This is a genomic window from Streptomyces sp. NPDC024687, from assembly GCF_055559055.1.
This window is the reverse complement of sequence record NZ_JBVHLJ010000017.1, coordinates 1-57030: the sequence shown is the minus strand read 5'-3', so window position 1 is coordinate 57030 and position 57030 is coordinate 1. Positions and strand designations below refer to the sequence as shown.

Annotated in this window: 49 protein-coding genes and 1 pseudogene (1 of these 50 only partly in view); 34 read left to right on the top strand and 16 right to left on the bottom strand. The window is 69.1% G+C overall.

Translation table 11 applies throughout. The features are described 5' to 3' along the window. The 8 genes from ACZ39I_RS40150 to ACZ39I_RS40115 all read left to right on the top strand — a co-directional run. Positions 1 to 357 carry the 3' portion of a haloacid dehalogenase type II gene (locus tag ACZ39I_RS40150; protein ID WP_467250462.1) on the top strand. The gene continues 324 nt to the left of window position 1, outside the view, so only the last 357 of its 681 coding nucleotides appear in the window; its start codon lies off the left edge, out of view; the stop codon is at positions 355 to 357. A gap of 102 nt (positions 358 to 459) precedes the next feature. Then, the gene (locus ACZ39I_RS40145; RefSeq protein WP_467250460.1) at positions 460 to 1557 is read left to right on the top strand and encodes an ABC transporter substrate-binding protein; all 1098 of its coding nucleotides are present in this window, start codon (positions 460 to 462) and stop codon (positions 1555 to 1557) included. After that, the gene (locus ACZ39I_RS40140; RefSeq protein WP_467250458.1) at positions 1550 to 2716 is read left to right on the top strand and encodes an ABC transporter ATP-binding protein; all 1167 of its coding nucleotides are present in this window, start codon (positions 1550 to 1552) and stop codon (positions 2714 to 2716) included. Before ACZ39I_RS40145 ends, ACZ39I_RS40140 begins: the two co-directional genes overlap by 8 nt. Positions 2717 to 2720: 4 nt before the next feature. After that, the gene (locus tag ACZ39I_RS40135) at positions 2721 to 3623 is read left to right on the top strand and encodes an ABC transporter permease (protein ID WP_467250456.1); all 903 of its coding nucleotides are present in this window, start codon (positions 2721 to 2723) and stop codon (positions 3621 to 3623) included. Continuing rightward, complete coding sequence (locus ACZ39I_RS40130) at positions 3620 to 4459, top strand: ABC transporter permease (protein WP_467250454.1); 840 nt, start codon at positions 3620 to 3622, stop codon at positions 4457 to 4459. The genes ACZ39I_RS40135 and ACZ39I_RS40130 overlap by 4 nt, the downstream gene beginning before the upstream one ends. Positions 4460 to 4565: 106 nt before the next feature. Then, a complete protein-coding gene (locus ACZ39I_RS40125; protein ID WP_467250452.1) occupies positions 4566 to 5846 on the top strand; it encodes an NAD(P)/FAD-dependent oxidoreductase in 1281 nt (426 codons plus the stop codon). 42 nt (positions 5847 to 5888) lie between these two features. Beyond that, positions 5889 to 7340, top strand: a complete 1452-nt coding sequence (locus ACZ39I_RS40120) for an NAD-dependent succinate-semialdehyde dehydrogenase (RefSeq protein WP_467250450.1) — start codon at positions 5889 to 5891, stop codon at positions 7338 to 7340. 1 nt (position 7341) lies between these two features. Beyond that, on the top strand, positions 7342 to 8325 hold the full coding sequence (locus tag ACZ39I_RS40115) for a D-2-hydroxyacid dehydrogenase (RefSeq protein ID WP_467250448.1): 984 nt from the start codon (positions 7342 to 7344) through the stop codon (positions 8323 to 8325). A 62-nt stretch (positions 8326 to 8387) separates the two neighbouring features. On the opposite strand, the gene ACZ39I_RS40110 is transcribed toward ACZ39I_RS40115, so the two are convergent. Beyond that, positions 8388 to 10568, bottom strand: a complete 2181-nt coding sequence (locus tag ACZ39I_RS40110; protein WP_467250446.1) for an alpha-L-fucosidase — start codon at positions 10566 to 10568, stop codon at positions 8388 to 8390. 321 nt (positions 10569 to 10889) lie between these two features. On the opposite strand from ACZ39I_RS40110, the gene ACZ39I_RS40105 reads away from it, so the two are divergent. The 5 genes and pseudogenes from ACZ39I_RS40105 to ACZ39I_RS40085 all read left to right on the top strand — a co-directional run bounded on the left by ACZ39I_RS40105 (position 10890) and on the right by ACZ39I_RS40085 (position 18132). Beyond that, positions 10890 to 11609: a FadR/GntR family transcriptional regulator gene (locus tag ACZ39I_RS40105; RefSeq protein WP_467250444.1), complete on the top strand. Its 720-nt coding sequence runs from the start codon at positions 10890 to 10892 to the stop codon at positions 11607 to 11609. Positions 11610 to 11810: 201 nt separating this feature from the next. Next, complete coding sequence (locus ACZ39I_RS40100; protein ID WP_467250442.1) at positions 11811 to 11939, top strand: hypothetical protein; 129 nt, start codon at positions 11811 to 11813, stop codon at positions 11937 to 11939. A gap of 446 nt (positions 11940 to 12385) precedes the next feature. Beyond that, a complete protein-coding gene (locus tag ACZ39I_RS40095; protein WP_467250440.1) occupies positions 12386 to 13480 on the top strand; it encodes a substrate-binding domain-containing protein in 1095 nt (364 codons plus the stop codon). A 199-nt stretch (positions 13481 to 13679) separates the two neighbouring features. Continuing rightward, positions 13680 to 13817 (top strand): annotated as a pseudogene (locus tag ACZ39I_RS40090) (sugar kinase); the annotation flags it as partial. 241 nt (positions 13818 to 14058) lie between these two features. After that, positions 14059 to 18132: a beta-galactosidase gene (locus tag ACZ39I_RS40085; protein WP_467250438.1), complete on the top strand. Its 4074-nt coding sequence runs from the start codon at positions 14059 to 14061 to the stop codon at positions 18130 to 18132. A 127-nt stretch (positions 18133 to 18259) separates the two neighbouring features. On the opposite strand, the gene ACZ39I_RS40080 is transcribed toward ACZ39I_RS40085, so the two are convergent. Then, a complete protein-coding gene (locus tag ACZ39I_RS40080) occupies positions 18260 to 19168 on the bottom strand; it encodes an NAD(P)-dependent oxidoreductase (RefSeq protein WP_467250436.1) in 909 nt (302 codons plus the stop codon). Between the two features lie 83 nt (positions 19169 to 19251). Between ACZ39I_RS40080 and ACZ39I_RS40075 the strand changes: the two genes are divergently transcribed. Beyond that, on the top strand, positions 19252 to 19623 hold the full coding sequence (locus ACZ39I_RS40075; protein WP_467250435.1) for a winged helix-turn-helix transcriptional regulator: 372 nt from the start codon (positions 19252 to 19254) through the stop codon (positions 19621 to 19623). Between the two features lie 95 nt (positions 19624 to 19718). Here ACZ39I_RS40075 and ACZ39I_RS40070 read toward each other — a convergent pair whose 3' ends face one another. The 3 genes from ACZ39I_RS40070 to ACZ39I_RS40060 all read right to left on the bottom strand — a co-directional run bounded on the left by ACZ39I_RS40070 (position 19719) and on the right by ACZ39I_RS40060 (position 23495). Beyond that, complete coding sequence (locus ACZ39I_RS40070; RefSeq protein WP_467250433.1) at positions 19719 to 20309, bottom strand: TetR/AcrR family transcriptional regulator; 591 nt, start codon at positions 20307 to 20309, stop codon at positions 19719 to 19721. Positions 20310 to 21072: 763 nt separating this feature from the next. Then, a complete protein-coding gene (rox, locus tag ACZ39I_RS40065; RefSeq protein WP_467250431.1) occupies positions 21073 to 22566 on the bottom strand; it encodes a rifampin monooxygenase in 1494 nt (497 codons plus the stop codon). A 251-nt stretch (positions 22567 to 22817) separates the two neighbouring features. Beyond that, positions 22818 to 23495: a helix-turn-helix transcriptional regulator gene (locus tag ACZ39I_RS40060; RefSeq protein WP_467250429.1), complete on the bottom strand. Its 678-nt coding sequence runs from the start codon at positions 23493 to 23495 to the stop codon at positions 22818 to 22820. Positions 23496 to 23592: 97 nt separating this feature from the next. On the opposite strand from ACZ39I_RS40060, the gene ACZ39I_RS40055 reads away from it, so the two are divergent. Then, a complete protein-coding gene (locus ACZ39I_RS40055) occupies positions 23593 to 24030 on the top strand; it encodes a DoxX family membrane protein (protein WP_467250427.1) in 438 nt (145 codons plus the stop codon). 55 nt (positions 24031 to 24085) lie between these two features. On the opposite strand, the gene ACZ39I_RS40050 is transcribed toward ACZ39I_RS40055, so the two are convergent. The 4 genes from ACZ39I_RS40050 to ACZ39I_RS40035 all read right to left on the bottom strand — a co-directional run bounded on the left by ACZ39I_RS40050 (position 24086) and on the right by ACZ39I_RS40035 (position 28508). After that, positions 24086 to 24637 (bottom strand): hypothetical protein, encoded by a 552-nt coding sequence (locus ACZ39I_RS40050; RefSeq protein ID WP_467250426.1) that lies wholly within the window; start codon positions 24635 to 24637, stop codon positions 24086 to 24088. A gap of 148 nt (positions 24638 to 24785) precedes the next feature. Next, positions 24786 to 27143: an alpha-L-fucosidase gene (locus ACZ39I_RS40045; protein ID WP_467250424.1), complete on the bottom strand. Its 2358-nt coding sequence runs from the start codon at positions 27141 to 27143 to the stop codon at positions 24786 to 24788. A gap of 167 nt (positions 27144 to 27310) precedes the next feature. Next, the gene (locus ACZ39I_RS40040; RefSeq protein ID WP_467250423.1) at positions 27311 to 27982 is read right to left on the bottom strand and encodes an enoyl-CoA hydratase-related protein; all 672 of its coding nucleotides are present in this window, start codon (positions 27980 to 27982) and stop codon (positions 27311 to 27313) included. Positions 27983 to 28025: 43 nt separating this feature from the next. After that, entirely contained in the window at positions 28026 to 28508 is a 483-nt protein-coding gene (locus tag ACZ39I_RS40035) for an LmrA/YxaF family transcription factor (RefSeq protein ID WP_467250421.1), read from the bottom strand. Positions 28509 to 29483: 975 nt separating this feature from the next. Here ACZ39I_RS40035 and ACZ39I_RS40030 point away from each other — a divergent pair. The 7 genes from ACZ39I_RS40030 to ACZ39I_RS40000 all read left to right on the top strand — a co-directional run bounded on the left by ACZ39I_RS40030 (position 29484) and on the right by ACZ39I_RS40000 (position 36038). Further along, positions 29484 to 30683 (top strand): hypothetical protein, encoded by a 1200-nt coding sequence (locus ACZ39I_RS40030; RefSeq protein WP_467250420.1) that lies wholly within the window; start codon positions 29484 to 29486, stop codon positions 30681 to 30683. 11 nt (positions 30684 to 30694) lie between these two features. Beyond that, a complete protein-coding gene (locus tag ACZ39I_RS40025) occupies positions 30695 to 31285 on the top strand; it encodes a hemerythrin domain-containing protein (protein ID WP_352385240.1) in 591 nt (196 codons plus the stop codon). A 308-nt stretch (positions 31286 to 31593) separates the two neighbouring features. After that, a complete protein-coding gene (gene ctaD / locus ACZ39I_RS40020; protein WP_467250418.1) occupies positions 31594 to 33312 on the top strand; it encodes an aa3-type cytochrome oxidase subunit I in 1719 nt (572 codons plus the stop codon). Continuing rightward, complete coding sequence (locus tag ACZ39I_RS40015; RefSeq protein WP_467250416.1) at positions 33309 to 33686, top strand: hypothetical protein; 378 nt, start codon at positions 33309 to 33311, stop codon at positions 33684 to 33686. The genes ctaD and ACZ39I_RS40015 overlap by 4 nt, the downstream gene beginning before the upstream one ends. A 382-nt stretch (positions 33687 to 34068) precedes the next feature. Further along, entirely contained in the window at positions 34069 to 34425 is a 357-nt protein-coding gene (locus tag ACZ39I_RS40010) for a hypothetical protein (RefSeq protein ID WP_467250415.1), read from the top strand. A gap of 558 nt (positions 34426 to 34983) precedes the next feature. Continuing rightward, a complete protein-coding gene (locus ACZ39I_RS40005) occupies positions 34984 to 35472 on the top strand; it encodes an SPW repeat protein (RefSeq protein ID WP_467250413.1) in 489 nt (162 codons plus the stop codon). A 299-nt stretch (positions 35473 to 35771) separates the two neighbouring features. Next, on the top strand, positions 35772 to 36038 hold the full coding sequence (locus tag ACZ39I_RS40000; protein WP_467250411.1) for an ANTAR domain-containing protein: 267 nt from the start codon (positions 35772 to 35774) through the stop codon (positions 36036 to 36038). 3 nt (positions 36039 to 36041) lie between these two features. Here ACZ39I_RS40000 and ACZ39I_RS39995 read toward each other — a convergent pair whose 3' ends face one another. After that, a complete protein-coding gene (locus ACZ39I_RS39995) occupies positions 36042 to 37322 on the bottom strand; it encodes a PP2C family protein-serine/threonine phosphatase (RefSeq protein WP_467250409.1) in 1281 nt (426 codons plus the stop codon). A gap of 491 nt (positions 37323 to 37813) precedes the next feature. Between ACZ39I_RS39995 and ACZ39I_RS39990 the strand changes: the two genes are divergently transcribed. Then, positions 37814 to 40081 carry a M4 family metallopeptidase gene (locus ACZ39I_RS39990; protein WP_467250407.1) on the top strand — a complete coding sequence of 756 codons (2268 nt, stop codon included), beginning with the start codon at positions 37814 to 37816 and terminating at the stop codon, positions 40079 to 40081. Between the two features lie 181 nt (positions 40082 to 40262). Continuing rightward, positions 40263 to 41153: an aminoglycoside phosphotransferase family protein gene (locus ACZ39I_RS39985; protein ID WP_467250510.1), complete on the top strand. Its 891-nt coding sequence runs from the start codon at positions 40263 to 40265 to the stop codon at positions 41151 to 41153. A gap of 183 nt (positions 41154 to 41336) precedes the next feature. Here the strand turns inward: ACZ39I_RS39985 and ACZ39I_RS39980 are convergent, their stop codons facing one another. Continuing rightward, complete coding sequence (locus ACZ39I_RS39980; RefSeq protein ID WP_467250405.1) at positions 41337 to 41765, bottom strand: VOC family protein; 429 nt, start codon at positions 41763 to 41765, stop codon at positions 41337 to 41339. Positions 41766 to 41828: 63 nt separating this feature from the next. Here ACZ39I_RS39980 and ACZ39I_RS39975 point away from each other — a divergent pair, with 63 nt between their 5' ends. The 5 genes from ACZ39I_RS39975 to ACZ39I_RS39955 all read left to right on the top strand — a co-directional run bounded on the left by ACZ39I_RS39975 (position 41829) and on the right by ACZ39I_RS39955 (position 47813). Next, the gene (locus ACZ39I_RS39975; protein ID WP_467250508.1) at positions 41829 to 42482 is read left to right on the top strand and encodes a hypothetical protein; all 654 of its coding nucleotides are present in this window, start codon (positions 41829 to 41831) and stop codon (positions 42480 to 42482) included. 244 nt (positions 42483 to 42726) lie between these two features. Then, positions 42727 to 44139, top strand: a complete 1413-nt coding sequence (gene lpdA, locus ACZ39I_RS39970) for a dihydrolipoyl dehydrogenase (RefSeq protein WP_467250404.1) — start codon at positions 42727 to 42729, stop codon at positions 44137 to 44139. 173 nt (positions 44140 to 44312) lie between these two features. Continuing rightward, on the top strand, positions 44313 to 45491 hold the full coding sequence (locus ACZ39I_RS39965; RefSeq protein WP_467250402.1) for a cytochrome P450 family protein: 1179 nt from the start codon (positions 44313 to 44315) through the stop codon (positions 45489 to 45491). Positions 45492 to 45556: 65 nt separating this feature from the next. Further along, positions 45557 to 46504, top strand: coding sequence for an RNA polymerase sigma-70 factor (locus ACZ39I_RS39960; protein ID WP_467250400.1), 948 nt, complete (start codon positions 45557 to 45559; stop codon positions 46502 to 46504). Positions 46505 to 46616: 112 nt separating this feature from the next. Next, on the top strand, positions 46617 to 47813 hold the full coding sequence (locus tag ACZ39I_RS39955) for an NAD(P)/FAD-dependent oxidoreductase (protein ID WP_467250398.1): 1197 nt from the start codon (positions 46617 to 46619) through the stop codon (positions 47811 to 47813). Positions 47814 to 47878: 65 nt separating this feature from the next. Here ACZ39I_RS39955 and ACZ39I_RS39950 read toward each other — a convergent pair whose 3' ends face one another. The 4 genes from ACZ39I_RS39950 to ACZ39I_RS39935 form a co-directional block, all read right to left on the bottom strand. Beyond that, complete coding sequence (locus tag ACZ39I_RS39950) at positions 47879 to 49048, bottom strand: serine hydrolase domain-containing protein (RefSeq protein WP_467250396.1); 1170 nt, start codon at positions 49046 to 49048, stop codon at positions 47879 to 47881. Positions 49049 to 49187: 139 nt separating this feature from the next. Then, positions 49188 to 50315, bottom strand: coding sequence for a glycoside hydrolase family 12 protein (locus ACZ39I_RS39945; RefSeq protein WP_467250394.1), 1128 nt, complete (start codon positions 50313 to 50315; stop codon positions 49188 to 49190). Positions 50316 to 50480: 165 nt separating this feature from the next. Then, on the bottom strand, positions 50481 to 51503 hold the full coding sequence (locus ACZ39I_RS39940; RefSeq protein ID WP_467250392.1) for a LacI family DNA-binding transcriptional regulator: 1023 nt from the start codon (positions 51501 to 51503) through the stop codon (positions 50481 to 50483). Positions 51504 to 51709: 206 nt separating this feature from the next. Beyond that, complete coding sequence (locus tag ACZ39I_RS39935; RefSeq protein ID WP_467250390.1) at positions 51710 to 52546, bottom strand: cellulase-like family protein; 837 nt, start codon at positions 52544 to 52546, stop codon at positions 51710 to 51712. Between ACZ39I_RS39935 and ACZ39I_RS39930 the strand changes: the two genes are divergently transcribed. Continuing rightward, a complete protein-coding gene (locus tag ACZ39I_RS39930; protein ID WP_467250388.1) occupies positions 52509 to 52853 on the top strand; it encodes an SMP-30/gluconolactonase/LRE family protein in 345 nt (114 codons plus the stop codon). The two genes, ACZ39I_RS39935 and ACZ39I_RS39930, sit on opposite strands and share 38 nt — an antisense overlap. Positions 52854 to 52971: 118 nt before the next feature. On the opposite strand, the gene ACZ39I_RS39925 is transcribed toward ACZ39I_RS39930, so the two are convergent. After that, positions 52972 to 53670 (bottom strand): SDR family NAD(P)-dependent oxidoreductase, encoded by a 699-nt coding sequence (locus tag ACZ39I_RS39925; protein ID WP_467250386.1) that lies wholly within the window; start codon positions 53668 to 53670, stop codon positions 52972 to 52974. Positions 53671 to 53784: 114 nt separating this feature from the next. Here ACZ39I_RS39925 and ACZ39I_RS39920 point away from each other — a divergent pair, with 114 nt between their 5' ends. The 4 genes from ACZ39I_RS39920 to ACZ39I_RS39905 all read left to right on the top strand — a co-directional run bounded on the left by ACZ39I_RS39920 (position 53785) and on the right by ACZ39I_RS39905 (position 56738). Further along, the gene (locus ACZ39I_RS39920; protein ID WP_467250384.1) at positions 53785 to 54651 is read left to right on the top strand and encodes a helix-turn-helix transcriptional regulator; all 867 of its coding nucleotides are present in this window, start codon (positions 53785 to 53787) and stop codon (positions 54649 to 54651) included. A gap of 127 nt (positions 54652 to 54778) precedes the next feature. Then, a complete protein-coding gene (locus ACZ39I_RS39915) occupies positions 54779 to 55384 on the top strand; it encodes a hypothetical protein (RefSeq protein ID WP_467250506.1) in 606 nt (201 codons plus the stop codon). A gap of 191 nt (positions 55385 to 55575) precedes the next feature. Beyond that, positions 55576 to 55884 (top strand): DUF7677 family protein, encoded by a 309-nt coding sequence (locus ACZ39I_RS39910; protein ID WP_467250382.1) that lies wholly within the window; start codon positions 55576 to 55578, stop codon positions 55882 to 55884. Positions 55885 to 56084: 200 nt separating this feature from the next. Continuing rightward, entirely contained in the window at positions 56085 to 56738 is a 654-nt protein-coding gene (locus ACZ39I_RS39905; protein WP_467250380.1) for a hypothetical protein, read from the top strand. Positions 56739 to 57030: the final 292 nt, after the last annotated feature.

The following is a 57030-nucleotide window of genomic DNA, read 5'->3' as shown; positions in this document are numbered from 1 at the left end:
CTGAAGAAGATGGGCGAGAACTACAAGCTGGTGATCCTCTCCAACGCCGGGGACGACTTCCTGGAGGAGAGCGTGCCCCGGCTCGGTGCTGACTTCCACGCGGTCTTCACCGCGGAGCAGGCCGGCTACTACAAGCCCCGCTACGCCGCGTTCGAGTACCTGCTCGACCAGCTCGACGCCTCCCCCGAGGACTTCGTACACGTCTCCTCGCACACCCGCTACGACCTGATGCCGATGCACGACATGGGCTTCCGCAACCTGGTCCTGCTGGACCGTGGCTACGACCCGGTGACCCACGGCTACGGCTACGTGACGGTCAAGTCCCTGGACGAGCTCAACACCATGCTCGGCATCTGACGCGCGACGCACCTCGTCCCGCACGCACGACCCCGAAGGACCCCACCCCCCACCCAGCGTTTTCCGTTTCCCCGAATTCCCACCCTCACCAGGAGGCGCCCGATGGAAGCCAACCGGACAGGACGCAGAACCGTACTCCGCACCGCAGGCGCGCTGGCCGCCGCCTCGGCACTGACCGGATGCGGCACCCTCATGGGCAACGGCGCAAGCCGCGGCTCGTCGGGCGGCGGCAAGAAAAGGCTCGTCGTCAGCAACAGCGGTGGCGCCTACAACGACGCTCTGACCAAGGCGATCTACGAGCCGTTCGCCAAGGAGACGGGCATCACGGTCACGACGGTCAACTACCAGTCGGCGCAGATCATCGCCCAGGTCAAGCAGGGCCGTCCGCAGGTGCACCTGCTGGACAACACACTGCTGAACTTCCAGAAGATGGCGCGGCTGGAGTGTCTGGAGCCGGTGGATTTCGATCGGCTGAAGAACGTCAAGGGCGCCGGGATCTCGGAGGTCAACCTGCCGGAGCACGCGGTCGGCAAGAACGTGTGGGCCAGCGTGATGGCCTACCGTACGGACAGCCTCAAGCGCGCCCCGAAGAACTGGGCCGACTTCTGGAACACCCACTCCTTCGGCGGCGCCCGCTCCCTGCAGAGCGCGGACGTCGACCTGCCGGAGCTGGAGTTCGCGCTGCTGGCCGACGGTGTGCCGCTGGACCGGCTGTACCCGCTGGACGTGGACCGGGCGTTCGCGTCGATGTCGCGGATCCGCGGTGATGTGAAGAAGTTCTGGAACACCGGCGCCCTGCCGGCCGTGCTGCTCGGCCGCAAGGAGGTCGTCGCGACCAGCCTCTGGGGCGGCCGCGCGGACGAGCTGATCAAACAGGGCATGCCGGTCGCCTACCAGTGGACCGGCGCCCGCAGGATGACCAACGGTTGGGGCATCCCGAAGGGCGCGGACAACACCGACGCGGCCTACCAGCTGATCGACTTCTCGCTGCGGCCCGAGGTGCAGGCGGCCTTCGCCAAGCTCAGCCCCACTGGCGGCCCGGTCGTCCCGGCGGCGACCAAGCTGCTCTCGGACGACGTCCTGGCCTCGTTGCCGACCTCGCCGCAGAACCTGAAGACGGGGTTCGACGCGGATGCCGCCTGGTGGGACAAGAACCGGGACGCCGTCACCAAGCGCTGGCAGGAGTGGGCCGATGCCTGAGCGGACCCAGAGCCCGACCGCCGGAGAGCTCTCCGCCGACGACCTCGCCGCCGCCCTGGCCCCTCGCTCCTCCGCACCGACGGGCAGGTCGCTCTCGGTGACGGGGCTGCGCAAGTCCTACGGCGGGACGACGGTGGTCGACGGCGTGGACATGGAGATCGCGGCAGGTGAGTTCGTCACCTTCCTCGGCTCGTCCGGTTCCGGCAAGACGACCACGCTGATGATGCTCGCCGGCTTCACCGAGCCCGACTCCGGCACCGTCACCGTCGACGGCCGGGACATCACCAAACTCAACCCGGGCAAGCGTGACTTCGGTTTCGTCTTCCAGCAGTACCTGCTCTTCCCGCACATGACGGTCGCCGAGAACGTCGCCTTCCCGCTCCAACTGCGCGGGGTGGACAAGGCGGAGATCCGCCGCCGGGTCGGGGAGACGCTGGAGGCGGCGGGCCTGTCGAAGTTCGCCGGCCGCAAGCCCCGCGAGCTCTCCGGCGGTCAGCAGCAACGCGTCGCACTGTGCCGGGTCCTGGTCTACCGCCCGCCGATCGTGTTGATGGACGAACCACTGGGTGCGCTGGACAAGCGGCTCCGCGACCAGATGCAGACCGAGATCAAGAGCATCCAGCGCGAACTCGGCCTGACCGTCGTCTATGTGACACATGATCAGGAAGAGGCCCTGGTCCTTTCGGACCGGATCGCCATCATGAAGGACGGCCGCATCGAGCAGTTCGACACCCCACGTGGCCTGTTCGAATGCCCCCGCACCCCGTTCGTCGCCGACTTCCTGGGCGCCGCCAACTTCCTCACCGGCAAGGTCGAGGTCGGCGGAGCGGACGACTGCACCCGCGTACGGCTGGACACCGGAGGCGTCCTCACGGCCCGCGCCCACCTCGGCGCACCGGGGCAGAAGGTGCGGGCCGCGGTGCGGCCGGGCAAGCTGCGCCTGGTCAGTGCCGAGGAGAGCTGCTGTTCCGGCACCGTCGAGACGGCCGTCTACGTCGGCTCTCTCACCCGGATCTCCGTCCGCCTGGACGGTGCCGCTCCGGGGACGCCGCCGCTGCGGATCGAGACCGCCCACACTCCGCCCCGCCCCGGCGAGCGGGTGTGCGTCACGGCGGACCGCGAGGACGTCAGTGTCTTCGACGCGACGGACGGGGGGTGAGTCCATGGCCGGCACCGCTCTCGCCCCCACCAAGGTGCGGGTGAAAACGTCCGAGAAGCGCGGACACCGCTCCCGGATCGCCCTGGTCAACGCCGTCCCCGTCACGGTGTTCCTGCTGGTGCTGTTCGTCTACCCGATCATCGGGGTGCTCTCCCTCAGCCTCAAGGGCGACAGCGGCGGATTCACCCTGCACTGGTACGCCGACGCCCTCAGCGGCGTGAACCTGTCCGTGCTGCTCTCCACCCTGCGGATCTCCGCGGAGACCGCGCTGCTCAGTCTCCTGGTGGGTTTCGTCCTGGCGCACGCCATCGCCCGGATGCGGCCGGCCCTCGCCGCGCCGGCCATGCTGATCGTGGTCGTGCCGCACTTCATCAGCGCCCTGGTACGCACCTACGGGTGGATCATCATGCTCGGTGACCACGGCCTCATCAACACCGTGTTGACCTCCCTGCACGTGCCTGGAGCCCCGTTCTCGCTCCTCTACAACGAGATCGGTGTAGTCATCGGCACCACCTCGGTGATGCTGCCCTACACCGTCCTGGTCCTTCAGGGCGTGATGCGCGGCGTCGACGGCCGGCTCCTGGCCGCGGCGGCAGGCTTCGGCGCGAGCCGGTTCACCATCTTCCGCAGGATCTACCTGCCGCTGGTCGCTCCCGGGATCGGCACCGCGGGTCTGCTCAGCTTCATCCTGTGCCTGGGCTACTACATCACCCCGGCCCTGATGGGCGGCGACAAGCAGACCGTCGTCGCCGCGCTCATCGACCAGCAGGTGATGAAGCAGGACCAGTGGAACTCGGCCGCCGCCTTCGGCGTCATCCTGCTCCTGCTCACCTTCGCCGGCCTGGGCGTGCTCGGCCTGGCCAAGCTCCGCCGCAAGCAGGCACACGCACGAAGGAGCAGCTCATGATGGAACTGCCCGCCACCCGGGCCGGACACATCGGCCGCGCCGTGAGCGCCACAGCGATCCTGCTGTTCCTGGCGATGCCCATCGTCATCATCCTGGTCACCTCCTTCGGCGCGGACGGTATTGGCACCTTCCCGCCCAAGGAGTACAGCACCCACTGGTACGAGCAGATGGCCGCGCCCGGCGGCAACTGGGCCACCTCGATCGCCCTGTCCAGCCTCATCGCCACCCTCACCACCGTGTTCTCCCTCATTCTGGGAGCCACCGCCGCCACCGCCCTGGCCCGCGGCCGACTGCCCCTGCACACGGCTGTCTACGGACTGGTCCTGGCTCCGCTGCTCATCCCCCAAGTGGTCGTCGCGCTCGGCCTGTTCCTGTTCTTCGAACCGGCCGGCATGCTCGGCAGCCCGCTGGCCATCGCCCTCGGCCACACCGTGCTCGCCGCACCCATCGCCATCCTCATCATGATCTCCACGCTGAGGGGCATCGACGAACGGCTGGAGGACGCGGCGGCCAGCATGGGCGCCGGCCGGCTCACCATCGCCCGGCGCATCACCTTCCCCCTGGCCACCCCCGGGTTGATCGCCGCCGCGGTGTTCTCGTTCATCACCAGCTTCGACGAGTTCTTCATCGCCCAGTTCATGTCGACACCCGACACCCGCACCCTGCCGGTCCTGGTCTTCAACGCCCTCCAGTTCGACGTCGATCCGACCGTCACCGCCGTCAGCGCCGTCCTCATCGCGCTCGCCGTCCTCGCCCTCGTCCTGGTCGCCGTCGTCCGCAAACTCGGCGGCCACCGCAGCGGCCGGCACGTCCTCCCCGTAGAACCCCTCGCCTGAGCCTTGCGCCGGCGCGGGCCGTGCCACCGCTGACAGCGCCCTCGGCCGGGCCCCTGCCGTGCCCCGCCGCGCCTTCCCCCTGACCCATTCCCGCAGGAGACCCGTTATGAAGACGATCCCGTACTGGGTAGAAACCGCCGGGGCGTTTCCCGACCGGTCCGGCAAGCCACTGACCGAGGACACAGACCTGGTGGTCGTCGGCGCCGGCCTGACGGGTCTGTCCACCGCCCTCCACTCCGCCCGCAAGGGCGCCCGCGTCACCCTCGTCGAGAAGAGCCAGATCGGCTCCGGTGCCTCCGCGCGCAACGGCGGAATGGCCAACCTGGGCTTCACCATCGGCGTGGGCCAGGCGATCCGCCGGTACGGGCTCGAACGGGCCCGCGAGATCTACAACTCCTACGGCGATGCCGTGGACACCGTCGAGCGGCTCGTGAACGAGGAGTCCATCGACTGTCAGTTCCGCCGCGTCGGACGCCTGGGCGTCGCGTCCCGCCCCGCGCACTTCGAGAACAAGAAGGCCCAACAGCGCGACCTGGCCAAGTACTTCGGACACGAGACCACGCTGATCGACAAGTCCGAGCTGCGTTCCGAGATCGGATCCGACGCCTACCACGGCGCCCTGCTCGACCCGCTCAGCGCCGCACTGCACGTCGGCCGCTTCGTGCGCGGCATGGCCGAGGCGTGCGAGCGCACCGGCGTCGAGATCCACGAGCGCAACGCGGCCATCGGCGTACGGCGTACCGCCGCCGGCCGGTTCGAGGTCAGCACCGAGCGCGGTCTGATCCGCGCCGGGCAGGTCATGATGGCCACCGACGCCTACACCGACAAGAACTTCCCGTGGCTGCGCCGCCGGCAGGTCTGCCTGGGCAGCTTCATCATCGTCACCGAGCCGCTCGGCGAGGAGCTCGCCCGGGACATCATCCCGAAGGCCCGCCTCATCGTCGACTCCAACCAGGTCTGCCACTACTTCCGGCTCACCCCCGACAACCGGCTGCTGTTCGGCGGCCGTGCCCGCTTCGCACCGTCCGACCCCACCTCGGACAAGAAGAGCGGGGCGGTTCTGTTCCGTGAGATGTGCGAGGTCTTCCCCCAACTCGCCCGGACAAAAGTCGAGTACGTGTGGGGCGGCTCCGTCGGTTTCGCGAGGGACCGCATCGTGCACGCCGGGCAGTCGGATGACGGCGTCTACTACTCCATGGGATACGCGGGACACGGCGTGCAGATGGCCACGCACATGGGCCAGGTCATGGCCGAGGTGATGGACGGCCACCCCGAGGCCAGCCCCGTCCGCGACCTGGCCCCGCCCCGCATCCCCCTCTACAACGGCACTGCCTGGTTCCTGCCCTTCGCGGGCGCCTACTACAAGACGCTGGACCGCATCCGCTGACCGGTCGGCAGCCCCTCGACACCCACACAAGGAGATACCACGATGACTGTCGTCCGTGATGTTCCCAAGCAGCTGTTCATCGGCGGTGACTGGCAGGACGCCGAGTCCGGCCGGACCCTGTCCGTCGACAACCCGGCCACCGGCGAGGAACTGTGCCGTGTCGCCGACGCCTCGCCCGCGGACGGCCGGCGTGCCGTCGAGGCAGCGGTCGCCGCACAGACCGCCTGGGCCGCCACCCCGCCCCGGGCGCGCAGCGAGATCCTGCGCCGCGCCTACGACACCATCATCGAGCGCACCGAGGACCTCGCGCTGCTGATGACCCTGGAGATGGGCAAGCCCCTGGCCGAGGCGCGCGCCGAAGTCGCCTACGGCGCCGAGTTCTTCCGCTGGTTCTCCGAGGAGGCCGTCCGTATCGACGGCGGCCTGATGACCGCCCCCGACGGCAGGAACCGTCTGCTGGTCACCCGCCAGCCGGTCGGCCCCTGCCTGCTCATCACGCCCTGGAACTTCCCCCTGGCCATGGGCACCCGCAAGATCGGCCCCGCCATCGCCGCCGGCTGCACCATCGTCCTCAAACCCGCCCCCCAGACTCCTCTGACCAGCCTCGCCCTCGCCGCCATCCTGAAGGAAGCCGGGCTCCCCGACGGCGTCCTCAACATCATCGTCACCACCGACGCCGCCGGCGTCGTCGAGCCGCTGCTGCGCGGCGGGCAGATCCGCAAGCTCTCCTTCACCGGCTCCACCCAGGTCGGCCGGATCCTGCTGGCCCAGTGCGCCGACACCGTCATCCGCACCTCCATGGAACTCGGCGGCAATGCCCCCCTCATCGTCTTCGACGACGCCGACCTCGACGTCGCCGTCGAAGGCACCATGGTCGCCAAGATGCGCAACATGGGTGAGTCCTGCTGCGCCGCCAACCGCATCTACGTCCACACCTCCGTCGCCGAGGAGTTCGCCACCCGTCTCGCCGCCCGCATGGCCGCCCTGACCGTCGGCGACGGCACCGAACCAGGCACCGACGTCGGTCCCCTCATCGACACCGCCGGCCGCAGCAAGGCCCACGACCTGGTGTGCGACGCCGTCAAGCGCGGCGCCACCGTCCTGACCGGCGGTGAACTCCCCGAAGGCCCCGGCTGCTTCTACCCGCCCACCGTCCTCGCCGGCATCGCCCCCGACTCCGCGATCATCGACACGGAGATCTTCGGCCCGGTCGCCGCGATCCGTCCCTTCGACACCGAGGACGAGGCCATAGCCGCCGCCAACGACACCGAATTCGGCCTCGCCGCCTACCTGTTCACCCAGAACCTCGACCGTGCCCTGCGCGTCGCCGAGCGCCTCGAAAGCGGCATGATCGGCCTCAACACCGGGCTCGTCTCCAACCCCGCCGCCCCCTTCGGCGGCGTCAAGCAGTCCGGCCTGGGCCGCGAAGGCGGACGCGTCGGAATCGACGAGTTCCTGGAGTACAAGTACATAGCCGTCCCCGTCGGAGCCTGACATGCCCGAGCGACTCGTCGTCCTCTACCGCGGCAACCGGCCACCAGCCGCCGCACTCATCGAACGCCTCATGGACACCGTCTACGCCACCGAGGAGGAACTCCCCTACCTCCTCCCAGGCGCCGACGCCCTCCTGGCCTGGGTGACCATCACCCCTGCCATCCGCGAAGCCTGGCCGGACAACCCGGAGAAGGCACCCCGGTGGGTCCACGCGTCCTCCGCGGGCGTGGACTCGTTCCTCTTCCCGGCCCTGGTGAACGATCCGGGCGTCGTCCTCACCAACGCCCGCGGAGTCTACGACCAGCCGACCGCCGAGTACGTCCTCGGCCTGATCCTCGCCCTCGCCAAGGACTTCCCCGGCACCTGGGAGCACCAGCGGCGCCGCGAGTGGCGTCCGCGCCCCAGTGACGGCATCACCGGCCGCACCGCGCTGGTCTGGGGCACGGGGCCGATCGGCCGGGCCATCGCCCGGCTGCTGCGGGCCGCCGGGATGCGTGTGTGCGGCGCGGGCCGCAAGGCCCGCGCGGACGACCCGGACTTCGGTACGGTCCACGGCGCGGCGACCCTGCGCTCCGCCCTGACGGCAGCGGACTACGTCGTTCTGGCGGCACCCCTCACCGAGGGCACCCGGGGCATGGTCGACGCCTCCGTGCTCGCCGCCATGAAGCCGGGGGCACGGCTGATCAACGTAGGCCGGGGCGGGCTCGTCGACGAGGAGGCGCTGGTCGACCACCTCGCCGCCGGCCGGCTCGCCGGCGCGGCCCTGGATGTGTTCGCCCAGGAACCGCTGCCCCCCGAATCACCCCTGTGGGACATGCCCGGCGTGATGATCTCCCCGCACACCGCGGGCGAGACCACCAGCGAGCGGGAGGCGCTCGTGGAGGTGTTCCTCGACAACCTCACCCGGCACATCGAGGGCCGTCCGCTGCGCAATGTGGTGGACAAGCGGCGCGGATACGTGGTCGACGAGACGCACCCCGCGTAAGGGGCGAGCAGGGGCCCGCCGGGAAGGGTGTGCGTCCGAGACCTCACAGATCAGACCGCCGCCTACACCACCGTGAAGCTCCACAGCAGGTTGGTGCTGCTGCCGAAGGTCCACTGCTTGGCGACGGAGCCCGAAGCGACGTCGCCGCCGCCGTCGAGGACCAGACCGGTGGTGCGGTTGGCGATCGAATAGCGGTCACCGCCCCGGTGGGTGATCGTCCACTGCTGGTTGGTGCCGCCGTCCCAGGGGGCCTGCCGGGCGGCGGAGCCGTCCTCGGTGGCGCCCCAGCCGTCGGCGACCATGCCGTTCGTACGGTTGACCAGCCGGTAGTAGCCGTCTCCGACAGCCTCCGCATGCCACTGCAGGTTCGAACTGCCGTCCCAGGCCCACTGCTTGAGGTTGGCGCCGGAGGCGACGTTGCCGCCGCTGTCCAGGGCGAGGCCGTCAGTGGCGGTGACGATTCGGAAGTACGTCGCCGGGTTGAACTGGACCCTCACCGAGGCGATCCGGTCGTTGTTGCCGGTGCCCCTCAGATCGGGGTTGTCGGCGGTGAACGTCCACGCGGTTCCGGTGAAGTCGTCGCCGTAGTAGCCGATCACCTGGTAGCCGGGGGCCGGCCGGAGGGAGGAGAGGGTGCCAGGGCCCAGCCCGGCCGCGCTCAGGTCCGCCGCGGTGTAGTCGCCGACGCCGAGCACGGCGGCCTTGCCGGTGTAGCCGGTGTCCGTGAAGACGACGGCGCCGACGAGCGGCCGCAGAGCGGGGATCGCGCCGGAGAAGGTGAGCTTCAGTACGTAGGCGTTGGCGCTGTACGGAGCCGAGGACGGCAGGGTGACGGCGAGTCCGGAGGAGGTCTGAGCCGGCGCGGGCAGGTCGATGTAGGTGCCGGCGGTGGAGCCGAGGAGCTTGACCGAGGTCAGCGACGAGAGGCTGATCCGGTCCGTGCTGAGCGTCTTGATCGTCAGTGAACTGCCGGGCCAGCCCAGGACGGTGGCGTACAGGACGTTGCCGGCCTTGTCGCGGGTGAAGCGGATGTCCTGTGGGGTACCGGCGGTCGGGCGGGTGAAGGCGCCGCCGCCCATCTTCGTCGGCCCCTCGCCGTACGTCGTCCAGGCCCGGGTCGCGTACACCGACTCGCCGAAGCGCCTCAGGTGGTCACCGATCCCCAGCAGGATGTCCTTCTGCGCCTGGGGGATGGTGCCGTCGGCCATCGGCGCGATGTTCAGCAGCACATTGCCGTTCTTGCTGACCCGGTCGATGAACGAGTGCAGCATCTGCTGGACGGTGTAGTAGCCGATGCCTTGCGTGTAGCACCAGCTGCTGCTGGAGATGCTGTCGTCGGTCAGCCAGTACGGCGAGGTGAGATCGGCAGGGCCGCCGCGTTCGTAGTCGAAGACCTCGCCCTTGCCGTTCATGCCGTCCTTGTAGGTCGCGACGACCTCGCGGCCCCAGCTGGCGGCCTGGTTGTAGTAGTAGGAGAGGAAGTTGAGACGCTGCGCCTCTGCGACGGCGTCGAGCTTGAAGTCCTGCCAGAGGATGTCGGGCCGGGCGCGGTCGACGACCTCCTTGAGCTTGTCGTACCAGAGCTGGTTCTCCGCGACCGAACCCAGCTGCCCGTAGAGCTTCTTGAGGCTGGGGTCCGTCTGCGCGGGGGCGAATTCGTAGAAGCCGTTGAAGTAGTACGCGTGGTGCATGGCCACCAGCAGCTTCAGGCCCTTGGCGCGGATCGCCGTGGAGAACAGCCGCAGCAGGTCGAGGCCCGGGCCCTTCTTCACCGAGTTCCACTCGTTGACCTGGCTGTCCCACATGGAAAAGCCGTCATGGTGCTCGGCGACCGGGCCGGCGAACCTGGCCCCGGCGTCGACGAACAACTGCACCCACTCGTCGGGGTCGAACTTCCCGCCGGCCGACTTCAGCTTCGGTGCGAACTGCACGGTGTTGCCCGCCAGGTCCCGCGCCCCGTTGATGAAGTGGTGGTAGGGCCAGGCCGCCGGTTGGCCGTAGGTCGCGATGTGATGCCGGTTCGCGTTGCTCCCGGCCTCGTACATGTTGCGCGGATACCACTCGTTGTCGAAGGCGGGGACGCTGAAGACGCCCCAGTGGAAGTAGATGCCGAACTTCGCGTCCTGGAACCACTCCGGGGCCGGCGGATGCTGGTCGACCGAGTTCCAGTCGGGCGTGTACGTGCTGGGCGCCGCCTCGGCGGCACCGGCCAGCAAGTTGCGTCTGCTGATGGAACTCGACATGGAGACATCCCTGGGGCGTGGGGGGCGCTTGTTACGGATGACGGTCTGGCATGCCTCCCTGGGATGTCAATTGCTTTGCAGGGATGAAAGTGATCGTTGCGTAAGGCGACTTGCCCCTATTAGCCATGTTTTCCTAGGAGGTCAGCTCAGACAGACATCGCATGTCTTGCGGCCATCGCCGAGGTCTATGAGGCGCACCGGACCATCTCTGCCCGCCGGTGCGGTCGCCGTCCCGTCATACGCAGCCCCGTATCATCAGCGTCGCCTTTGGCATGCGGACTGCGGCATGGGTCGGGGCGCGACGTGGAGAAGGGATGCGCGGTGTCTCTGACAGACAGGGCGATCGAGCAGATCCGTGAGCTGATCCGGACCGGAGCGCTGCCCCCGGGATCGAAGCTCCCCCCGGAGCCGGATCTGGCCGCGCAGCTGGGACTGTCCCGCAACCTCGCCCGTGAAGCGGTCAAGGCCCTGGCGGTCGCACGGGTCCTGGAGGTCCGGCGGGGCGACGGCACCTATGTGACCAGCCTCCAGCCGGGCCTTCTGCTGGAGGGACTCGGTGGGGCGGTGGAACTGCTGCAGGGCGACTCGGTCGCTCTCCAGGACCTCATGGAGGTACGGCGGCTCCTCGAGCCCGTTGCCACGGCCCTTGCCGCGACCCGGATCTCCGACGACCAACTGGCCGAAGTCAAGGGGCACTTGGATGCCATGCGTGAGGCGCGCGAGGACGTCGAACGACTCAACGCCCATGACGCGGCCTTCCATCGGGCCGTCGTGTCGGCCACGGGCAACGAATCCCTCCTCGCGCTCCTGGAGGGCATTTCCGGCCGCACGCTGCGTGCCCGGATCTGGCGCGGCCTGGTCGACTCCCGGGCGGCCGGCCGCACCCTCGCCGAGCACGAGGCGATCTTCGAGGCGCTGGCCGCACGCGACGCGGTGCTCAGCCAGGCGGCGGCGCTGCTGCACGTGAGCAACACCGAACGGTGGTTGAAGGAGCACTTGCGCTCGGCCGAGGCCCTTCCCTCCGGTACGACCGCGGGCTGACGGGGAGCCCGCCCGCCTCCTCATGGGTCAGGGCCGCCAAGGGCCTGGTCGGTCCTGACTTGCTGCGCGCGAGGCGCCCCGACGTCGCGGCACGGCAAGAAGGCCCGGGCGAGACGTACCCGGTACGACCGGATGGTGGCCCACCGCAGGCCGAAGAGGGACAACCGGCGTCGACGGGCTACCGCGAGGCGAAGAAACCGCGTGGCGAAGGCGCACATGAAGGTCACCAGGCGGCGGGAGGGCACCGGCCGCAAGTGGGTCAAGAAGGTGGTCCGCGACCACAGCGCGCCTACACCTAAACCACAGCGCGCCTACACCTACACCGGCTGATGCCGATGGCGGAAGACCTCCTGGAGGGCTGCTCCAGGAGGCGGCACCTGCCCCCACAGCACCACAGACCTGACGGAGTCCTGTTGGGACTCCGAGGCCGTGTTTCCGGGCGCGGCCCGGCCAGGGCCGTGACTCCCGTCGGCCGCACACGCTCTCTGTAACCGATCGTGTTCACACCGTTGACATCTTCCTCACCTGCCTCTACCGTCGCGCCGCCATATAGAACGCGTGACGAAATCTCGGACATTCGAAGGCGGTTCCCCTGTGCATGCCCGGAGCAGCGGGAGACAGACCTGTACGGGCAGGACCGCCGACCCCCTGACGTTCGGCCCGTACAGGGCAACCGGGTATCCACCCGCTCCACCCGCACGGCACCTGTCCGAGCACCTGCACGTCTGATGCGCCGTCATCCTGTCAACGACCATAAGAACAAGGACCTATTCACCATGCTCGACCGAAGAGCCGCCCTCGCCGCCCTCGCAGGAACCGCCTCCTTCGCCCTCACCGTGTCCGCCTGCGGCAAGGAGAGCGTCGGCAGCTCCCAGAGCCGCTCCGAGGGCGGCACCGTAGGCATCGCCTTGCCGACCCGGTCCTCCGAGCGCTGGCTCGCCGACGGCAAGAGCGTCGTCGGGGGTCTGAAGAGACGGGGGTACAAGGCCAAGCTGGTCTACGGCGACGACGACCCGAAAGCCCAGCTGTCACAGATCGGGACCCTGATCGAGCAGGGCGTCGACGCACTGATCATCGCGGCCATCGACGCCAAGTCGCTGAACGGCGTGCTTCAGCGGGCCTCCGACGCGCGCATCCCGGTGATCTCCTACGACCGGCTCATCCTCGGCACCGGGAACGTCGACTACTACGTCTCCTTCGACAACGAGATGGTCGGCCGGATGGAAGCCAACTACATCATCGGGAAGCTCGGCCTGGAGAAGGGCAAGGGCCCGTTCAACATCGAGCTCTTCGCCGGTTCCCCCGACGACAACAACACCAAGTACTTCTTCGACGGCTCCATGGCGCTCCTGCAACCGTTCCTGGACAGCAAGCAGTTGATCGTCCCGTCCGGTCAGACCGGGCTGGACCAGCTCACCACCCCACGCTGGGACGGACCCACCGCGCAGAAGCGCATGAGCCTCCTGCTCAGCCGGTGGTACGTCGGCAGGACGCTCGACGCGGTCCTGTCACCGTACGACGGCATCTCCCGCGGTGTCCTTTCCGCGCTGGAGGCGCAGGGCTACGGCTCCGCCGGCAAGCCCCTCCCGATCGTCACCGGCCAGGACGCCGAGCTGCCCTCGGTGAAGTCGATCATCGCGGGCCGGCAGTCGCAGACCGTCTACAAGGACGTCCGCGCCCTCGCCGACGCCGCCGCGTGGATGGTCGACGACATACTCAGGGGCCGGGCGCCGCGGATCAACGACCGGTTCAGCTACAACGACGGCGTCAAGAAGGTGCCCGCCTACCTGCTCCAGCCGCAGAGCCTCGACAAGACCAACGTCGAAGTACTGGTCAGGGACGGCTACTACACCGCCGAGGAGCTCGCGTAGCGACGGGATGTGTCCGAGCCCGGCCCCGGCCCTCAGGCCGGCTGCCGCTCGGACACTCTCGGAGCAACGCCCTGTATTCGTCGGGATGCTGCTCTCGCAGGATCCCAGCCGCTGGTGAACGGCAGTTGACGCGGCTGGCCGTGGCTGTCCAGTTCGTCCGACAGGGTTTCAGCGGAGTGCGGGTCGGCCACTGGAGTGAGACCTCAAGGCCCTGACCCCGCTGCGCCCGAAGCTCGTCCCCAGTCGGCTGAGCGAGGACGCGGTGCTCCTGGGAGCGGTGGCGACAGCCCTCGGCACGGCCCGGGAGCTGTTCGAGCGACGAACGACGACGTCCTGAGCGGCCCCGGCCGACCTTCCGCCCCCAACGCCCCGTCCGTCTTCTCCCGCCCCCATTGTGCTCAGCCAACTGCCCCCCTACTGTTCGACTTTGCCTGAGTCTGTTTGATGCTGATCGCTCAGGCGAGACGGAGGCCGCAGTGCGAGGCAATCGGACCGATGCAGAGACCGCGAGACCCGGTCGCCGCGGGTGGTGGAGGGCGGTCCTCGCGACGGTCGCGACCGTCGCCCTGGCCGTGGGCATGACCGCGCCCGCCGCGGCCAGGGAAGCCGGTGGGACGGCGCCCGCCGCCGCGCCTGCCGCCAACCCGCAGCCGCACACGGTGAGTCTCGACGGCTACTCGTTCCTCGTCGACGGCAAGCGCACCTACCTCTGGTCCGGCGAGTTCCACTACTTCCGGCTCCCGAGCCCGGACCTGTGGCGGGACATCTTCCAGAAGATGAAGGCCGCCGGCTTCAACTCCACCTCGCTGTACTTCGACTGGGGCTACCACTCGCCCAAGCCGGGGGTGTACGACTTCACCGGGGTGCGCGACGCCGACAAGGTCCTCGACATGGCCGAGGAAGCAGGCATCTACGTCATCGCACGCCCCGCGCCGTACATCAACGCGGAGGTCGACAGCGGCGGCCTGCCCGGCTGGCTGACCACCAAGGCGGAGGACAACCGCAGTGACGACCCGCGGTTCCTCAAGTACGCCGACGAGTGGCTGACCCAGATCGACAAGATCATCGCCCGGCACCAACTCACCAACGGCACCGGGTCCGTGATCGCCTATCAGGTCGAGAACGAGTACTACAACGGCTCCGCCTCCGCCCGCTCCTACATGCAGCACCTCGAGGACAAGGCCCGCGCCGACGGCATCACCGTGCCGCTGACCGGCAACAACAACGGCACCTTCAACACCGGCGCCGGCGCCCTGGACGTCGACGGCCCTGACTCCTACCCACAGGGCTTCGACTGCTCCAACCCCACGAAGTGGAACGGCGTCCCCGACATCAGCTACGACCACCCGGCGGGCAAGCCCCTGTACTCGCCCGAGTTCCAGGGCGGCGCCTTCGACCCCTGGGGCGGCCCGGGCTACGACAAGTGCGCCCAGCTGATCAACGACCAGTTCGCCAACGTCTTCTACAAGCAGAACATCGCCGTCGGCGCGACCGCGCAGAGCTTCTACATGACCTACGGCGGCACCAACTGGGGCTGGCTGAGCATGCCCCAGAACTACACGTCGTACGACTACGGAGCCGCGATCCGCGAGACCCGGCAGCTCGATCCGAAGTACGACGAGGACAAGCTGATCGGGTACTTCACCCAGTCGGTGGCCCCGCTGACCAAGACCGACGCGATCAGGAGCACGCCGCCGGACGACTCCGCGGTCGTCGACACCGCCCGGATGAACCCGGACACCAAGACACAGTTCCATGTACTGCGGCACGGGAACTCCACGTCCACGGCGGTCGACAGGGCCCACATCTCCCTGGACTTCAACGCCCAGCCGGCCGGAGACACCACCTACACCTGGGACGACCCCGACTCCGCGCTGCAGTACGCCGGTTCGTGGTCGCACGTGGCCAACCAGAGCTACACCGGCGGCGACTACAAGAAGACCGAGTCGTTCTCCAACAAGGCCGGTGACTCGGTCACCGTCCCCTTCGACGGCACCGCGATCCGCTGGATCGGCTCGAAGACCAACAACCACGGCAACGCCGACGTCTACCTCGACGGCACCAAGGTGGCGACGGTCGACGACTCCGGCGCCGAGAACCAGGCGGTCGTCTTCCAGAAGACCGGCCTGCCGTCCGGGGCACACACGCTGAAGATCGTGGTCGCCGGAAACCACGGCTCCGGGTCCACCGACAACTACGTGGCCATCGACGCCATCGACGTGCCGACCGGTGACGCCGCCGCGAAACCGACCTACCCCGTCGTGCCCCAGCAGCCCGGCACCGCGATCACGCTCGACGGACGCGACTCCCACGTGATCGTGGCGAACTACCGCCTCGGGAACGCCCAGTTGCAGTACTCGACCTCCGAGATCATGACCGGCGCGACCATCGGCGACCGGGACCTCGCCGTGCTCTACGGCGCCCCGGACAGCGACGGCGAGACCGTCCTTCGCTACGCCTCCAAGCCGACGGTGACCGCCACCGGCGGTGCGGTCACGACCACCTGGGACCCGGCCACCGGCGATCTGCGGCTGAACTACACCCACAAGGGCCTGATCCGGATCAGCGTCAGCGGCGGCGGACAGCGCCCGCTGCTGCTGCTCGTGGGCGACAAGGCCACGGCGAAGACCTTCTGGCGTCAGGACACCGCGGCCGGCCCGGTCCTGGTGCGCGGCACGCACCTGCTGCGGACGGCGACCAGTCTGAACGGCGGCCGTACGGTGGCGCTCACCGGCGACAACGCCGACGACCAGAACATCGAGGTGTTCACCTCCGCGGCCCGCGTCACCTGGAACGGCCGGAAGGTGGACACCCGGACCACCGCCACCGGAAGTCTCACCGGCGGGATCCCGACCGCCGCCGCGATCCACCTGCCGACGCTGACGAACTGGAAGCACGCCGAGGAGTCACCCGAAGCGGCCCCCGGCTTCGACGACACCGGCTGGCAGACGGCCGACAAGACCACGACCAACAGCGTGTCCGGCATCAACAAAACGCCGGTGCTCTACGCCGACGACTACGGCTTCCACACCGGCAACACCTGGTACCGCGGCCGCTTCCACGCCACCGGCAAAGAGACCGGCATCCACCTGGTCTCGGACTCCGGCGGCGGCGCACAGGCGTTCTCCGCCTGGCTCAACGGCACCTTCCTGGGCAGCTCCACCACCGGCAGTGCCGACTTCACCTTCCCGGCCGGTGCGGTCAAGTCCAAGGGCGACAACGTCCTCTCCGTGCTCACCGTGAACATGGGGCACGAGGAGGACTACAACTCGACCAACGGCAACAAGACCGCGCGCGGTCTGACCAGCGCCTCCCTCGTGGGAGCGCCGCTGACCTCCGTCACCTGGCGCCTTCAGGGCGTACGCGGTGGCGAGGAGCTGCAGGACACGGTGCGCGGCCCGCTCTCGACGGGCGGCCTGTACGGCGAGCGGGCGGGCTGGTCCCTGCCGGGTTACCCGGACGCCAAGTGGAACCGGGTCACTCTGCCGACGACCGACACCCGCCCCGGAGTGTCCTGGTACCGCACCGACGCCACTCTGGACCTGCCGCGCGGCCAGGACACCTCACTGGGCCTGACGTTCACCGATGACCCGGCGCGCAAGTACCGGGCCACGGTCTTCGTGAACGGCTGGCAGGTCGGCAACTACGTCAACTACCTCGGCCCGCAGCACACGTTCCCCGTCCCCAACGGCATCCTCGACCCGAACGGCCGCAACAGCATCGCCATCGCCGTGTGGAACCTGGACGGCAGCACCGGCGGCCTCGGCAAGGTCTCGCTCACCGACTACGGCAGCTACGCCTCGTCCCTGCGCGTCGCGCAGAACGACAGCCCCCGCTACGACTCCCGTAAGTACGCGATGCCGAGGCCTCCGGGCACGGAGGTCACCCTCGCCGTGCCCGACACCGCTCAGCCGGGGGAGGCCTTCACGGCCCGGACGACCGTGCGGGTGCCCAAGAGCGGATCGCCCGCGTCCCGGCTGACACCCTCGCTCTCCGCTCCCGACGGCTGGACGGTGAGCGATCCGAGCCCCGCGTCCCTCAAACGCCTGCAACCGGGCGCGTCGGCGACCTTCACCTGGACGGTCCGGCCACCGACCGGTGATCTGCCCGCCGCCTCGGCGCTCGGCACCGCGGTGCGGTACGACCAGAACGGACGGCAGCACACGGGAGCCGACGAGCGCATTGTCGGCGGGATACCACCGGCCCCTCCGGCCGGTAAGAACGCGGTGAGCGGCCTGCCGTTCCTGTCCTCCACCAACGGGTGGGGCCCGGTCGAGCGCGACAGCAGCGTCGGCGAGCAGGCCGCCGGGGACGGCCGTGCGATCAGTATCGGCGGCGTGGGCTACGCCAAGGGCCTCGGCACCAATGCCCTCAGCGACGTCCAGCTCTACCTCGCCGGAAACTGCTCCCGCTTGACGGCGCAGGTCGGCGTCGACGACGAGACGGGCGGCGCCGGAACGGTCACGTTCTCCGTGATCGCGGACGGCAAGACGCTGGTCACCACGCCGACGATCAGCGGCGGACAGACAGCCGTCCCCGTCGACGTCGACGTCAGCGGCGCCCAGGTGGTCGACCTCAAGGTCGGCGACGGCGGCGACGGCAACGGCAACGACCACGGCGACTGGGCGGTACCGACACTGACGTGCGGCTGACGGCCGACGGGAGGAAGTGGGCCCCGGTGGCGACGAGGGCAGGATTCGAACCGTCGTCCACACGGATCAGAGCCGGGCGCTCCTCATTGTCTCCACTGCTTGTCCGCGTGCGGCCGGGCGCGGTCGGTCAGTGCGGTGCTCGGATGCTGTCGATGATGCGGGTCCAGTGGTCGCTGCCATGGCCGTTCTCGATCGCGTGCCGGTAGTGGGCCTGTACGGCCAACGGGAGCGCGAGGTCGAGGCCGAGTGACGTGCTGGTCGCGACGATGTGGTCGGCCGTCGCACCCATCATGGTGATGGTGCTGAGGTCGCCCGGATGCAGTCCGGCGTCAAGCGCCGCGCCGGGCTTCTCCTCGCCGGCCCTGAGGATGTCGCCGATCGAGTCGGTGAAGGAGAGCAACTCCGGCAGCGCTTCCGATGCCTTCATCCCTGCCGTACCCAACATCGCGGTGGCGTGCATCAGTGCCGACAGGGTGGTGAGGAACACCGCGAGTTGGGCCTGGTACATCATCTGGGCGAGGCCCGGGTCGTCGCCCAAATACCTTGGTTTTCCGAGCAGTGTCAACGTCGCCCGGTGGTCCTCCATCACCTGGTCGTGGCCGCTGTAGTAGACGTAGGCCGCCTCTGTGCCGACCATCGGCGCGGGAACCATGGCCCCTCCGGTGAGGAACGTGGCGCCGTGGCCCGCCGCCCAGTTCGCCGCCTCTCGTGTGCGGTCGGGAGTGTCGGAGCTCAGGTTGACCAGTGTGCGGCCGGCGAGCGATGCGGTGGCGCTGTCGAGGATGTCGTACATCGCCTGGTAGTCGGTGAGGCTGAGGATCACGAGATCGCTCGCCTCGACCGCCTCGCGGGGTGTCGCCGCGAGCGTCGCTCCGTCGGCGACGACGCCGTCGGCCCGGCCGGGGGTGCGGTTCCAGACGGTGACCGGATGGCCCGCGGTGAGAAGGGTGCGGGTCATCGCCCGGCCCATCGGGCCGAGCCCGATCACGGTGACAGCGCTGTTCTGCCCGGTGGTGGAGTGCAGTTGTTCGTTCACTCCTCCATGCTCGGCGGGCACGGCTAGTGTCGGAAGTACCCACTATTTTCTGCGGTACTTACCTTTTAGTAAGGGGTTCGGGGATGGCCAAGGCGCCGAGGTGCGGGCCGTACATCTGTGGCATCGACGCCGCGCTCGACGTGGTGAGCGGGAAGTGGAAAGGGCTGATCCTCTGGGAACTCGAAGCCCATGGCATACGCCGCTTCGCTGAGCTTCGTCGCGGGTTACCGGGCGTGAGCGAGAAGATGCTGACGCAGCACCTGCGCGAGATGGAGGAGGACGGTCTCGTGCACCGGAAGGTGTACGCCGAGGTGCCGCCGCGTGTGGAGTACTCCCTCACCGAGCACGGGCACACGCTCAACCGAGCGCTCGAGCCGCTCGGCGCCTGGGGAGCCGAGCGGATACGCCGCGAAGGCTCCGCAGCGGTTGAAGTGGCCGAGGCATCACGCGGTTAGGCATGCGGGGGCGTCGGCGCTCACGAGCCTCGACCACGTCCTGCCGGAACGGTCCCGGGGCAGCCCGCCGGGGCTGCCCCGCCCGGTTCACCTGTCTACCGCGGTTGGCGCAGTCCCGCGACGAGGAGTGCGACCAGGGTGCGCGGGTCATAGCTGGGGTCGTTCTCCGCGCCGACGCACAGGTTGCCCACGCCGCGCATCAGCTGAAGCCCTCCGATGTGGGAGCGGATCTCACCGGCGGCCGCAGCAGAGTCGAGGAGTTGCGTGCACACCGGTACGAGGTGGTCGATGAAGTAGGCGTGCAGCGTCTCGAAACCGGCGTTGTCGTGCTGCAGGGCGGCGGCGAGTCCGTGCTTGGTCACCAGGAAGTCGACGAAGAGGTCGATCCACTGTTCCAGCGCCTCGTAGGCGGTGGCGCAGCTCGCCAGCAGCGCGGGGCCTGCCGCGGCGCACGTCTCCACCTGATGGCGGAAGACCGCGACGATCAGATCCGCCCGGGTGGGGAAGTGCCGGTAGATCGTACCGATCCCGACCCCTGCCCGGGCCGCGATGTCGCGTACCGGCGCGTCCACACCCGAGGTGACGAAGACGGCGGCGGCCGCGTCCAGCAGGATCTGCTTGTTGCGCCGCACGTCCTTGCGCTGGGACCCGGCGGCCTTCTCCGTGCCCTGGCGACTGTCGCTCACCGCGAGGCTCCTTCGTCTGTCGTCACATCGCACTGCGGATCCGTGTCCGTATCGCTCCGTGGAACGGAGTTCCGTTTCGCCATGATGGCAGATCGAGCCGTCGGGCCGCCTCTTGCCGGCACCAGTGCCGTGGGCGGGCCGGGGGTACACGATGCCCGCGGATCATGCGGGCGCGCTGCTGCCGCCCGGAGGACGACGGAGCAGGTGCAGACACACGACCGAGGCGATGACGGTCCGCCGCTCGGCGGTGTCCAGGCCAGGGGATGCGGATCGGTCTCCGTGAGCTGCCATTCGGTGGACAGATGGCCCCGCCGCGTGAGGAGAAGTCGGCGTCCTCGCTCCGTCCGGAGGCTCAGCTGCCAGGTCCTGATGAATGTCCCGGCACTGGCAGTGCCGGCCGCCCGGCCCGTGTCGTCGGTGAAGCGGAACGTCGCCGGCTCGAACTGCTCGACACGGACGAGGCACTCGCCGGACGCCTTCGTGAGGAGCGAGTGCGTGTCGTCGGTGTGCGTGACGTGGGCGAGCAGGGTCCCCTCCACGGTCGACACGGTCAGAGCCGGTCCCGTGTACCTGCGCGGGCGAACAGCTCGGTTTCCGTCGTTCGTCTTTCGTCCGCCGCCACGGATCCCCCCGCCCTCGACCGAGTACGTCCACTGTGCGCAGGAGACACGGGCGACGAACGACCTGCCGGTGATCGTGATCCCCGGCAGGTCGTCCGCCCGCGACGCCGAGTGATCCACTCGGCGGTGCCTTTCCCCCTCAATCAGTCGACGGGCCTGCCGAACCAGCGGGAGAGATGGTTGTCCAGTTCGTGCTGGTCTTCGCCGATCCAGGCGACGTGGCCGTCAGGGCGTAGCAGGACGCACGGAACATCAAGGGCCGCGGTGGGGTCCGCGAGGTAATCGACCCGGTCCGCCCAGCCGCCCACAGTCAGGCGCTCGGTGCGGTCCAGCAGCAGACCGCGGCCGCGGTGCAGCAGCTCGTAGAGGTGGCCGCGTTTCAGGTCGAGGTCGGGCAGGCGGCGGCCGAGGAGGTCGGGGCCGTCGCCGAAGTCGTAGCGGATGCCCGTTGCGGTGATCTTCTCGATCAGATGGCGGTTCACCACGTCGAAGTCCATCAGCTCGGTGAGCAGCTTCCGCACGGCCTGCGGGCCCGGTTCGGGGGACAGGAGTTCCATCTGGGCGCGGGTGTTGGCCAGCACGTCCTCGGCGACCGGTTGGCGTTCGGTCTGGTAGGTGTCCAGGAGTGTTTCCGGTGCTCGGCCGCGGATCTGTGCGGCCAGTTTCCAGCCGAGGTTGAACGCGTCCTGAACGCCCAGGTTGAGACCTTGGCCGCCGGTGGGCGGATGGATGTGTGCCGCATCGCCGGCCAGCAGCACCCGCCCGACCCGATACCGTTCGGCCAGCCGCGTGGCATCCCCGAAACGGGACAACCAGCGCGGGGAGTGCACCCCGAAATCGGTGCCGGCGACGGCACGCAGTTGTCGCCTGAAGTCCTCGAGGGTGGGCGGTTCCGCGCGGTCGGTGACCCCCGCGGCGGGAACCACGACGCTGTAGACCCCTCCGCCGAAGGGCCGGAGCCAGAACCGATGAAGCGTCTCCCGGAGGTGGTTCACCTTGGCGGCGATCTCCTCCTGCGGCACACCCACTTCCATCTCGCCCATCAGCGTCTCGGTCCGCGAGGGCTCGCCGGGGAAGCCGACGCCGAGCAGTTTGCGCACCGTACTGCGGCCGCCGTCACAGCCGACGAGGTAGCGCGAGCGCAGCCGTTCGCCGTCGGCCAGCTCGACGGTCACGCCCTCGTCGTCCTGTTCGAAACCGGCCACCGCGCACCCGCGCCGGACCTGCGCACCCTGCTGGGTCGCATGCTCCTCGAGCAGGCCGACGATGACGGGCTGCGGGATTCCCAGGAGGTAGGGGTGGGGGGAGTCCAGGCCCTGGGGCGCGGGCTTGTTGATGGCGGCGAAGAGCCCGCCGGCCGGTCGCTGTCTGCCGTGCCGGCGGATGCGATCCAGCAGTCCGCGCATGGCCATCAGCTCGAGACTGCGCATGTGGAGACCGACGATGCGGACGAAGGACACGGGCTCGGTGTCCTTCTCCAGCACGAGCACCCGCACATCGTGCAGCCGTAGTTCGGCGGCCAGCATCGCGCCGGTCGGCCCGCACCCGGCGATGATCACGTCGAAGTCGAATCTGAGGGGCGGGCGATCGGCGCCGGAAGCCGACGACGGCTCGGCGGTGAACTGCGGAGAGTCCATAGGTGTTGCCTTTCGGGAGTGCCTTGTTGGCCAGGCGCTCCCGGCGACACCTACGTCAATCGCCGGCCGTGACCGGAAAGGGGGAGCACCCACATCACTACAGCGTTCATGGGTCTCACCTCCTCAGGCGGTGTCACGGTCGACTGCAAACTACAAGCCCGATCACCACGCCGTCCAACCCTTTTCACGACCACTGCGCCTCCGCGTCGACGGCCGGTGGCGAGTACGACCGGTGCTGTCACGCGAGGCGATCAGGCGACGGGCTCCAACCGGACGCAGCACCGGCCCGGGGCGGGTGACAGACAGGCTGCGTACGCGCGCTCGCCCAGCCCGTGAAGAACGCCGTGCAGCAGATGCAGGTTCATGCCGCACACCGTCTGCGTGTACTCACGGGCCAGGGCGTGGAAGGGGCAGTTGCCGAGCACGATGGCGCCGTCCTCGTGTCGTGGCTCGAATCCGTGCCGTTCGAGCAGGTCGAGAAGACTTCCGCTGCCCGGTCCGCCCATCAGCGTGCCGAGCTCTTCGGCCTTGCGGTGCAGCACTTCCTGTACCGGCTCACCGGTCGCGCCGGATTCCTCCACCGACTGTGCGAGGAGTCGTCCGGCGAGCTCGTAGCGCCGGTCGGGCAGGCTGACGGCGATCTGTTTCGCCGAACGCCGGTAGAGCTTGGCCGGCCGGCCCGCCCCCGGACCCGTACGCCCGCTGCGCCGCTCGTAGACCACGTCGAGCAGGGATTCATCGGCCAGACGGTCGAGGTGGAACGCCGCGGTCTGCCGCGCCAGGCCCAGTGCGGCGGCCGCGTCGTCCCGGCTGACAGGGCGGGGCTGGCGCACCACATGGTCGTACAGCCTCCTGCGCGTCGGCTCGTCCAGAGCGGCGATGGCGGAGACGTCGGTGTCGCGTACTTCCTTCGGGTCGTCCACGAACACCAGTGTAAAACCAACAGCTCTTGACTAAAGAAGGTGCTCGGAGCTTCTATAGGTAATGAGAGTTGCCGATAGAAGGAAGAGGAAGGGAAGAGTCGTCATGACCTCCGCAACCACCAGCGCCACGTCCTCCGCCACCCCGCGGCGTGCGCTGCTCGCCGATCCCGGCTATCAGGCGTTCGTGATCCTGCGCACCGCCTTCACGGTGGCGCCGATCCTGTTCGGGCTGGACAAGTTCACCAACCTGATGGTCGACTGGCCCGCCTACCTCGCGTCCTGGGTCAACGACCTCGTTCCCGGCAGCGCCCAGGCGGCCATGTACGCCGTGGGCGTGATCGAAGTCGTAGCCGGCATCACCGTCGGCCTCGCGCCCCGCTTCGGAGCCTGGCTGGTGGCCGGCTGGCTGGCGGGCATCATCCTCAACCTGCTGACCATCCCCGACTACTACGACATCGCGCTGCGCGACTTCGGCCTCCTCCTCGCCGCTGTCGCACTCGCCCGCCTCGCCGAGCGCTACCTCGGCAAGCGGCAGCAGTGAACCAGGGCGTCCGTGGCGTCCTCGTCGTCCCCGTCGACCACCGAGGTGACGAGCGCTACCGCGAAGCCGTCTGACGAGTGGGCCGAGGCTTCGGTTGGTGGCCGGCGGGCACGAAAACGAGCACGTAGTCCTCGAAACCCTCGTGCGTGCCCCGTCTCGCACGGCCTACGGCTGCCTCGAATCGGACTCGGGAGTCCTGGCGGCCCCTGGCGTAGACGTGGACTGCGTAAACCATGGCCGGGTCGAGGGCCAGTGAAAAGTCATCGCCCTCTCCTCCGGAGATCCAGCCCATGGCGGGCATCGCGGGGCCGGTGGTGGGGCCGGCCAGCCCCATCCGCCCGCCGTAGATCGGCGGATAGGGCCAGGTGCCGAGCAGTTGCCACTGTTCCGCCTGCGGGACGGGCTCCGCGTCGGACAGCATGAGAGTCACCCAGGCGTCATGCGCCTGCACGTTGCTGACGATGGTGAGCCGGCCGGGCGTGAGGATCACCGGGGCGTCGGTGTCGAAGTCCGGTGCCTGTGTGGTGGGGTCGAAACCGGGCTCCACATACTCACTGACGTAGAAGTGCGAGTAGGCGATGCTGACGACACCGCTGACCAGGTCCATGCTCTGACGGTACGTGGACGTCACGTCAGCGGCGCTCCGTTCGTTGAGACGCACATGGACGCACCCCCCGGCGCCGGCACATCGAGTGCCCGGCGCCAAGGAGTGCGTCATCGTCCGGGAGCAGCGTTCGCCGGGCGCGGTGGAGCGGTCAGGAGTTCCACTTCACCTTGAAGACCCAGACGTGCTGGCCGGCCTTGCGGGCCGCCGTGGGGACGTCGATCACCAGCGCGCCCTTGTTTACGGTCCAGGTCAGTGGCCGGTCGTGGCCCAGCATCGTCACAGTGTCCCCGCTGCGGATCGGGACCGGCGCCTCGATGGTCAGCCGCGAGCCGGGCTGTGCCAGGGAGTGGATGTAGAAGGCCCGGTTCGGGCGGACGGTGAAGCGGATGTCGTCACCCAGTTCCGCCATCTTCGACCAGTACGTGGTGTCGTAGACGGCCTCGCCGTTCGTCCGCAGCCACCGGCCCGTCTCGCGCAGCCGCGTCTGCATGATCTCCGGGATGGTGCCGTCGGCACGCGGGCCGATGTCGAGCAGGAAGTTGCCGTTCTTGGAGACGATGTCCACCAGGCTCTGCACGACCTGTTCCGTCGTCATGTAGGAACCGTCGGGAGTGGCCTGGTTGTAGCCGTAGCTGAACGGGTCCAGGCCGCGGCTGGACTCCCATTTGGCGATCACGGTGTTGTCGTACGTCGTGTACTCGGGCGTCGTGAAGTCGTGGAAGGAGATCCCCGAGCGGTTGTTGACGGTGACGTCGATGGGACGGGCCCGGTTCTTGGCGTGGTTGAAGTACTCGGCGAGCACGTGCACGCTGTCGTTGGCGCCGCCGATGTCGCACCAGATGAGCTCCGGGTCGTAACCGTGGATCAGCTCCAGCATCTGCGGGGCCTGATAGTCCTTCACGAAGTCCTTGCCCGCGGTGTATCCGGTGTACGGCACGGGGTCGAGGGTGTACGGGTTGCGCGGGGCGTGGCCCATCCAGGGGTTGTCCGGGTTGAACCACTCGGGCATCGAGAAGTAGAGGCCGCGGTGGAGCTCGGGCGTGTAGCGCCGGGACGCCTCGAACAGCTCCTTGATCAAGTCCCGCTTCGGGCCTATCTTCACGGCGTTGCGGTCGGAGACCTTGGTGTCCCACAGGGCGAATCCCTCGTGGTGCTTGGAGGTCAGCACGTGGTACTGGGCACCGGCGTCCCGGAACAGTTCGACCCAGGATCGCGGGTCGAACTTCTCCGCGGTGAAGCGCGGGATGAAGTCGTCGTAGGCGAAGTCCTCGCCGTAGGTGTCCCGGTGGTGGGCGTACGTGGGGTTGTTCGGGTCCTGCATCTGGTCCCAGTACCACTCGGCGTATTGCGTGCCGACCGGCGCCCAGGCCGGCACCGAGTACACACCCCAGTGGATGAAGATGCCGAACTTGGCGCTGTGGAACCAGTACGGCGCCTGGTGACCGGAGAGGGAGGTCTCGGTCGGCTGGTAGTCGGCGACGCCGAGGGACAGTCGGCTGCGCTGGGTGGCGGCCGTGGCACCGCGGCCGGTGACCGTCACCGCGCCGTCCTGGGCGGTGCCGGGTGCCGTCCCCGTGCGGTTGCGGATACCGATGCGGACGCGTGCCTGCTCGCCGGGGTCGAGGCGGCGGACGGCGGCGGTCTCCACGGTCCGGGCGCCCGGCACCGTGACCTGTACCGACACGTCGTCACCGGCCAGGACGGCGACGGTACCCGCGTTGACGACGGTGGCCTCGATGCTCTGGGCGCCGGTGGACGGCAGGAGCGAGTTGGTGGAGTGGGCGTCGCGCAGAATCAGCGCGCGTCCCTGGGCGACCGGCTGGAGGGAGAGCGCGAACACGTGCAGCGAGGCCTGGTTCGGCTCGGGTGCGTGCGTGACCGGCAAGGTGATGGCGATCGCCTCGCGCTGCGGGTCGACCCACACCTCCGATGTGCCGATGCCGACGCTGTGTTCGTCCTTCGCGCCGCTCGGACCGTAGCGGTACGGCGCCGACAGCGAACCGCCCGCCGCGTACCAGTCCGCTCCGGTGAGGCCGGCCGTCGTGGTCGATCCGTCCGCGTAGTGCACCGTGGCCTTGCCCGAGGCGTTGCCGTAACTCCCCGAGGTGAGGAAGTAGGCCGCCATGTAGCGGCCCTTGGGCAGATCGATGCGCTGGCCGAGCGCGATGACGTTGTTCTTGGCGCCTGCGGCCGAGGACGGGAAGACGAAGGGAACGCCGTCCACCTCCACCTGGCCCGCCGGGAGTTCCTCGCCCGGGAACGTGTAGCCGGAGCCGTCGAAATCGCCGCCCCGGGCGGATGTGGTGTCGATGCCGTCGTTGTCGTAGAGGCTGTCGAGGGGGACGGGAACCGGAGCGGGCACGGGCGCCCACGTCCGACTCTGCTGGGCGGCCGTTGTACCCGTCTGAGCAGCGTGTGCGTCGGTCGCGGAGGCGAAGGGAAGAGCGGCTGAGGCAGCGACACCCGCCGTGACGCCGAGGACTTGACGTCTTGGATACGTACTCATGGCGGCTCCCAATCATCGGATGTCTTGATGATTGGGGAGGCGTAGGGGAGTGTCAATGGGGCGAGCAAGGAAGAGAGTTGAAGGAGAGGTCGGATGGTTCGACGCTTGGGAAGGGCTCGCCCGCGATCGATGAGCTTCTCCTCGGTCGCAAGAGGTGAGGTGCCGCCTCAGCCGAGCGGGTCGGCGGTGTCGCGCAGGATGGCCAGGACCGGCCCGTACATGCGGGCCTTGATGGTGCCGAGGGTGTCACCGGCCTTGTTCACCTGCGACCGGGCGAGCTCGATCGCGGTGGAGCGTACGGCGTCCTCGCCGGTCGCCCGATCGACGATGCCGTCGGCCGCGGCGTCGGCGCCGCCGTAGCGGCGGGCGGTGACCATGGCCTCGTGAGCGGTTCGAGGCGTGAGCCGGGCCTGGATGAGGGCTGCCATGCCGGGGGTGAAGGGGATGTTGATGTCCGCTTCTGGCAGGCACCAGTAGCCGCGGTCGGCGCGCATGACGCGGAAGTCGTGGGCGAGGGAGAGCATCGCGCCGGCGGCGAAGGTGTGCCCCTGCAGTGCGGCCACCGTGATGACCGGCAGCGACAGCAGCCGCGCGAACAGCTCGTGGACGGAGACGACGTAGTCCTGGTGCTGGTCGGCGTGCGCGAACAGCCACTCCAGGTCGAGTCCGTTGGAGTAGAACTTGCCGGTGGCGGCGGTGACCAGGGCGCGCGGACCCTCGGCTTTCTCCACCTCGTCGAGCGCGGCCCCGACGGCGGCGATCCAGTCGGGGTGGAAGCGGTTCTCACCGTCTCCGAGGTCGAGGACGAAGACGTTGTCCTGACGGTCGAGCGAGACCATGGCGACTCCTTCGAGCTGTGCGGTGATGGCAGGGGGCTGCGGGTCAGGCCTGGGGCCCGGGTTCTGCGCCCGGGCGGTTGCGCAGGGCGTGGAGGAGCAGGTCGTGGATCTCGGCGGCGGCGGCCTCGATCGGGGCGGTGCTTCGCTCGGCGCGGCACATGACGACCGCCCCTTCGACCGAGGCGATGATGAAGGCGCCGAGTCTGCGGCTGCGTTCCTCGCCCAGGCCGTGCCGCAGCAAGAGTCCCGCGAGGGCTTCCTGCCAGCGGGCGAACACAGCGGCGGCCGAGCGGGCGAGCCGGGGTGCGTCGTCGTTGGTCTCGACGGCCACCGCCACGATCGGACAGCCGGCCCGAAAGCCGCTCTCCACGAGCCGATCACTCCACAGCGCGAAGAACGCGTCGACGGCCTGCACCGGGTCGTCCGCCTGCAGGGCGGCATCGATCAGACCGGCGATGAAGTCCCCGGCCAGAGCCACCGCCTCGTCGATGAGCTGCGCCCGCCCACCGGGGAAGTGGTAGTACACCGAGCCTCGCGGGGCGCCGCTGCGGGCGAGTCATCCGGTCCCGGGTGTCACTCTTGCGCGGACTCACCCACCCACGTCCCTTCGACGGCGTAGCACCTTGGAAGGGGGCTACCTGTCGGTAACTTAGAGGTTAGGCCATAGAACATGCAAGACAAGAACCCCGACGGGGCAGCGCCAGGCCGTGGGCACACGCCGCCTTCGGTTGCCTCGCCGCGCGCGGTGTCCGCCGACCTTCACCTCGTACGTCGGTGGGAGCTTGGCGGCGACGGCCGCCTGCTGGCGCTCCCGCTCAGCCAGCAGGCGGCGTGTCGGCGGCGCGGCCGCTGCGGTACGGCAGTGCCGCCGCATGGCGCGAGCCCGGGACGCGCTGGACGGACCGGGCCCTGAAGTGGCCTGTGGTCGGGAGGAAATTTCGCCGTTCCGCAGAGCGTCTCGCCGGACCGTAGGTCTGTCATCACCCACACGAGTGGTGCCGGGTCCGGCCCGCGGGGTGGCGCGGCATGCCGGGAACCACCGTGCACGTTGGGGGAGGCCCGCGCCGTTCGGAGCCACTGTCCGCCTGGACCACCGGCGGGTGGCATGCGCCGAGCCGCTAGGCCCTTCGGCCGGCTCGGCGGCGTCATGGAGGGTGCGCCCGGCCCTGCCGGGTTCGGCGCCGTCGGCCTGCAGGTGCCAGCTCCGGCACCGAAGTCGGCTCCTCCGAACAGGGCGTAGCAGGTCAGGCCCACGCCGGACCCGCTCCGTGACAGTGCTCCCCGGTACCTGCCCGCGGTGGGCGTTTACCTCCGCGCCCGCCAAGCCGCTCGGCGTGCGGCGCTCGGGCCATCCGAACGGCGGAGGGATGCGGCCGTCCGGACGTCTGCGGTGGCCGGAACGTCCGGGTGATTGAAACCTGACGGCGGTTCCCTGGTACCGAAACGCACTACGGCGTCGGGGGTACTGCACCCGCCCGTCCCGTCGCAAGGAGCGCTTGTCATGACCTTCAACCCCCTGGAACAGCGGGGTATCCCGCTGGACCGCCAGCTGCGCAACTGGCGCGAGCTGAACGTGGAGCCGATCGACCCCGACCGATGTGACCCCTACACCCGCTGCCGGATCATCACGATGAACGGCATCGAGGTGGAGGCGATCCTCTTCAGCCACCAGCTGGCCCGCAACACCGTCGACCCGGAGGTGAAGCGGCAGCTCGCCCGCACCCGGTACATCGAGGCCCAGCAGCAGAAGGTCGTCAACTGGCTGCTGCCGGGTGTGTCGTCGGTACTGGAAACGACGATCGCCTACGAGCAGGTCGCGGTGGACCTGACGGCGTGGGTCGCGCGGATGGAGCCGGACCCGTACCTGAAGCAGGCGTACCAGTTCGGGGTGCTGGAGGACTTCGACCACCTGTACCGGTACGCCAACCTCTACGAGATGATCGAGCACCGCAAGGCGGAGTCGATCGTCGACAGCCTCACGGAGGTCATGCCCGGCCGGCCGACGAAGTTCCACCACCGTGACCCGTACGACAACGTCCGCGACCCGTACGACACGACGGTCACGAACCCGCTGTCCAAGCTGCACGCGCTGACGATCATGTCGGCGGAGCAGCAGACCATGAACTTCTACATGAACACCGGCCCCACCTACATGGAGCCGATCGCCCGCCGGCTCTACCAGGAGATCGGGCTGATCGAGGAGGAACACGTCACGCACTACGAGTCCCTGGTGGACCCGGGCGAGACGTGGTGGGAGCAACTGGTCAACCACGAGTACAACGAGTGCTACCTGTACTACTCCTTCATGGAGCAGGAAAGCGACCCCAGGGTCAAGGCGATCTGGGAGCTGCACCTGAACATGGAGCTCGAACACCTGCACACCGCCTGCGATCTGATGCGCCGTCACGACGGGCGTGAACCGCAGGAAGTCCTGGCTCCGGAGCTGCCCAACGTGCTCACGTTCGAGCCGAACAAGCAGTACCTGCGGGAGCTGCTGGACACGCAGATGGACCTGACCACGCTCGGCGCCGGCTATGTGCGCGAGGCGCACGAGCGGTTCGAGAAGATGCAGGAGCAGATCCACGGCGGTGAACAGCCGCCGAGCGAGCAGGTCATCGCGGAGCACGACGAGATGTTCGGTCGTGAGTACCGCGTCCAGTCCGAGGGCGAGCATCCCGACCCCGCCATGCGCGAGAAGTGAGGGGAGCCGAGATGACCGAACTGCGCACTCCGCAGGCCGGCGACGACAGGGCCGAGGACACGGACGTGGTGGCCCTGCTGATGCGCCAGCACGGTGACATCCGCAACCTCTTCGACGAGGTCGAGCAGAGCCAGGGCGAGGAGCGGCGCGAGGCGTTCCGTCGTCTCGTACGCCTGCTCGCGGTGCACGAGACCGCCGAGGAGGAGGTCGTGCACCCCTTCGTGCGGAGGGCGGTGGACGGTGGCCGGCAGGTCGTCGAGGACCGCCTCGCCGAGGAGAAGGCCGCCAAGGAGACGCTGTCGTCCCTGGACGAGATGGACACCGACGATCCCCGGTTCCTGCCCCTGCTGAGGCAGCTGCGCACGGACGTGCAGGAGCACGCGCGGGCGGAGGAACGCTACGAGTTCTCCCACATCCGCCGCAGTACCGACCTGACGAACCTCGCCGCCATGGCCAAGGCCGTCAAAGCGGCCGAGGCGATGGCCCCCACCCGGCCCCACCCCGGCATCGAGTCCGGCGCGGCCAACGTTGCTCTCGGCCCGGTGGCCGCCCTCATGGATCGCACCAAGGACGCTGTCCGCAAGGCCATGGGCAACGGCTGACCCACGGCGGTAGATGCAGTCCACACCTGGGGGAACACCGTCCTCGTGCGGTGCGCCCCCAGGGCAACGTCCTCGATGCGCACGGGACGGGCTCGGCCCCACGCTCGGGCCGGAGAAGCGGCGGGGCAGCCGCCGGTGATGCCCGCTGTAGTCCAAAGGAATGGCCGGACCGGCCATGTGGCGCAAGGCCGGCTCCAGGCAGGAATCGCTTCGGCTCCCTGGGATTACGTTGCCCATGACTGGTTGTCCGGCCGCCACGGTGACCGTCGGCGGCGCCGGCCCACCTTGGCCTTCATCGAGGGGTTGTGATGGCGACTCATACCACTGAACCGATCTCTCCCGCTCCGGCGGCCGAGGACCGTCGGAGTCGCGGCCAGGTGATCGTGTCCTGGCTGAGTACGACCGATCACAAGAAGATCGGGCATCTGTATCTGATCACTTCGTTCTGCTTCTTCCTGGTCGGCGGGGCGCTGGCGATGGCGATCCGGGCGGAACTGGCCCGTCCCGGGCTGCAGTTCCTGTCCAGTGAGCAGTACAACCAGGCGTTCACGATGCACGGCACGATCATGCTGCTGCTGTTCGCGACCCCGACCTTCGCCGGGTTCGCCAACGCGATCATGCCGCTGCAGATCGGCTCCCCGGACGTCGCCTTCCCCCGGCTGAACATGTTCTCCTACTGGCTGTTCCTGTTCGGCGGACTGATCGTCCTGGGCAGTTTCCTGACCCCGCAGGGCGCCGCCGACTACGGCTGGACCGCCTACACCCCCCTCAGCGGCCCCATCCGCAGCGGCTACATCGGCGCCGACCTGTGGATCATGGGACTCGCGCTCGCCGGATTCGGCACCATCCTGGGCGCGGTCAACTTCATCACCACCATCATCTGCATGCGCGGCCCCGGCATGACCATGTTCCGCATGCCGATCTTCACCTGGAACGTGCTGCTGACCTCGGTACTGGTCCTGTTCGCGTTCCCTGTGCTGGCGGCGGCGCTGCTGGCGCTGGAGGCCGACCGCAAGTTCGGGGCGCATGTCTTCGACGCGCAGTACGGTGGGGCGCTGTTGTGGCAGCACCTGTTCTGGTTCTTCGGCCATCCCGAGGTGTACATCCTCGCGCTGCCGTTCTTCGGGGTGATCACCGAGATCATCCCGGTGTTCTCCCGCAAACCGATCTTCGGCTACATGGGCCTGGTGGGTGCGACCATCGCCATCGCCGGCCTGTCCGTCGTCGTGTGGGCACACCACATGTTCGCCACCGGCGCGGTCCTGCTGCCGTTCTTCTCCTTCATGACCTACCTGATCGCCGTCCCGACCGGGGTGAAGTTCTTCAACTGGATCGGCACCATGTTCAAGGGCTCGCTGTCCTTCGAACCCCCCATGCTGTGGGCGGCGGGCTTTTTGGTCACCTTCCTGTTCGGCGGCCTGACCGGCGTCATCCTCGGCTCCCCGCCACTGGACTGGCACGTCACCGACAGCTACTTCGTGGTCGCGCACTTCCACTACGTGCTGTTCGGGACCATCGTGTTCGCGATGTTCGGGGGCTTCAGTTTCTGGTGGCCCAAGATGACCGGCACCATGCTCGACCACCGCCTGGAGAAGATCCACTTCTGGACGCTGTTCGTGGGCTTCCACACCACCTTCCTGGTCCAGCACTGGCTCGGCGCCGAAGGCATGCCCCGCCGCTACGCCGACTACCTGGCCGCCGACGGCTTCACCGCCCTGAACACCGTCTCCTCCCTGGGCGCCTTCCTGCTGGGCCTGTCCACCCTGCCCTTCCTCTACAACGTCTGGAAGACCGCCAAGTACGGCGAGCGCATCGAGGTCGACGACCCCTGGGGATACGGCCGCTCACTGGAATGGGCCACCTCCTGCCCACCCCCACGCCACAACTTCACCGCCCTGCCCCGCATCCGCTCCGAATCCCCCGCCTTCGACCTGCACCACCCCGAGATCGCCCGACACGACCAGAAACAGCACTCCGGCAGACGCGACGCCATCGACGCCCCAGGACACGAAGGCCAACGGCCATGATCGGCAACCGGGCACGTGCTTCGCGACCCGGCCAGGTCACCACCCCCCTCGCCACCGAGGCCGAGGGCTACCTCCTGCTGCGCAGCCACCATGACAAGGCTCGCCGTGAAGCCGAGCAACTGTGCGCCCGTATGCCCTGGCTGACCACCGCCCAGGCGGAGGCGCTCACCCACCACTACCTGAACCAGCGCATCGAGCTCACCCGTCACATGCTCCAGGACACGGCCCGGCGCGCCGATCAACTGCGGCAGGAGTACGAGACCCGCTACGGCGAACTGCGCCGCGCACTGCTCAGGCGCCATGTCGCCTTCGTCTCCACCGTCCTGGCCTGCGCGACGGGTCTCGCTGCCGCGGCGGGAGTGCTGGCGCGGTAGGCGCCGCAGGCAGCCCCGTTTCGTGGCGGGAGCGGCGGGCACCCGGCACGCCCACGGGAGGATCCGCACGTCACCGCACGTGTGCGGTCGGGCACCGGTCCGAGCACTCGTGCCCGGCGGATCGGCCCGCCGAAACACCGGATGATCCTGTAGAGGGCCTCGATGAGCGAGTACACACCGTCCCAGGCCGAAGGCGAACGGGACGACGACAACGAGTCCGCGGAAGCCCGCCCCGACTCGGGCCCGCCCCCGGACGACTCCCTCCCAGGCGGAAGGGGAGCGAGCGCTGCCCGACGGTCCTGACCGGTACGCGCGGGCGCGCAGCGAGGATGAGCCCGGTGCGCACTCCGGTGCCGAGAGCCGGGCGCACGGCCGCGTCGTCGTGCCGGGGACGGCGAGCGCCGCCGAGGGCTACGGGCCACCGGGTGGAACGGCGGACGACGAACCCCTGGCCGGAGTCGGCAACACCGAGAGGCCCGGGCCGTCCGGTCCGGTCATCCGCGACCACGTACGAGAACTGCTCGCGGCGCGCGAGGACTCCGCCACGTTGGTGCTCATCGAGGGCCACGCCCAGGTGATCGCCGCCGCGGAACGGGACACCGACCGGTACGCGGGCGCACTGGACGTCATGTCCGCCGAGGAACTGGCCCACCGGATCGGGACGGACTCGCCGACGGACCGGGAACTGGACGTGCTGGCCGGTACGTTGAACACGATGGTGGCCCAGCTCGGAGCCTGAGTCGGTCAGCGGCGCCACGTTCGACGGCGGTGCCTGTGAGCGGCCGTCCTGGGCCAAGCCCGGTCGAGTTCTCAGGGACCTGACCAGCCGGCTTCCCATTCCTTACTGCGCCGCTGCTCCTCGTCCTCATCCGGCGCCTGCCCGTTGTCCTCCGGCGAGGGACCTGTCGACCGTGACGGCTCGTCACCTCCGGACGGGTCCGCCGTGTCGTCCGGAGTGCTCTCCTGATACGGCTCGTCCTGCGCTTCGTCGGACGCAGACTGCTCGGTCATGACCGGCCTTTCTGTCGGGTGATGATGTCGGCGTGGTGTGGCCGTCATGGGACACGTCCATCCGGCTCGAGGGCTGCGAGCCGTGTACCCCTTTCCTCGCATCAAGCCACCCGACCCGGCGCGCGGAAGATCCGGGGCGTCCCAGGGGCCGAGCCGCCGAGCCGCCCCCTTTTTTTGGCGGCGGAGCCGACACCCAGACGTGATGTGGAATCGGCGGTTCATCTCGCCGCCCGGGGTACTCGGCGGCCCAGTAAGACCCCATCCGTCCCCAATCGGAGGTGCGGAGATGACCACCTCTCCTCATTCGTCGATGGAAACCCATCCGGACCTGCTCGACATGCGTCGGCGCCACGAGATGGCGGAGCACGCCACGACCACCCCACTGGCGCAGGCCGTCGAGACGCTGGCCTTCCTCACGGGCGTGTATCTGGCGGCCTCGCCCTGGATCGCCGGCTTCAACGGCCTGTCGACGCTCGCCGTCAACAACCTGATCGTCGGCATCGCGTACGCCCTGCTGCTGAGCGGCGGCTTCGGCCGCGCATACGAGCGCACGCACAGCATGGCGTGGGCCGCCTGCGCGCTGGGCGTGTGGACCATCGTCGCCCCGTGGGTCGTGGCCGGCGACGTCAGCACCACCAGGTCGGAGGTCAGCAACATCATCGTGGGCGCCATCGGACTGCTGCTGGGGCTGGCGGCCAGCGCCCTCGCCGGCCGAAGCATGGGGCGCGGCGAGGAGCGCGGTGCTTCGATGTCGTACGGCGCCGGCCGGAGCTGACGTCCCGCGGCGCCCCATCGATCGGAGGGAACGACCTGAGTGACCCGGTACCCGGGCGTATCGCGCCCGGGTACCGGGTCGTCCGCGTACCGGCACGGGCACGGAAACGCCGTGGTTGTGCGGAGTGCCGTCGTAGGAGGACTGTGGGGGTGTACGGCTCATTTCCCCAAGCCTCCCTCTGGGGGGCTGGGTGTCGACCGTACGCCGGGATGTGGCCCTGCGAGGTAGGAACCCGTGGACCTCGGTGACCGCTTCCACTGTCCCGGCAGCGGGCCGACCGGCCCGCGGAACGGATCGTCATGGCCTTCCCCGACGGCGGCTGGGCCGACGCCTCCACTGCAGCCCATCTCCAGCAGGCACTGCGCCGACACCGTGTGATCAACCAGGCGGTCGGCATCGTCATGGCCCAGCGGCAGCGAACCAGTGCGCAGGCACGGGAGATGCTGTGCGCCACCGCCCGCGACCGCAGACTCACCCTCTTCGATGTGTGCACCGATCTGGTCGCAAGCCTCGGCAGACCGCCGCGGGACCCACCCGACCCCTCGCCCCCCGGCCCCCACCTGTAGCCGTCAGCTGTGGTCGTCGGGCAGCGGGATTCCGGCGAGTGGTGCGGCGCGGGAGAGATGGGTGTCGGGGCCGAGCCATTCGCACACCAGGAGGCTGGCGTCGTCGTGGAGCCGGTCGTCGTGGTGCTTGAGGAGGGCGCGGATGAGGCGGCGCAGGGTCTCGGGGACGGAGAGCTGGTCGGCGTGGTGGCGGACGAGGAAGTCGATGAACCGGTGCACGCCGAACTCCCGTCCTTCGGCGGTACGGGCTTCTGTGATGCCGTCGGTGTACAGGACGAGCCGGTCGCCGGGCTGGAGCTGCTCATGGCAGACGGTGGTGGGCAGGTGCAGGTCGGTGCCCATCGGGTGGGCGGGCGGGCAGCGCAGGAGGGACGTCCATCGGCCGCCGCGGATCACGATGGGCGGATGGTGGCCGCGGTTGACCCAGGTCAGCATGCCGGTGGAGGTGTCGAGGTCGGCGAGGATGCCGGTGACGTAGCGGCTGGTCCCGAACTGTTCCAGCAGGACCTGTTCGACGGCGTCGCCGAGGGCGGACAGTGGGGTGTTCTGCCTGCGGTTGTTGCGGCAGGCGCCCAGGGCGAGGTTGGCGGTGATGCCGGCTGCGGTGTCGTGGCCCATCGCGTCGAACATCGACAGGTGTACGACGTTGTCGGCGACGGCGTAGTCGTAGGCGTCGCCGCTGACCTCGTACGCGGGTTCCATCGCCGCGCCGATGACGACCCGGCCGTCGGCGTAGGTACGCGGCGGCATCAGGGTCCACTGCATCTCGGCGGCGACGTTCATCGGCCGCACGCGGCTGAAGCGGGCGTAGGAATCGCTGACGTCTCGTGTGCTGATGACCAGCAGGGCCACCAGGGACGCCAGCGCGTACATGTCCCGCCGCGTCTGCGCGTCGTCCCTCCGGGAGGTCACATGCAGCACGCCGAGCCGCTCCGCGCCGTCCAGCAGCGGCACCCACCAGCCGTGGGCGCCGGGGTGGACATCACCGGTGGCCATCGTGCGGCCGTACTGATAGGCGCGGCCGGCGACGGTGCCCTCCACGGTCAGTTCCGCGATCCCCTCGGGCGCGTCCTGGGCGGCGTCCAGGCCCTTGCCGGTGAGGAGGCGAAGGACGTTGCGCTGGAGATCACCGAGGTAGATCCGCACGTCACTGAATCCGGCGCGCGCGGCATTCTCGGCCACCAGCGAGGGCATGCGCTCGAACGACATCAGGTGGCTGCCGATCAGCAGATCGGCCAGCATGCCCTGCATCGCTTCCTCGTGATCCGCCACCACTGCCCTCATCTCCGCACGGCAATCGCGCAGCGAATACTCACCGATACCCGAGATACCCCGATATTCGCTTCTCTCCAGTACCCACCACGGCCCGCGCCAACATCCCGCTTCCGCTGGTGCGGGAACTTCGAGCCGGTGCCCGGTGGACCACGGTGAACCGGGAGCGCGTCGAGCAGCTGGAGCACCGTGCTGCGACTGACCGGTATCCCGGGAACGCACGGGGCTGCACACGGCGTTCGCCGAGGCCGAAAACCGGCCGCCGTGTGTACCGATTTGCCTGACGTTCCTGATCAATTCAAGCCGTTGGGTTGAGGCTTACATGACAAGAACGCGTCCGCGATGTCAGTCTTCTCCGGGAATTCACAGCCCCCTCACAGGTTCATCACCCCCACCTCCTTCCACCCGCATGCCGTGCAGCGCCCCGGACCGGCGTACCCCGCCGATCCGTCTCGTCCACGGCCCCCACCACGGGTCGGCCGTCGTACCGAAGGAGAACCTCCTTGCCCCTGCGACAGAACGCCCTCGTGCGCCCCAGACGCCTCACCGGCCTCGCTCTGGCGGCCGTCGGCACCCTGCTCGCCCTCGCCGTCCCGGACTCCGCCACCGCGGTTCCGGCGCATCCGGCAAACGCGAAGATCACCGCCACGCCTCGGGCCGGCGCCGCCCAGCCCCCGCTGTCCCCCGCCCGCCGAACCGCCCTGATCAGGAGCGCCCGGTCCGAGGCGGCCGGAACCGCGCAGCGCATCGGCCTCGGCGCCAAGGAGAGGCTCGTCGTCAAGGACGTCCTCAGGGACGCCGACGGCACCACGCACACCCGCTACGAGCGCACCTACGCCGGACTGCCCGTCCTGGGCGGCGACTTGGTCGTGCACGACAACAGCGGCCGTACGGCCGTCACCAGGGCCAACGCGGCGCAGCTGTCGCTGCCCTCGCTCAGCCCGAAGATCACGGCCGCAGGCGCCGCCGCCAAGGCCCTCGCCGCCTCGAAGCACGATCAGGTCAGGGGCGCCACGGTGGCCGACGCCTCCCGTGCCGTCGTCTGGGCCGGAACCGGCAAGCCCGTGCTGGCCTGGGAGACCGTCGTCGAAGGCGTCCAGAAGGACGGCACGCCCAGTGAGCTCCAGGTCGTCACCGACGCCGCCACCGGCAAGGAGCTCCTGGCTGCCGAGAAGGTGCACACCGGCTCCGGCACCGGCCAGTACGTGGGCACGGTCCCGCTCGGCACCACCCTGTCCGGGTCGACGTACCAACTCGCGGACCCCGACCGCGCCGGGCACCGGACGTACGACCTGGGCCAGGGCACCTCGGGCACCGGCACCCTGTTCACGGACGACAACGATGTCTGGGGCAACGGTCTGCCGACCGACCGCCAGACCGCAGGCGTCGACGTGGCCTTCGGCGCCGCGGCCACCTGGGACTTCTACAAGGAGGCCTACGGCCGCAACGGCATCCGCAACGACGGGGTCGCCGCCTACAGCCGCGCCCACTACGGGAGCAACTACGTCAACGCCTTCTGGCAGGACTCCTGCTTCTGCATGACGTACGGCGACGGCTCGGGCAACACCCACCCGTTGACGGCACTCGACGTGGCCGCCCACGAGATGAGCCACGGCGTCACCGCCGCCACCGCGGGTCTGGTCTACTCGGGGGAGTCCGGCGGCCTGAACGAGGCGACCTCCGACATCTTCGCGGCGGCCGTCGAGTTCCACGCGAACCTCGCGGCCGACCCCGGTGACTACCTCGTCGGCGAGAAGATCGACATCAACGGCGACGGCACGCCCCTGCGGTACATGGACAAGCCCTCCAAGGACGGCTCCTCCCGCGACAGTTGGAGCTCCACCCTGGGCGGCGTGGACGTCCACTACTCCTCCGGGCCGGCGAACCACTTCTTCTACCTGCTCTCCGAGGGCAGCGGCGCCAAGACCGTCAACGGCGTCTCGTACGACAGCCCGACCTACGACGGTCAGGCCGCCACCGGTATCGGCATCGAGAACGCGGCCGCGATCTGGTACCGGGCGCTGACGACGTACATGACCTCGACGACGAACTATGCCGGCGCCCGAACCGCCACCCTGTCGGCCGCCGCCGACCTGTTCGGGACCTACAGCCCGACCTACCTCGCCGTCGCCGACGCCTGGGCCGCGATCAACGTCGGCAACCGCATCGCCCTCGGCGTGAACCTCGCGCCGGTGGCGGACCAGATCAGCGGCGTCAACCAGGTCGTCAGCCTGCAGCTGGACGCCTACACCACCAACACCGGCGCCTCGCTGACCTACGAGGCCACCGGCCTGCCGGACGGGCTGGCCATCAGCCCGAGCGGTCTGATCAGCGGTACCCCGACCACACTCGGCACCGGCGACGTCACGATCAAGGTGACCGACAGCACGGGAGCGACCGCCTCGGTCGGCTTCAGTTGGCAGATCGCCTACGTCTACGCCAACGCCTCCCGAGTCGACATCCCCGACAACGCGGCAGCCGTGGAGTCCCCGGTGACCATCACGGGCCGCGACGGCAACGCCTCCGCCACCACCAAGGTCTACGTCAACATCGTCCACACCTACCGCGGTGACCTGACCGTCGACCTCGTCGGCCCGGACGGCACCGTCTACTCCCTGCTCAACCGCAGCGGAGGCTCCGCCGACAACGTCGACCAGACCTTCACGGTCGACGCCTCCGCACAACCGCTCAACGGCACCTGGAAGTTGCGCGTACAGGACCGGGCGTCCATCGACGTCGGATACATCGCTCGCTGGCAGCTCACTCCCTGACGCGGCGTCACCGGCACCACCGGAACCCCGCTGCCCGGGCCTCTCGGGGCCCGGGCAGCGGGGTTCCGTAAAACCCAGTTCCATCCGGACCGTGGCGTATGAATACTGGCTGTCGCCCCAGTTGATCCGGCTGCTTCGGGCGTTACGCATGGGGCTGGTGGGAGGGCCTGCGGGAGTGACCATGCACGAGGACCAAGTGGACGTGACGCCCGAGGTGGTCGCGGGCTTGATCCAGGAACAGTTCCCTCGGTGGAGCGGCAAGGCGATCCGACTCGTACCGTCGACCGGGACGGTCAACGCCATCTTCCGTATCGGGGACGACCTCTCTGCGCGCTTCCCACTGCGCGCTGCCGACGCCGCCGAGACACTGGCGGTTCTGGAACAGGAAGCCCGGGCGAGCGCGGAGTTGGCAAAGGTGTCTCCGTTCCCGGTCCCGGAACCCGTCGCCCTGGGAGAGCCTGGAGCGGGTTACCCCATGCCGTGGTCGGTCCAGACCTGGCTGCCGGGAACGGTCGCCTCCGATGCCGATCCGAGCGGGTCGGACGTCTTTGCCGAGGACCTCGCGGCCTTCATCGCAGCCCTGCGAGGCGCTGACACGGGGGGTCGGCTCTTCAGTGGCGAAGATCGTGGCGGCGTTCTCGCTCACCACGACGATTGGATGGCGGAGTGCTTCAAAGAGAGTGAGGGGCTGCTCGACGTGCCCCGGCTGCGCCGATTGTGGAGCCGCTTCCGGGAGTTGCCACGCACCGGCGCCGACGTGATGAGCCATGGTGACTTGATTCCCGGCAATGTACTGGTCGCGGGAGACCGGCTCAGCGGCGTACTCGACACCGGCGGGTACGGCCCGGCCGATCCCGCGCTGGATCTCGTCAGCGCCTGGCACCTCTTGCAGCCGGGCCCGCGGGAACTGCTCCGGCGGACACTGGCCTGCGGCGACCTGGAGTGGGAGCGCGGCAAGGCGTGGGCGTTCGAACAGTCGATGGGTGTTGTCTGGTACTACCTCGAAAGCAATCCGACGATGAGTGCAATGGGGCGCCGGACGCTCGACCGCATCCTGGAGTCGATGGAGTGACTTACGCGAGCGATGGCCACCGAGCTGCGGCCCACGCCAGCCATCCTGACCATCCGGGAGGCGGGCCTCCTACCTCATGTCCATCGAGTTCCGTGGGGTCAGCCGCGGCGCGCTGTGCTCCTCGGCCGACTGTCGAGCCCTCGTGGTCTATCCGGCGGGAGGAGTAGGAAACGTTCGAGGCCCTCAGTCGATACAGAACTCGTTGCCCTCGATGTCCAGCATCGGGATGCAGGAGTCGTTGCCGTCGTACAGCGTTCGCACGTGTACCGCGCCGAGCGGGACCAACCGTTCGCATTCGGCCTCAAGCGCGGCGAGGCGCTCTTTCCCCACGAGGCCGGTGCCGACTCGCACATCGAGATGCACCCGGTTCTTGGCGGCCTTCCCCTCAGGGACGCGCTGGAAGTACAGCCGCGGGCCCACGCCTGAGGGATCAACGCAGGCGAACCAGGAATCGCGCTGCTCAGGCGGCTGCGAGCCCTTGAAACCGTCCCAAGTGGCAAACCCCTCCGGTGGCGACGGTACGACGTACCCCAGCACCTCGCACCAGAATCGAGCGAGACGCTCGGGTTCTGCGCAGTCGAAGGTGACCTGGAACTTCTTGATCGACGTCATCGGTCCACCATATTGGCCCCCAACTGACGCTCACCCGCATGCAGTACCGTCGCTGGCGTGTCCATGCCGCCATCGCCACCACCACCGTCGTCCCGCGTCGGTCTGGTGACCGGGATCGCGAGCGCGGCCTTCGTGGTCGTCCTGGCGATCCTGCTGACGCTGGTGGTGATCGGAGTGAAGGCCGAAAGCGGTTTTCCCGAGGCTGACTTCGCGCTGGTTCTGCCCAGGACGCTGCTCGACGGCCGTTACGAACTCGCCAAGGATCTCTCCGGCTCCGTGGGCCGGAAGATCGAGAAGGGGTCGACCGGGATCCGGGATGCCAAGATCACTCATGCTGTCGTGGGGGAGTACAGCCTCGGCGGCGACCCGGCCAAGGGCGCGCTGGTGATCACGGGCTTCTACGGCCGGTTCAAGCACCAAGCCAGGACCCGGGCCGAGGCGTTGAGGCGTGACGGTGAAGCCGACGGCGCCACGGTATCGGTACCACCGAGGGACGTCACCCCGGCGGGGTCGGCCGTAAGGATCAGCTGCGAGGTGCTCGCGCGGAAGCTGCCCGCCCTGACGATCACCTACCCGGTCTGCGTCTGGGCGGACGGCAACACCTCGGCCCTGGTGGCCGAGATGACCTTCGGTGCCGTGAACGCCGACCTCGACCTGAAGTCGGCCGCCAGGACCACGCTCCGGGTCCGCTCCGAGACTCTGAAGGCGATCAAGTGACCGGGAGAGCAGCGCCTTCCGCTCGGCAGGGCCGGTCGCCTCGCGGCGAGAGGGCCATCCGTGGAGTCGGCGAGATGGTGCCGGGCCAGTGACGATTTCGCGGGCATAGATCACGGCAGCGGGATGCTGAAGTGGATGCCGGGGCCGCTGTCGCCGAGGTGGTCGACCACATGGTCGCCTCCCTCGTCCTCCGCCGGCTCGGTCGAGTGGTTGAACAGGTTGTCCGATCGGAAGGAAGCCGTCCATGGACGAGCAGGACGAGCACTTCGACGTCGTCGTACTCGGCGCGGGCCCCGGCGGGTACGTCGCCGCCATCCGGGCCGCCCAACTGGGCAAGCGCGTCGCGGTGGTCGAGGAGAAGTACTGGGGCGGCGTCTGCCTGAACGTGGGCTGTATCCCCACCAAGGCCCTGCTGCGCAACGCCGAGCTCGCGCACATCTTCACGCGCGAGGCGAAGACCTTCGGCATCAAGGTGGACGGGGAGGTCTCCTTCGACTACGGCGAAGCCTTCCGCCGCAGCCGGAAGGTCGCCGACGGCCGGGTCAAGGGCGTCCACTACCTGATGAAGAAGAACAAGATCACGGAGATCAACGGGCGCGGCACGTTCCTCGACCCGCACAGCCTCCAGGTGGCCGACTACGACGGCAACACCCGCACCATCGGCTTCGACCACTGCATCATCGCCACCGGCGCCACCCCCAAACTGCTGCCCGGTACCCGCCGCACCTCGCGCGTGGTGACGTTCGAGGAGCAGATCCTGGCCGAGGACCTGCCGCAGTCCATCGTCATCGCGGGCGCCGGCGCGATCGGCATCGAGTTCGCCTACGTGCTGCACAACTACGGCGTGAAGGTGACGATCGTCGAGTTCCTGGACCGGGTCGCCCCGCTGGAGGACGCCGAGGTCTCCGCCGAACTGGCCAAGCAGTACCGGAGGCTGGGCATCGACGTACTCACCTCGACCCGGGTCGAGTCGATCGACGAGTCCGGCCCGCAGGTCCGCGTCACGGTCACCGGCAAGGACGGCGCCCGGAAGGTGCTGGAGGCCGACAAGGTCCTGCAGGCGATCGGCTTCGCCCCGAACGTCACCGGCTACGGCCTGGAGAAGACCGGCGTGGCCGTCACCGAGCGCGGCGCGATCGACGTCGACGGCCGCTGCCGCACCTCCGTCCCGCACATCTACGCCATCGGTGACGTCACCGCGAAGCTGATGCTCGCGCACGCCGCCGAGTCGATGGGCGTGATCGCCGCCGAGACGCTCGCGGACGCCGAGACCATGGAACTCGACTACGTCATGATCCCGCGCGCCACGTTCTGCCAGCCGCAGATCGCGAGCTTCGGTTACACCGAGGCGCAGGCCCGGGAGAAGGGCTTCGACGTCCAGGTCGCCAAGTTCCCCTTCACCGCGAACGGCAAGGCACAGGGCCTGGGCGACGCGACCGGCTTCGTGAAGCTGATCAGCGACGGCAAGTACGGCGAACTCCTCGGCGGCCACCTCATCGGCCCGGACGTCACCGAGCTCCTGCCCGAACTGACCCTGGCCCAGCAGTGGGACCTGACCGTCCACGAGGTCGCCCGCAACGTGCACGCCCACCCGACGTTGGGCGAGGCGGTCAAGGAAGCCGTCCACGGCCTCGCCGGCCACATGATCAACATGTAGGGGCGCTGCGCCCTTTGCCGGCCACGCGGGAGTGGGCGCTCTTCTCCGGCACCTGGGGCCACGGGTCGGATGGTCCGCCAGGCGGGGGCTCCTATCGGTAACTGACGTGTATCCGGCCTGTGTTGGGCGTGTCGCCGACGGCGGTGAGCCCGAGCCGGTTGGAGGCTGGAAGCATGACCGACCCGACTCAGGACCCCCGCTTCCTCCAGGACCCGTACCCCGTCTATGCGGCCATGCGGTCCAGTTGCCCGGTGCAGTCTCTCCCCGCCGAGTCGGGCGGCCGCGCCGGCTACCTGGTCACCGGATACGCGGAGGCCAGGGAAGCCCTCGGCGACGCCCGGCTCTCGAAGGACACGGTCGTCTTCTTCGCGGACAAGGCGTCACGGCGCCGTCTGCACTCCGCGGTGGCGCACACCATGCTGGCCAGCGACCCACCCCGGCACACCCGGCTGCGCAAGCTGGTGACCAAGGCGTTCACCGCGAAAGCCGTCGCACAGCTGCGTCCGTTCATCGCCCGCCTCACCGCAGAGCTGCTGGACCAGTGGACCGTCGGAGAGCAGGTCGACTTCGTGACCGGCCTGGCGGTGCCGCTGCCCGTCGTCGTGATCTGTGAGCTGCTCGGCGTCCCCGAGGCGGACCGGCCCGACGTGCGGCGCTGGTCCGGAGAGCTGTTCGCGGCAGGCAGGCCGGACGTCATCGACGCGGCCTCGCATTCCATGGCCGACTACATGACCGGCCTGATCGCGGCCAAGCGCCTGCACCCCGGTGACTCTCTTCTCGACCGGCTCATCGCGGCTCGCGACGGAGCCGAGCAGCTGAGCGAGGAGGAACTCGTCTCTCTGGCCGTGCTGTTGCTCGTGGCCGGGCACGAGACCACGACCAACTTCCTCGGCAACGCCGCACTGGCGTTGCTGCGGCGCCCGGCCGAGTTGCACCGCCTCCAGCAGCATCCGGACGACGTGCCGGCCGTGCTGGACGAGCTGCTCCGGTTCGATTCCCCGGTCAGTACGGCCACCTTCCGGTTCACCACCGAGGCCGTCACACTCGGCGGTACCGACATCCCGCCCGGTGCCCCCGTATGGGTCGCTCTCGGCGCGGCCAACCGCGACCCCCAACGGTTCCCTTCACCGGACCTCCTCGACCTGGACCGGGACGCCTCCGCACATCTCGGCTTCGGCCACGGCATCCACCGCTGTGTCGGCGCACCCCTGGCGAAGGCCGAGGCGGAGATCGCCCTGCGGGCGGTACTGACCCGGTTTCCCGGCATCCGACTTGCCGTACCGCCTGATCAACTGCGGTGGCGGCGCACTCGTCTCGTTCGCGGCCTCGCATCGCTTCCTGTCCTGGTGTGACCTGCAGGGCTTCATGGACCGGCAACTGCCGTGTAACCGCGGGCACCGCCGGATAAGATCTCCGCATGGCCCTGACCTTCAACGACGTGGACCGGTTCGAGGCGGCCAGGCCGCGTCTCGAGGCCATCGCCTATCGCATGCTCGGCTCCTCGAGCGAGGCCGAGGACGCCGTGCAGGAGACCTATCTGCGCTGGCAGGCCGCCGATGCCGGGCGCATCGAGGTGCCCGAGGCGTGGCTGACCAAGGTGCTCACCAACCTCTGCCTCAACCAGCTCACGTCGGCCCGTGCGCGCCGCGAGACCTATGTCGGCCAGTGGCTGCCCGAACCGTTGCTCGACGGGGACCCGATGCTGGGCCCCGCGGAGACGGCCGAGCAGCGCGAGTCGGTGTCGTACGCCGTGATGGTTCTGCTGGAGCGCCTCTCGCCGAACGAGCGCGCGGTGTACGTGCTGCGCGAGGCGTTCGCATACTCCCACCGGGAGATCGCCGAGATCCTGGACCTCAGCGAGGCGGCCAGCCAGCAGATCTTCCATCGCGCGAAGAAGCATGTGGCGCAGGGCAGGGCACGCGTCGAGATCGACGAGGCGGCCGCGCGCCGGATCGTCGAGGAGTTCCTCGCCGCGGCGACCAGTGGGGAGACCCAGCCGCTGATCAAGCTGCTCACCTCTGACGCCATCGCGGTGGGCGACGGCGGCGGGAAGGTGCCGGCCCGGGCCAGTGCCTTCGAGGGCGCACGCACGGTGGCGAAGTTCCTGCGCGGGCTGTTCAAGCCGGCCCAGGCCAAGCGGGATCTGATCGGCGGTTCGCCCGACCTCTACGTCGCCACGGCCAACGGCGAGCCCGCGGTCGTCGTGGCGGTCGACGGACGGGTCGTCGGCATCATGTGTCTGGAGCGGACGCAGGAGGGGATCGTCGCGGTCCGCAGCCAGGTCAACCCGGACAAGCTGGAGCGGGCTGCACAGCGCTGGGCGGCGGGCGATTTCGGTCCTCCGGTCGTGACCGAAGCCCTCTGATCCCTCATGTGACGCAGGTCACTCCATTCTTCTGTCAGGTATCGGCGGGCTGTCCGGTTCAAGGGGCGTGACCGGGCCAGAAGGCACCGGACCCGCAGACAGGAGCAGGAAGATGCAGCACCGGATCATCGTTCTCGGCGCCGGCTACTCCGGGGCGATCGCGGCAGGCCGACTCGCCAAGCGGTTGCGCCGGGAGGACGTCGCCATCACCCTCGTCAACGCCGAGCCCGATTTCGTCGAGCGGGTCCGCATGCACCAGCTGGCCGTGGGGCAGGAGCTCGCACCGCGTCCGCTGCGCGAGATGTTCGCGGGCACGGGCGTCGAGGTGAAGCTCGCGAAGGTCACGTCGATCGACGTGGACCGCAAGACGGTCGCGGTGCAGAGCACGGAGGGCACCGCGGAACTGGCGTACGACACCCTCGTCTACGCCCTCGGCAGCGGCGGGAACGACCACGGCGTCCCGGGTGTCGCCGAGCACGCCCACCAGATCGCGAGCCGCCCCGGCGCGCTGCGGCTGCGTGAGCGCCTCGCAGGGCTCGCCGAGGGCGAGACGGTCCTCGTCGTGGGCGGTGGTCTGACCGGCCTGGAGTTCGTGACGGAGCTGGCCGAGACCCGCCCGGACCTCGATGTCACCCTGGCCACACGCGCCGAACTGGGCGACTGGCTCTCCCCGAAGGGCCGCGCGCACCTGCGCAAGGTCATCGACGGGCTCGGCATCACGGTGTACGAGAACGCCGCGGTGACCGCCGTCGGGGCGGACCGAGTCACGACCGCGGACGGCCGGACCTTCCCGGCTGCCGTCACCGTCTGGACCACGGGCTTCGCCGTCCACCCGCTGGCCGCTGCCACCAGCCTGGAACTCGCGGACAGCGGCCGCATCGTGGTCGACGCGACGATGCGCTCGGTCTCGCACCCGGACGTGTACGCGATCGGCGACGCCGGCCATGCGCTGGGCGCCGGCGACAAGCCCCTGCGCATGTCCTGCGCCTCGGGCACCCCCATGGCCTGGCAGGCCGCCGACTCCATCGCCGCCCGCCTGACCGACGGCAAGCTGCCGAACGCCACGCTGCGCTACTTCAACCAGTGCATCTCGCTGGGGCGAAAGGACGGCCTGATCCAGTTCGTCACCGCCGACGACCGCGCCGTGGACCACGCCCTGACCGGCCGCTTCGCGGCTCACTACAAGGAGTTGATCTGCAAGGGCGCGGTCTGGGGTGTCGCCAACCCGACGCTGGGCATTCCGGTGCGACGGCGGCGAGCGGTGGCCGAGCGCACGGGTTCCGAGGCGACCGCACGCATGGCGGCGTGATCCACGTGGCGCCGCGCGGCACGGAGGGCCCGGACCGCCACGGTGTCCTCCGCGGCCGGTCGTCGTCAGGTGGTGAGCAGGTCGGCGACCCGAGCGATCATCCGGCTCTCACCGCCGTCGCGGGCGGTCGTCGGGTGGTACGCGAGGACGAAGCGGCGCTGCTGGTCGCGAGTGGAGAAGGCGGCGTTCTTGTAGCCGTATGTCTCCCCGGTCTTGCCCCAGAGGGTGACGCCGTTGACGGTGGCCTGCTGCAGGCCGGTGCTGTAGCGGGCGGGGGAGCCGTCCAGCATCCGCACCTCGTCGGGCGGCAGGGTGAACATCAGCCGAAGCAGCCCCGGCGGCAGCAACTCGCCGGAGAACAGCGCGGAGAGCATGCGGTCCAGATCGCCCGTGGTGGAGATCATGTCGCCCTCGCCCCGGCTGGACGACTGGTCGTACGTGGTGATGTCCCGCAGGCTGCCGTCGGCCATCGTCAGGTAGCCGTGCACGTGCCGACCGTGGATGCGCGGGTCGTCGCCCGGTACGACCGTACGCGCCAGGCCCAGTGGACGCAGGATGCGGGCCGCGACGGCCTCCCCGTACGAGCGGCCGGTGAGCCTTTCGATGATCAGCGCGGCGAGTACGTAGTTGATGCCGCGGTACTCCTGCCGCGTGCCGGGGGTGAACTTCAGCGGTCCGTGGGTCGCCGTCGCCACCCACTCCCGCGGTGTCCAGTGGTCGAAGCGGTGGCGGAACACCTCCTCCGCGGTGTGCGGGTCCGGGATGCCGACGTGGTCGGGCAGTCCGCTGGTGTGGTTCAGCAGGTGCGCCAGGGTGACAGCCGCGAACCGGGCCGGCAGCAGCCCCGGCAGGACGTGCCGTACCGGCGCGTCCAGGGTGACCCGTCGCTCCGCCACCAGTTGCAGCACCACCGTGGCGACGAAGACCTTGGTGATGCTGCCGATCCGGACCCTGTCGTCCGCCGACACCGGACGCCGCGTTCGGATGTCGGCCACTCCGGAGGTTCCTCGCCAGTGGCCGGCAGTGCCGCCGACGCTCAGCTGGGCCGCGGTCGACGGCGGGTGCTCCAGGTCGTCGATCGCCGCCTGCAGAGCGGCGGGGTCCAGGGGCGGGAGCGGCACGGGTAAGGCGGCGCTCGCCCGCTGCACGGGCAGTACCGCGGTGGCGGCCAGCGCGGCCGCCCCCGATACGGCGACGCTCACAAACGACCTGCGGGAGATGCGGGTTGGGGTCATACGCGACATCCTGCCCGCGGGGACGGACCCCCGACATCGGGGTCCTCCCGGAGTGATCCCGGATCACCCCCTGACCCGCCCTCCGAGGCTTGCCGGGCGCCGTGGGCGGATCGGGCGAGCCTCGGAGGGAGAGGCTGGATCACGTGGTGCAGGCGGTGCCGTTCAGGCTGAAGGCGGAGGGCTTGGCGAAGGTTCCGCTGGAGGTGCCCTGGAACCCGAAGGTCGCCTGGCCGCCGGGCGCCAGCTCGCCGTTGTGGCTCACATTGCTCGCTGTGACCGCTCCGGACGACCCGGAGAGGTTCGCGTTCCAGGCGTTGGTGATCTGCTGCCCGGAGGGCAGGGTGAACGCGAGCTTCCAGCCGCTGACGGGGGAGGTGCCGGTGTTGGTGATGGTGACGTCGGCGGTGAAGCCGCCCTGCCAGGCGTTCGCCCCGTACGCCACCTTGCAGGCCGTGGCGCCTCCCGGGGTGCCCGGGTCACTGGAGGAGCCCTTGTTGACGGTGGAGGAGAACGAGGTCACGGCGAGGCCGGCGCCGTTCTGCCAGGGTTCGAAGCCGGCCTGAACACTTGTCAGGTACCAGTTGTTCTGGGCGAGTCCGCGGGAGACGGCCTGCCGGGCGAAGTCCATGACGTCGAAGTTCCAGCTGCTGATCGCCGACGGCGCGACGAAGGACAGGACGTCGTTCGTGCCGTTGCTGCCGGACCACACCTGCCAGGTGCGCCCGCCCACGTTGGCGTTGCCGACCGGGGAGCCGATGGGCTGGACGGATCCGACCCTGTTGAACCAGATCATGATCTCGGTCCGGTTCACGCCGTCGGTGCGGGGCGTGGGGTCGAGCCAGATGTCGTACGCGGCGTCGTACACCGCGTTGTTGACGTAGTTGAAGGAGATGCTAGACGGCGCGGTGGAGATGGCGCTGAGCTGAGCGGGAAGCTGGGTGCCGGGAGAGCAGTTGGTGTAGTGGCATCCGTTGAAGACGGACGGATACGACTTCGGGGCGCCGTTCGTCGGGACGGATCCGTCGGCCTGGGTGATCCTGAACCCCGAGTCGGTCGCCGTGATGCACTGGGTCGCGCTGGTGCCCCAGCGGTTGTTCTGGACCACGTACCGGCCCTGGATGGTCGTCGAACCGAAGGCCTCGCAGACCGTGGTGTCGGCCTGCGCGAGGGGGGCGGTGGTCAGCAGCGCGGCGAGCGAGACGAGCGAGGTGAGCAGCGCGCCGAGCAGGCCACGCGCGCGGCGGGCATGGTGCGGTGAAGGACGCATGCGAATCCTCTTCAGGCGTGGGGGAGGGGGTGACGGGGAGACGTTCCCGTGCCCTAATGAATGGGAGCGCTCCCAATCCTGGTTTCGGCAGGACTGTAGAGAATGCGCAGGGGCATGACAAGACTGAGCGCAGGAACGCGTTGAACCGATCGTGACGGGCCTGCGTCAGGTCGACTCGCGGACCACCAGTTCCGTACGGAGGATGACGTGGCGCCAGGCCACTGCGCCCTCCTCCATCTCCTCCAGGAGCAGTCGGATCATGGCCTGCCCGACCTCCTCGATCGGCTGACGCACGGTGGTCAGCCGTGGTTCGGTCCGCTGGGCCAGCGGAAAGTCGTCGAAGCCGATCACGGCGACGTCCTCGGGCACCCGGCGTCCGGCCGTGCGCAGGGCCTCCAGGGCCCCCGCGGCCGTGGTGTCCGACGCGGCGAGGACACCGTCGATGTCCGGATGCCGTTCGAGGAGCTCGGCCATGGCGCGGCGCCCGCTCTCCGCCGTGAAGTCGCTTTCGGCGACACGGGTCCGCTCGGCCTTCAGGCCCGCCTGCGCGAGGGCCTCTTCGTAGCCGCGCAACCGGCACTGGGCGGCGTGCAGGTCGAGCGGCCCGGTGATGGTGGCGATGACCCTGCGGCCCCGTTGTACAAGGTGGGAGACGGCACTGCGTGCGCCGCCGACGTTGTCCATGTCGACGTAACTGACGTACTCGTCACCGGAGCGGCGCCCCAGCAGCACGGTCGGCAACCGCGCTTCGGCGAGCATGTCCGGCAGCGGATCGCCGGCGTGTACGGACATCAGCAGGACGCCGTCGACCCGGCCGCCGCGCGCGTACTCGAGGAAGCGCTGCCGTTCGGCGTCCGAGCGCACCAGGGTCAGCATCAGCTGCATTCCGGTGTCGGTCAGGGCGTCCCCGAGCGAGGTGACGATCTCGGAGAAGAAGGGCTCAGCGAACTGCCGCCAGTCCGGCTCCGTCATGACCAGGGCGACGGCGTCGGCCCGCCGTCCGGCCAGGGAGCGGGCCGCGAGGTTGGGCACGTAACCGAGTTCGTCGATGGCCTGCTGTACGGCACGACGTGTCGACTCCTTCACGCCCGCCGCGTTGTTGATGACGCGGGAGACCGTGCCTCGTCCCACCCGCGCGTGGGCGGCCACCTCCTCCAGCGTCGGTGCCCCCGGGCGTCGTCTGCCCATGCGACCTCCCCCAAGAGATCACCGATCTTACCGGCGGGAGGAGATCGCGCACACGACTTCACCAGGGGGAGTGGCTGTGAACGGCCGCTGGGCCGCCCGTTGTTGGGAGCGCTCCCGAACATGGTGAGGGCATGGTTCCGGCCCTACAAGAAGCGCCGCGTCGGCACGGACCGCCCTCCGCGATCCGTGCCGACGCGGGGCCGCGTTCAGGCAGTGGTGATACGGGCGTTGACCTTCCGCATCCAGTCCCGGTCGGTGTGCCACACGGGGTGGTGCGGGGCCGCGTTCGAGGTCAGGACGACGCCCTGGAAGCCTGCCGTGAGGCAGCGGTCGACGACGAACTCGGCGATGTCCTTGCCGACGGCGTCCTCCTCGAAGCGCGTCAGCAGCGGGGTGTAGCCCACGACTCCCTCACCGAGGACGGCGGGGATGCCGCGACCGCGGGCGAACTCGGCGACGGAGTCGACCCATTGGGCCAGGGTCTCCCGCATGGGCTGCCGGTGCGCCGGATAGTTCTCGTAGAGCCACAGGTCCCAGCGATCCGGGTCGACCCAGTCGTGTGCGTAGAACAGTTCGCGCGGGATGCCGGTGGCGGCCAGCTGCCAGGGTTCGTCCGGCTGGTAGGCGTCGAAGGCGGGCGCGTCGGGGCGCAGCATGGCGGCCAGTTCGGGGGTCGGCCAGATGGCCGTCTCGGGCGCCGCCTCGGTGCCGTGGCCGAGTCCGACGGCCTCGTACAGCGCGCCGAGCACGCCGTAGACGTAGAAGTGGAAGTGCGCGATCTGCGCCTGCTCCGGCAGGTCGTCGAGTTCGCCGGGCCAGGGCTCGCCCAGGGAGTAGGTCACGGGGATGTCCGGGTGGCGTGCCTGAAGGAGCTTCACGGCGCGTTCGAGGGGGCCGCGCAGCCGGGCGTAGTGGCCGGGGGTGCCGTCCGCCGGTACCAGGTCGCAGTTGTCGACCTCGTTGTGCACCTCGACGTAGGCGACGGGGCCGGCCAGTCCGCGCTCGGTGAGGAAGTCCAGCAGCCCGGCGAGGGCTTCGGCCACCGCCTCCGCGCGGTCGGGGCCGGGGACCTCGGCCAGAGGCGGGGAGGGCTGCCTGTGGGTCGCGCTGTGGGGCGCCGGGGCGGTCCGCCGCTACGCCCCCGACGGCCGCCTGCTCCACACCGTGCCGGTCCCCGCCCCACATCCCACCTCGGTGTGCCTGCACCCCGACGACCACCGGCTCTTCGTCACGACGGCCCGGTACGGGGTGAGGAACCCGACAGCGGCGTCGGGCGCGCTGCTCAGCGTCCCTGTCCCGGTCAAGGGAACGGCGGCCTGTGCGTGGCAGGGCGGCTCGGGCGCTGCGTGAGCCGGGATCCGTAGCGTCGTCCGAAGTCGAGATGGCGTGCGTCAGAAGGGGCTCCTCGCGCTGGAGTAACTCTGCTGGATGTCTCGTCGCCCGAAACGGCTGATCCGCACAGCCGGTGTCAGGACCAGGCGATCTCGCCATGGCGGGAGACGAAGCGGCCGGTGCCTGCGCCGGGACCCTCGGTGGCGAGGTGGACGATCGCGTCCGTGCCCTCGGTGACGGTTTGGGGGCCGCTGTGACCGTTGAGGTCGGTCGCGGTGTAGCCGGGGTCGGCGGCGTTGACGCGGATGTCTTCGAGTCCCTTCGCGTACTGCGTGGTCAACATCGTCAGAGCCGCCTTGGAGGAGGTGTACAGCGGCGCGACGACGCGCGACTCGGGCCGGTCGGGGTCGTGGGTGAGGGCGAGGGACCCCATGCCGCTGCTGACGTTGACGATCACGGGGTCGTTCGAGCGGCGCAGCAGAGGCAAGAACGCGGTGGTGGTGCGGATGACGCCGATGACGTTGACGTCGAGGACGGCGCGGGCATCGGCGGCGGTGAGGTCGCCGGGATCGCCGACGGGGCCATGCACACCGGCGTTGTTGATCAGGACGTCGATTCTGCCCTCGTGTTCGGCCACGTCCACGGCCGCGGCAGCCACGGACGCGTCGTCGGTCACGTCGATCGGAACGTAGCGCGCCCCGAGTGCAGCAGCGGCCTCCTCGCCCTGTTCACGATCGCGCGCTCCCACGAGCACGGTGTGGCCGCACTCGATCAGGCGGCGGGCGGTCTCGCGACCGAGACCCTTGTTGGCTCCGGTGATGAAGGTGATGGTCATGCGTACGACTCTGATCCCGGCGACGGAGACGGACCAGGGACGCTTCGACGGTAGGAAGGCCAGTACCACCCTGGCGCCCCCACGCACGACCGGGGATGCGGGAGGATGGAGATCATGCTGGCAACACCCGGAACCGGACTGGGCGCGATGATTCGCACATGGCGGGAGCGGCTGCCCCCGTCGGCTGCCGGGCTGCCGGTGGCCCGCGGACGCCGGGCGGCCGGGCTGCGCCGCGAAGAACTGGCCGACCTGGCCGGCGTGTCGGTCGACTACATCGTGCGCCTGGAGCAGGGGCGGTCCACCACACCCTCGGCGTCGGTGGTGGCATCCCTGGCACGCGCCCTGCAGCTGTCCGCCGCCGAGCGGGACCACCTGTACCGGCTGGCCCAGCTTGTGCCGCCCGTTGGCGGCCCGATCTCCGACCATCTTCCGCCCGGTATGCAGCGGGTGCTCGCCCGCCTCGGGGACGTGGCGGTCGCCGTGTTCGCCGCGGACTGGCAGCTGGTGTGGTGCAACCGCGGGTGGGCTGCTCTGCTGGGCGATCCCAACGCCTCGCCTCCGCGCTTGCGCAACTTCGCCCGCGACAGGTTCCCGGTGGACGTCGGCCCCGCCCGGCTCGCGCTGTGGCCGGTGACCGAGGCGGACCGCGACGTCACCGACGCCGCCGTCGTCTCCGACCTGCGCCGCGCCACCGGCCGCTTCCCCCAGGACACCCGCTTGGCCACGCTGATCCGCGAGCTGAACGGGGGCAACAAGAGGTTCGCCGAGCTGTGGGCGACCGGAGAGGTGGCCGCGCACCGCGAGGACCACAAGACGATCGACCACCCGTCGGTGGGCCCGGTCACGGTGGACTGCGACGTTCTGACCGACGGCGACTCCGAGCTCAAGATCGTCATCATGACCGCCGTGCCCGGCAGCGAGGACGAGACCAAACTCCGGCTGACCGCCATCGCCGGCCCACCGGCCACCACGCACAACTGATCCGACCAAGGTGTCGGTCGGGTGGTCACCTTTGGACAGGTCACCGTAGGACACCCATTGAGGGCTCTGGCCGCGATTTTGTGATCAGCGGTGGTGACGGCTGTGGCCGTGGCATCGTGGCCGAGTGATGCATGGAGACGGTGAAGAGGAGTGGCTGGCGACCCAGCGTCCGTCGCGCGTGCGCGAGGTCCAGGCCGGGCGCCTGGCCTGGACCGAGGTTGACCTGATCGACATCGAGGGCGGGTTCGCGCATCCGTTGCGTGCCGGGCTGGAAGTCTTCGGTGTCCAGGTGAACTATCTGAGGGTCGGGCAGCCTCGACACCTGGTGGCCGCGTTGGACGGCAGCAGACCGATCGCCCCCTATGTGATTTTGTCCTGTCACGGCGACGAGGGACGCATCCTCATGGAAGACGTCGCCGAGGAACTGGCCAGGTTCCAGCCGTTCAACGGTGCCGTCGGGCCGGACCGAGTACGCGAACACTTCCAGCTGTCGGGCAGCGTCACTCTCGTCACCGGATGCGACACGGGGGAGCCTGCTCTGGCCGACGCCTTCCTCGACGCCGGTGCCGGCATCTACATCGCTCCCCGGGGCGCCCCCTTCGGCTATGCGAGCGTGTTCGCCCCGCTGTTCTTCTTCTACGAGCTCACCGAACAGCGCACCCCCATGGAGGCCGTCGAGCGCCTGCGCGCGCACGACGACGAACTGGCCATGTGGCAGCTCTATCGACGCTGACCCGAAGGCGGCCGACGCGAAAGGGCCTTGCAGCGCCACGGGGGAACGGCGCTGCAAGGCCCTACAGCTCCGCTTGCCCACCATCGGGGAGCCCATGCACGCATGCCAGAACCTTTCTGCGGATCATCGCTGCTGACGACGGCTGGCCACGGTGAGCGGAACTAGCGGAACTAAAGGGCTAGATTCTTCGCATGCCTTCGCATCTCAGCCATGGTGCTTCCGGAGCCCTCCGACGCTTCGCTGGATGGCTCGCCAGGGGGTCGGTAGGCCACCCGATGCTGGAAGGGATCGACTACTGGGAGGAGTTGCGCGCATCGCCTTCCCAGATGGAGATCTGCGTCGCGATCTTCGCCAACGTCCTTGAACTGGACGAGCAGGGATACCCGGTCAACGAGAAGTACGCGGAGCGCAGGGCTGCGGCCTGGATCTACCGATACTGCACCGGGCAGCTGCCCCCGGGGGAGCCGGACATCGAGCCGTGGGAATGCCAACTTCATTGAGTAGCCGCCGCAGACCAGCATCACCGTGCAGTACGTCAGTATCCGCATGCTTGCCCGCGTCAAGGTGATCCTGGTCGTCCAGGAAGGTCCGTTGACGCTGGCCGGACCCCGCGCGGGGGCAGGGCATCGGGATGAGGGAGCATCTGCTCAGCCACCGTGGCAGTCAGCCACCGTGCCGCCGTCTGCCTGCGAGGACCGTCATGCGTTCTGCCCTCCGTACCGTGCCACCCCTGCTCAGTTGTCTGCTGCTGGCGGGCTGTTCATCCGTCTCGCTCGGTACGTCGACGCCGTCCGAGACGCAGAGTCCGCCGACGGGAGCGCCGGCCGGCTCCGGGCGGGCGATCGCGGTGGGGGCCGGACCGCAGAAGCACTACACGGTGCAGAAGCAGCCGGCCGCGCACTCCTGCCACTACCGGTACCTCAACGGGGAGCCGCTGGAGGATCCGACGTGCACACCGGGCGCGATATCCCCGGCGGTCACCCAGACGAACCTGGCCTCGACAATCTGCCGCAAGGGCGGTTACACCTCCGGGATACGCCCCTCCACGTATGTGACGGGCAAAGAGAAAAAGCTCAACGCCGCCTCCTACGGCTTCACCGGACGCATGGCGGATGCCGAGTACGACCACCTGATCAGTCTGCAGTTGGGCGGAGACCCCAACGACTACCGCAACCTCTGGGTGGAGCCGGCCGACCCCGGCCACAGGAAGGGCTCGGGGGTCAACAACGCGAAGGATCCGGTGGAGACGAAGCTACACACCGCGGTCTGCAAGGGCACCGTCACCCTCGCCGCCGCACAGCAGGCGATCGCCACCGACTGGACCACGGCCCTGAACACGCTCCACCTGAGCTGAAGTCGGTGGTGAGGACTGACAGCGCACGAAAAGCCCCGGCTGGACGGGGGAGACCAGCCGGGGCCGTGTGCCGTGGCGTGCGGAGGGCGGTCGCCTCTCGGCGAAAGGCTCCATGGGGCTTCAGCCGAACGATCGTCCCCATGGGCTATAGGTGAGGCCCGGGACACTGTCCCCTCCGCCTGCCACATACAGATGAAGGGCCTTGACCCTTGATCCTGGACACACGAGACACTGGATCCTGAGGATCTGAGAACGGACATCTCGTGGTCATGAAGAACTATCCGCCGCAGTT

Coding starts and splice junctions, on each gene's coding strand:
- ACZ39I_RS40135 (WP_467250456.1), top strand. CDS start 2,721: ATGGCCGGCACCGCTCTCGCCCCCACCAAGGTGCGGGTGAAAACGTCC.
- ACZ39I_RS39960 (WP_467250400.1), top strand. CDS start 45,557: ATGGCCCTGACCTTCAACGACGTGGACCGGTTCGAGGCGGCCAGGCCG.
- ACZ39I_RS39920 (WP_467250384.1), top strand. CDS start 53,785: ATGCTGGCAACACCCGGAACCGGACTGGGCGCGATGATTCGCACATGG.
- ACZ39I_RS39985 (WP_467250510.1), top strand. CDS start 40,263: ATGCACGAGGACCAAGTGGACGTGACGCCCGAGGTGGTCGCGGGCTTG.
- ACZ39I_RS40140 (WP_467250458.1), top strand. CDS start 1,550: ATGCCTGAGCGGACCCAGAGCCCGACCGCCGGAGAGCTCTCCGCCGAC.
- ACZ39I_RS40025 (WP_352385240.1), top strand. CDS start 30,695: ATGACCGAACTGCGCACTCCGCAGGCCGGCGACGACAGGGCCGAGGAC.
- ACZ39I_RS39975 (WP_467250508.1), top strand. CDS start 41,829: ATGCCGCCATCGCCACCACCACCGTCGTCCCGCGTCGGTCTGGTGACC.
- ACZ39I_RS39910 (WP_467250382.1), top strand. CDS start 55,576: ATGCCTTCGCATCTCAGCCATGGTGCTTCCGGAGCCCTCCGACGCTTC.
- ACZ39I_RS40055 (WP_467250427.1), top strand. CDS start 23,593: ATGACCTCCGCAACCACCAGCGCCACGTCCTCCGCCACCCCGCGGCGT.
- ACZ39I_RS40005 (WP_467250413.1), top strand. CDS start 34,984: ATGACCACCTCTCCTCATTCGTCGATGGAAACCCATCCGGACCTGCTC.
- ACZ39I_RS39905 (WP_467250380.1), top strand. CDS start 56,085: ATGCGTTCTGCCCTCCGTACCGTGCCACCCCTGCTCAGTTGTCTGCTG.
- ACZ39I_RS40000 (WP_467250411.1), top strand. CDS start 35,772: ATGGCCTTCCCCGACGGCGGCTGGGCCGACGCCTCCACTGCAGCCCAT.
- ACZ39I_RS39945 (WP_467250394.1), bottom strand. CDS start 50,315: ATGCGTCCTTCACCGCACCATGCCCGCCGCGCGCGTGGCCTGCTCGGC.
- ACZ39I_RS39995 (WP_467250409.1), bottom strand. CDS start 37,322: ATGAGGGCAGTGGTGGCGGATCACGAGGAAGCGATGCAGGGCATGCTG.
- ACZ39I_RS40125 (WP_467250452.1), top strand. CDS start 4,566: ATGAAGACGATCCCGTACTGGGTAGAAACCGCCGGGGCGTTTCCCGAC.
- ACZ39I_RS40040 (WP_467250423.1), bottom strand. CDS start 27,982: ATGGTCTCGCTCGACCGTCAGGACAACGTCTTCGTCCTCGACCTCGGA.
- ACZ39I_RS40130 (WP_467250454.1), top strand. CDS start 3,620: ATGATGGAACTGCCCGCCACCCGGGCCGGACACATCGGCCGCGCCGTG.
- ACZ39I_RS39950 (WP_467250396.1), bottom strand. CDS start 49,048: ATGACCCCAACCCGCATCTCCCGCAGGTCGTTTGTGAGCGTCGCCGTA.
- ACZ39I_RS40045 (WP_467250424.1), bottom strand. CDS start 27,143: ATGAGTACGTATCCAAGACGTCAAGTCCTCGGCGTCACGGCGGGTGTC.
- ACZ39I_RS39955 (WP_467250398.1), top strand. CDS start 46,617: ATGCAGCACCGGATCATCGTTCTCGGCGCCGGCTACTCCGGGGCGATC.
- ACZ39I_RS40030 (WP_467250420.1), top strand. CDS start 29,484: ATGACCTTCAACCCCCTGGAACAGCGGGGTATCCCGCTGGACCGCCAG.
- ACZ39I_RS39940 (WP_467250392.1), bottom strand. CDS start 51,503: ATGGGCAGACGACGCCCGGGGGCACCGACGCTGGAGGAGGTGGCCGCC.
- ACZ39I_RS39980 (WP_467250405.1), bottom strand. CDS start 41,765: ATGACGTCGATCAAGAAGTTCCAGGTCACCTTCGACTGCGCAGAACCC.
- ACZ39I_RS40085 (WP_467250438.1), top strand. CDS start 14,059: ATGACCGCGCCCGCCGCGGCCAGGGAAGCCGGTGGGACGGCGCCCGCC.
- ACZ39I_RS40110 (WP_467250446.1), bottom strand. CDS start 10,568: ATGTCGAGTTCCATCAGCAGACGCAACTTGCTGGCCGGTGCCGCCGAG.
- ACZ39I_RS40050 (WP_467250426.1), bottom strand. CDS start 24,637: ATGGACCTGGTCAGCGGTGTCGTCAGCATCGCCTACTCGCACTTCTAC.
- lpdA (WP_467250404.1), top strand. CDS start 42,727: ATGGACGAGCAGGACGAGCACTTCGACGTCGTCGTACTCGGCGCGGGC.
- ctaD (WP_467250418.1), top strand. CDS start 31,594: ATGGCGACTCATACCACTGAACCGATCTCTCCCGCTCCGGCGGCCGAG.
- ACZ39I_RS40015 (WP_467250416.1), top strand. CDS start 33,309: ATGATCGGCAACCGGGCACGTGCTTCGCGACCCGGCCAGGTCACCACC.
- ACZ39I_RS40120 (WP_467250450.1), top strand. CDS start 5,889: ATGACTGTCGTCCGTGATGTTCCCAAGCAGCTGTTCATCGGCGGTGAC.
- ACZ39I_RS39915 (WP_467250506.1), top strand. CDS start 54,779: ATGCATGGAGACGGTGAAGAGGAGTGGCTGGCGACCCAGCGTCCGTCG.
- rox (WP_467250431.1), bottom strand. CDS start 22,566: ATGGACTCTCCGCAGTTCACCGCCGAGCCGTCGTCGGCTTCCGGCGCC.
- ACZ39I_RS40115 (WP_467250448.1), top strand. CDS start 7,342: ATGCCCGAGCGACTCGTCGTCCTCTACCGCGGCAACCGGCCACCAGCC.
- ACZ39I_RS40075 (WP_467250435.1), top strand. CDS start 19,252: ATGGCCAAGGCGCCGAGGTGCGGGCCGTACATCTGTGGCATCGACGCC.
- ACZ39I_RS39965 (WP_467250402.1), top strand. CDS start 44,313: ATGACCGACCCGACTCAGGACCCCCGCTTCCTCCAGGACCCGTACCCC.
- ACZ39I_RS39925 (WP_467250386.1), bottom strand. CDS start 53,670: ATGACCATCACCTTCATCACCGGAGCCAACAAGGGTCTCGGTCGCGAG.
- ACZ39I_RS40145 (WP_467250460.1), top strand. CDS start 460: ATGGAAGCCAACCGGACAGGACGCAGAACCGTACTCCGCACCGCAGGC.
- ACZ39I_RS40095 (WP_467250440.1), top strand. CDS start 12,386: ATGCTCGACCGAAGAGCCGCCCTCGCCGCCCTCGCAGGAACCGCCTCC.